Below are 57,671 nucleotides of genomic sequence, written 5' to 3' on the forward strand. Positions count from 1 at the left end.
CCCGCCGACAGATCGCCGGTGAGGCCACCGTCGAGCAGACCCGTCAGGTCCGCGCCGAGTACGCCGCCGGCGCCCAGCGCGCCCGCCAGCGCGCCGCCGAGGTCGGCGCCCACCTCGCCGCCGGCGCCCAGCGCCCCGGACAGCACGGTCGACAGCGAGGTGTCCAGCCCGGCACCCGCGTTGAGGAGTCCGTCGAGGGCGGCGCCTGCGGAGAGTCCGTCGAGTTCCAGGCCACCGTCGAGCGCGATGCCCAACGCCCCGCCGAGCGCTGCCCCGAGGTCGGCGGCGACGTCGCCACCCGCGGCCAGCGTCGACGACAAGGCGGCCCCGACGGCCCCTTCGAGGTCACCACCTGCGGAGATCACCGACTCCAGGCCTGCGCCGAGCGCGGCGTCGAGGGCAGCCGACAACCCGGCTTCGGCTCCGCCGCCGACACCGAGCGCGGCGGCGACGGCACCACCCATCACCGCACCGAGTCCGGCGCCGCCGGTCAACGCGATCCCGCCGACGGCCGCCGCGCTTGCCGACAGCACCGCGGTGACCGCGGTACCCAGTTCGGCGGCGACCGCGCCGCCGGCACCGAGTCCGGCGGCCAACCCACCGCTGAGGGTGGCGCCCAGCTCACCGGACAGTTCGCTGATGGCCTGCGCGTCGAGCAGTCCGCTCAGCGCGGCTTCCACACCACCGGCCGCGGCCAGGGTCCCGGCGAATGCGGCCGAGAGTTCGGAGGCCAGCGCGGCGTCGAGGCCCAACGCTCCGGACAACACCGCGGAGACTGCGCCACCGGCGCCGAGCCCCGCCGACAATGCGGTTGCCAGTTCGGCACCGAGTCCGGCGCCCGCGCCGATCCCGGCGCCCACCAGGCCGCCGAGGGTCGCGCCGAATGCGCCGGCGGCCGCACCGCCGAGTTCCAGACCGGCACTCAACGCCCCGGACAGTCCGCCACTCACGGCACCGGCCAGACCGCCGCCCGCTTCGAGCGCGGCATCCAGTGCGGTGGCGAACTGGCCGACGAGTGCGCCCTCGGCCCCCAGCGCTGCAGACAGCGCCGCCGCAGCCTGCCCGCCGATACCCGCCGCCGCCGACATCCCGCCGGCGAGCATGGTGTCCAGCGCCGCACCGATGGTGCCGCCGAACTGGGCGGCCACCGTACCGCCCGCCGCCAGCCCGGCCGACAGGGTGGCGCCCAGCATCACCGCGAGTTGTCCGGCGAGGTCGAGATCGCCGAACGCGATGCCGCCCAGATCCAGATCGCTCACCTGGAATCCGGACAGGTCGATCGCACCGAGCCCGATGCCACCGAGCGCCGAGCCGAAGTCGATGTCACCGACGGTGAAGGACCCGAGGTCGAAACCTCCCAACCCGAAACCGAGACCGCCGAGATCGACACCGCCCATCGAGCCGCCGCCGAGTCCGATGTCGCCGGTCCCGACACCGCCCAGGCCCACCCCGCCACCACCTGCAGCACCACCGCCGATGCCCACCCCTCCGAGGGCACCGCCGGCAGCTCCGCCACCGAATCCGGCCCCGCCGCCCAGCGCTGCGCCGGCGCCGGTGATCGCCCCGATCCCGGCACCCGCCGACACCAGACCGGCGTCGGCGATGAGCGGCGCGGCGGCCGAGATGTCGGCCGGAGTCACCCCGTGCAGGCCGGCCGCGTCGAGCGAGGCCTGCGGGTTGCGGCAGTACGCGGCAATCGATTCGTCGTCGCGCAGCAGGCCGAGAATGAAGTCGAGTACGGCGTTGGTGGCCATCAGGATCGTCCCCTCGTCGGACGAGACCAAGGTGATCTCGTGTCGTGAATCCGACGGTAGGGACACCGTCACCGGCGCCGCATCGGGGAAAATCCCGGGTTCTTCGGCGGGCCTCGGGGCACCCTCGGGGTTTTGTCCCCATTCTCTGCGGAGAGCTAACGAAAGGCCCTCTGAGCACGACACACTCAGCAAGCGCACCGTTGGAGACCAGGGCCATCACCGGCAACGGGTGATGTCGGAACTGTCGACTCCGATCCGGGTGCGAGGACAGGAGTGTGGGTGATGACCCTCGGAATCGGTGTCAAGATCGGCGCCGACACGTGCGTGGCGACGGTGGCGACCGACGCCGCGTGGGAAGCGACGATCACGCGTGAGACGACCGGACTCGTCGGCCGCGACGATTTCGTCGATCGGGTAGGTGACCCTGTCGCCCTCGTGGACGCCGACGGCGACCCGATCGCTGCCGCGGACCTGTTCGCCGACGCGGTGGCCGCGATGGTGCAGGCGGTGGCCGATGAGGTCGGCGACGTGTCGTCGGCGCGGCTGGCGATCGCCTACCCCGACAGCTGGAGCGACGATGCGCTCGACGCGGCGCGCCGCAGCGTCGACGACCGCCTGGGGCCGACCGGCGTGGAGGTGGGCTGGCAGTCCACCTCCGCCGCCGTGGTCGCCGCCGCCGAGCATGCACACGGCTCGTTCGCCGACGATTCGGTGGTGGTGTGCCACGATCTGGGCGCCTCGGCGGTGACGGTGTCGGTGGTGCGGGTCGGCGACGATCCCGAGGTGATCGGGCAGCCGCTGATGTCGTCGGCGGTCAGCGGTCGCGAGTTCGACCGGCTGCTGCTCGCCGAGGTGCTCGAGGTGACCGGCGCCGCGTCGGCGCTCGGCGCGGCGGCCACCACCATGGCCGATCCGACGGTGCTCGACGACCTGGAACGTTTGCGCGCGGACTGCCGCGCCGCGAAAGAGGCGCTGTCGGTGGACACCGACACCGTCGTCGACGTCGCGGTCGCCTCGGTGCACACCGAGGCCCGGCTGGTGCGTGAGGACGTCGAGAATCTGTTGCGCGCCCCGATCCTGGAATCGGCCGCGCTGATCCGTGAGGCACTCATCGCCGCCGACGTCGAGCCCACCCAGGTGAGCGCGATCGTCGCCACCGGCGGTGGTGCGGCGATCCCACTCGTGGCCGAACTGCTCTCGACCGCCGCGCGGACCTCCGTGGTGGTGGACCCAGACCCGATCACCGCCCCGGCAGCCGGGGCCATCCTGTTGGAATCCCGCGTGTCGGCGGAGTCCACCGCCGTCCTGCCGGTCGACGCCGCCGCGACCGCGGTGCAACCGGCCGAGCCGCCGGTGCGCGGCATCATCCCGGCGCCGGCACTGCCGGTCGGCGAACCCGAACCCCGGCTCAGTCGCCGTCGACGAGGCACGTTGGTGGCCGTCGGCACCGCGGTGCTGGCCGTCATCACCGCTACCGGGCTGTCGGTGGGTACCGGCCTCGTCGGGCATTCGGAACCGGCCACACCCGCGCCGGCCGGGGCCGCGGTCACCGAGGGACCATCGAGTCGGACATCACCGGCCGGCGGCACGACCGGGCTGCAGGCCGAACAACTCGAGAGTCGCAACGGTGCGTCGGGTGCCACCACGACGGCGCCGGGCACCACCGCGGCCGATCAGCCGGGCACGCCCACCGCGCCGGGCACTCAGGCGCCGGGCACGCAGGCCCCTCGAACCCAGGCTCCGGGCACTCAAGTGCCCGGTACCCAGGCCCCGGGCACTCAGACCCCTGGCACCCAGGCTCCGGGGACCGGTTCTCCGGGTAGTCAGAATCCCAGCCCCAACCCGCCCGCGCCGAGCCCGCCACCAGAGTTCCCGGCGGACTCGGGGACCGGCGGCGGTTCCGGCGGTGGCGGTAATGGCGGTGGCTCCGGCGGTGGCGGGTTGACCCAGCTGCCCGGCGAGATCGTCGGCGGCGCCGGCGACACCGTGTGCGGTGTCACCGACCTGCTGTGCCTCGGCCGGTAGCGCCGATGTCGGTGGAGACGGCAGATGCGGCACACCGGCGGTCGGCGACCGCGGCCCGCGATTGGATCGACGACGTCGTCGAACGGCTCGGTAGCGGTGCCGGAGACTGTGCGCTCATCGTCGGTCCGCCCGGCACCGGCCGATCAGGACTGCTGGCGACGGTCGAGCACCGCCTGCGGGACGCGGGCGCGCACGTCGTGGTGGGACCCGCTGGTGCGTCCCCGAACGCCGGCACACGCCCGGTGGTGATCGCCGACGACCTGCACGCCTGGCCGAGCGACGTGGTGGCAGACCTCGCCGCACGCCTCGAGCGCGGACAGATCGCTCTTGTCGGCGCCACCCAGAAACGTCGCCGCGGCCGAGAGCTCCCCGCCCTCATCGCACGGGCCCGACGCAGCGGGATGGAACTCGAACGACCCGCGATGTCCACCGGCGACGTGATCGACCGGGCCGTCGAACTCGGCGTGTCCCTCACCCCGACCGAGGCCTCCCACATCCGTCGACGGTGCTGCGGCGCGAGCGCCCTGATCGACGTCGCGCTCGAGGCCGTGCGTGGCGAGGACATCGAGGACCCCGATGCGCTCACCGAACTCGACCCGGTCGCCGTCGCGACCCGCATCGCCCGCGACTGGCATCACCAGCTGCTCGGTGACCTCGACGACGACGCGCTCGACGTGCTGGCGGTGGCCGCTGTGGGCGCCGCACTCGATCCACACTCGGTGTCGACGATCCTGGAGCTCGAACCGCGCGATGCCGGGGATGCCGTCGACCGTGCCCGCGGCACCGGCCTGCTGGGGGCCTGTGACCGGCCACTGCCCGAACTGATCGACACGCTGCGGGCCGTCGTCGGCGAGGTGCGTCTCGGTGTGCTGCGCCGACGGGTCGCGCAGACCGTCCTGGACACCGGCAACCTGACCGCCGACGATGCGGTCCGCGCCGTGGAGGCCGGCCTCACCGGCACGGTCATCGTCGACACTCTGCGTGCGGCCGCTGACGAGGCGCCACCCGAGCGTGCCGCGGCGCTGTTGGCGACCGCCGAACGGGGTGGGGGAGCGCCGACGATGCTGCGTCCGCATCGCGCGCGACTGATCCTCGACACCGGCGACGTGGTCGGGGCGGCCGCGTTGCTCGACGAGGTGCTGCAGTCCGGCTGCGAGCCGGGGTCGGAGGTTGCCGACACCGTCGCCGTGGCCGCCGAGGTCGCCACCGCGGCCGGGCGTCCGGGCCATGCCGCCGAGCTGTTCGGTTGGTTGGGTACCGAGCACCTCGGAGTGCATCGCGCCGCTGCGGTGACCGCGCTGCTCGGCGTCGGGGACCGGGGCGGGGCCGACACCGTGCGCGCCGCCGGCACCGGACCACCGTCGACGCTGCGGCATGCCGAGGACACCGTCATCGGCTATCTGCTCGACGCAGGCGACGGGGGCACTTCCTGCGACGCGGTGATCGCGGCCTGGTCGGCGGTCGGGGATGCCGAGTCGCTGCGGCCGTGCGTGTGGCCGGTGTTCGCGCTGGCCCTCTGCCGCGGCGAACTCGACGGTGCGCGAGCACTGGTCGAGGGTGTCGAGGCCGTGTCGCCCGGCGACCGCGACGTGCTGCGGTCATGGCTGTCGGTGCTGGCCGACGGCACCGATGGGTCGGCCGCGCACCTCGACGACCTGACACCGGCGACCCGGCTGCGGGCGGTCGTCGCGGGACTCGGCGCCGCGCGTCGGGCCGATGATCGCGATGCGCTCGCCTCGCGGTGGCAGCGGGTGGCGCCGTCGGTGTCGACGATGCAGGTGAGTCTGCACGACCTGATCGTCGTCGACGAATGCCGGCGCAGTGCCGCCCGCCTCGACGACGCCGACCGATTGCACCGCCAGTGTGCTGCGATCGACGATCTGCTGGGCGCGCTCGGCTCCGGCACGGCGTGGCATCGTGCCTGGCAGTGGAGCGAGACATCCATGCCCGGGGTGCCGGCCGCGGTGTCGGCGCCGGCCCACGTCGTCGACGGTCCGCTCACCGAGCGAGAAGCCGAAGTTGCGCGTGAGCTGCTGGCGGGATACACCTACCGGGAGATCGGTGAGCGTCTGTTCATCTCGGCGAAGACCGTCGAGCATCATGTCGCCAACATCCGGAGGCGGCTCGACGCAGGTTCCCGCTCGGAACTCCTGGCCGCAATTCGCGAGGTCGGCTACCGCTGAACTTACCCCCGGGTAAGATGGTCCGAACGCGTCGACGCGCGATCTGGGCTAGTGGTGAGGAGTGGTGATGGCCGGCGGTACCAAGCGGTTGCCCCGTGCGGTGCGGGAACAGCAGATGCTCGATGCCGCGGTCAAGGTGTTCTCCGAGAACGGCTACCGCGAGGCGTCGATGGATTCCATCGCCGCCGAGGCGGAGATCAGTAAGCCGATGCTGTACCTGTACTACGGATCCAAGGACGAGCTGTTCAGCGCCTGCATCGAACGCGAATCCACTCGCTTCATCGAGGCCATGAGCGTCGGCTTCGACCCGTCGCTGCGCCAGCGCGAACAGGCCTACACCGTCGTCAAGGAATTCCTGCGCTTCGTCGACGAGCACCGGCAGTCGTGGAAGGTGCTCTACCGCGTCGCCGTCGGCACTCAGACGTTCTCGCATTTTGTCGTCGACAGCCGCAAACGCGTCACCGAAATGGTCACCGAACTCATCCGCACCGGCACCACCGTCGAGGGTGCCCGCGACATCGACTTCGAACTCACCGCCGTCGCCCTGGTTGGTGCCGGTGAGGCTGTCGCCGACCGCATCACCGAAGGCGACGTGGACCTCGAGACCGCCACCGACCTACTCGTCGGCATCACCTGGCGCGGTCTGAAGGGGGTCGGCACCGCCGACGTCGGCGTCGACTAAGGCCGCACAGTTCCGCCCTCGGCGTACGCCGAGGTGAGACTTGGTGAGGTGTCTCGCTATGCGCCGCGGGTGGTCGCGGTCAGGTGCGGGGCACCCTTGCGGCGGTCGAGGACCGAGATGTCGAAGTTGCCATTTCCATCGATGCGCCGCGTGTACAGGTTCACCTTGGCGGGCAACAGGATCGGCTTGCCGAAGCGCACCGTGTAGGTGACGTCGTCGGGCAGCTGCGCCTCGACGTTGGCCACCGCGGCGGCGGCACTCCACATGCCATGCGCGATGGCCTTCGGAAAGCCGAACGCCTTCGCGGTCAGGTTGCCCATGTGGATGGGGTTGCGATCGCCTGAGGCCTCGGCGTACTGACGGATGCGCCCGAGGTCCACCGACAGGATCGAATCCGGCGGTGGAGGAGCGTACTGCTTGGGCTCCGGGCCGCGCGGCTCGTCGGACAGGCTGGTCCGCTGCTGCTTGAGAAACGTCGCGGTCTGGGTGGTGACCAGCTCGGCGCCCACCCGGATCTCCGAGATCATGTCGATCAACAGTCCCTTGCGGTGCTCGCGCAGGTTCTCCGCATGGGTGTCGATGGTCAGCGGTTCGTCGACACCGATCGGACGAGCCCGGTGGATCGAGTTCTCCAGATGCACCGAACCGACTGCGCCGAAAGGGAAGTCGCCGTCGGTCATCACCTTCATGGCAAGCGGGAACTGCAATACGAACGGGTAGGTGATCGGCAGTGTCGAACCGAATCGCTGGCCGGTGACCCGGGTGTAGGCGTGCAGCTGCTCCGGATTCACCCGTACGTTCTCCAACCGATAGTGGCGGTCGGGGATGACGGCGTCGGCCCGCACCTTGGCGGGCTTGCCGATGACCGGGAGCATCGCACCGACGGCTTTCGAGTAGACCTCGGCGGTGCCCGGCGCGCTGGACAGTGTGATCGTCTTGGCCATCAGGCCCCCAGGAATCCCTGGCCGCACACGCGGACCACGTTGCCGGTGATGGCGCTCGACGCCGGGTTGGCGAAGTACGCCACGGTTTCGGCGACGTCGACGGTCTGCCCACCCTGCTGGAGCGAGCTCATCAGGCGGCCGGCCTCGCGGGTCGCGACGGGAATCGCGGCGGTCATCTTGGTCTCGATGAAGCCCGGGGCGACCGCATTGATGGTGACGCCCTTCTCGGCGAGGATCGGCGCGTAGGTGTCGACCAGGCCGATCACGCCGGCCTTCGAGGCGCCGTAGTTGGTCTGGCCGCGGTTGCCGGCGATGCCGGCGATCGACGACACGTCGATCACGGCGCCGCCCTCCTTCAGGGCGCCCTTCTCGATCAGTCCGTTCACGAGCTGCTGCGGCGCGATGAGGTTGACCGCGATCACCGAGTCCCAGCGCGCGGCATCCATGTTGGCGAGCAGCTTGTCGCGGGTGATGCCGGCGTTGTTGACGATGATGTCGATACCGCCGTGACGTTCGAGCGCGTGCTCGGCGAGCTTCGCGCCGGCGTCGTCGGCGCTGACATCCAGCGGGAACGAGGTGCCCTTGACCTTGTTGGCGGTCTCGGCGAGCGCCTCACCGGCGGCCGGGATGTCGGCGCAGATGACGTGGGCGCCGTCCCGGGAGAGGACCTCGGCGATGGTGGCGCCGATGCCGCGGGCGGCGCCGGTCACCACGGCCACCTTGCCCTCGAGTGGACGATCCCAGTCTTTCGGTGCGGTCGCATCGGCGTCGCCGACCCTGATGACCTGTGCGTCGACGAACGCCGACTTCGCCGACAGCACGAACCGCACCGTCGACTCCAGGCCGGTGAGACCGGTCTTGGCGTCGGGGGAGACGTAGACGAGCTGGACCGTCGCGCCCTTCTGTAGCTCCTTACCGACCGAGCGTGTGAAGCCCTCGAGCGCGCGCTGGGCGACGTGCTCGTTGGGGTCGGACACGAGCTCCGGGGTGGTGCCCAGCACCAGCAGTCGCGCGCTGGGCGCCAGCGAACGCATCTGCGGTCCGAAGAACTCGAACAGCTGACGCAACTCCGACGGCGAGGTGATGCCGGTGGCGTCGAACACCAGCGCGCCGTACTTGTCGGCGCTGCGGCCGGACGTGGCGTTCTGGATGAGGGTGTAGTCGGGTGCCGACAACATCTCGCGCAGCGGCTCGACGAGCCGGCCCGATCCACCCAGCAGCACCGGGCCGGGCAGCGGCGGCTCCGATGGCTTGTAGCGGCGCAGCGTCGGCGGGACGGGCAGGCCGGCCTGCTTCGCGAGGAACGAGCCGGGTGCGGAATGGACGAAATTCGAGTACAGGCCAGTGGCTGCCACGGGAGATCTCCTCTGTGCTTCTACGGCAGATCGGGTTGGGTGAAGTCCGTGTGCGACGACGCTCACGCAAAGCGACGTTCGACAACTAACTTACTCATGAGTAAGAATACTGTACAGACATCGAACTACACCCCCTGGGAGATCGAAGTGGCTCAGACACCCAAGACCCGCACTCAGCGCCCGGTCGCGATCCTCGGCGGCAACCGGATTCCGTTCGCCCGCCAGGACAAAACCTACGCCGAGGTCAGCAATCAGGAGATGTTCACCGCAGCTCTCGATGGCCTGGTGAGCCGCTACAGCCTCCAGGGGGAGCGTCTCGGCATGGTCGCCGGCGGCGCCGTCCTCAAGCATTCACGTGATTTCAATCTCATGCGCGAATGCGTCCTCGGGTCGGCGCTGTCGCCCTACACGCCCGCCTTCGACATCCAGCAGGCCTGCGGCACCGGCCTGCAGGCCATCGTCGCGGTGGCCGACGGCATCGCGGCCGGCCGCTACGACGTCGCCGTGGGCGGCGGCGTGGACACCACCTCCGACGCGCCGATCGGTGTCTCGGAGTCGATGCGGCGGCAGATGCTCCAGGTCAACCGGTCACGCAGTACCAAAGATCAGCTGCTCAACGCGTTGAAGCTGCTGCCGAAACTGGGCATCGAGATCCCGCGCAACGGTGAACCGCGCACCGGCATGTCGATGGGGGAGCACGCCGCCATCACCGCCAAGGAGTTCGGCATCAAGCGTGCCGACCAGGACGCGCTCGCTGCGGCCAGCCACCAGAACATGGCGGCCGCCTACGATGCCGGCTTCTTCGACGACCTGATCACCCCGTTCCTGGGACTGACCCGCGACCAGAACCTGCGGGGCGATTCCACCGCGGAGAAGCTCGCCAAGCTCAAGCCGGTCTTTGGTGTCTCGTTGGGTGACGCGACGATGACCGCGGGCAACTCCACCCCGCTGACCGACGGTGCGTCGACGGTGCTGCTGGGCACCGACGAATGGGCCGAGGCCAAGGGGCTGCCGGTGCAGGCCTACCTCGTCGACAGCGAGACCGCGGCCGTCGACTACGTCAACGGCCCGGACGGTCTGCTGATGGCCCCCACCTACGCGGTGCCCCGGCTGCTCGAGCGCAACGGGCTGACCCTGCAGGATTTCGACTTCTACGAGATCCACGAGGCCTTCGCCAGCGTCGTGCTGGCCACCCTCGCGGCGTGGGAGTCCGAGGAGTACTGCAAGGAGCGTCTGGGCCTCGACAACGCGCTCGGAGCGATCGACCGCGCCAAGCTGAACGTGCACGGCTCCTCGCTGGCCGCCGGTCACCCGTTCGCCGCAACCGGAGGACGGATCATCGCGCAGGCGGCCAAGACGATCCGCGAGAACGGCGGTGGTCGCGCGCTCGTCTCGATCTGCGCGGCCGGCGGCCAGGGCGTCACGGCCATAGTCGAGGGCTGACCAGCGCAGATGTGACCGGATTGAGGCCTGCGCAACGATCCGGTCACACTCGCCGAAGAAAAGTTCTCGGAAAGCTGTAACGCCGCGCGAAGTAGCGTAGATATACGAGTAGCTCCGGCTGAGCTGCCAGACCCCCGACCCGGCAGCTCGGTCGGGGCGCCTACTTTGTGGGGCGCCCGACAGTCGAACACTCGACGCGGCGTATCCATCAACGTTTCCTTATGGTTGTCTCCGTGAACACACATCCGGCCGTGCTTGCGGTGGTGCGTGTCGCGGTCGGCATCGCCGCCACACTCGGCATCGTCCTCGCGACCGACCTCGTCCTCACCGATGACACCACCGCGCGCGGTGCCGTGGTCGCCGGCATTCCGGCGGGCAATCTCGCCGATGCGCAGGCCCAGGCAGTTGTCGACCGACTGTCCGAACGAGCGAATCACCGGGTGCGACTGCACACCGATTCCGGATCGGCCACCGTCGCGCCCGACGATCTCGGCCTCTACTTCGACGCCGCGGCCACCAAAGCCCGATTGATGGAGCAGCCCCGCAGTCCGCTGCCCAGGCTGATGGCGATTCTCGGGCGCACCCACACCGTGGAACCGGTCGTGACCATCGACCGCGCGGTCTTCGACGCCACGCTCGACGACCTGCGCCCCGAACTGGAGAAGGCCGCCGTCGAAGGCGGGGTGCACTACGAGGTGACCGACGACGTGCCCGCCCCGGTCGCAGACATGCCCGCCGCCGGCAAGCGCGTGGCCCGCGATGCGGCGGCGACGACGCTGGTCACCGAATGGCTTGACGACAAACCCATCGACCTGCCCACAGAGGACTTCGATCCGTCCGTGTCGGCCGAGGTGGTCCGTCAGACGGTCGCCGGTGCTGCCACCCGCGCGGTGGCTGCGCCGGTCACCCTCGATGGTGCCGACGACGTGTCAGTACGGGTCACGCCGGCCCAGCTCGGCTCGGTGCTGACATTCGTCGCGGACGGGCGTGGCGGACTGCAACCCGAGATCGACCCCAAACGCAGCGCCGAGATGTTGCGGCCCGAGCTCGCCGAGACCGAACGAAAAGCCGTGGACGCCACATTCTCACTGAGCAGCGGCAGTCCCACCGTGGTGCCGTCGCGCGACGGTTCGCGCGTCGACTGGGACAAGACCGTGGCCTCCACCGCGGCGACCGCGACCGGCGCAGACGCGTCAGACTCGCGGGTGGTCGAGGTCGCCTATGCACCGGTGAAGCCACAGTTGACCACCCGGCAGGCACGCGGACTCGGCGTGCGTGAAGTGGTCAGCGAGTTCACCACCTCGGGGTTCTCCAGCGCATCCGGCGAGAACATCCGCCTCGTCGCCGCCGAGGTCGACGGCGCACTGGTCATGCCCGGCGAGAAGTTCTCGCTGAACGGCTACACCGGGCCGCGCGGCACCGCGCAGGGCTATGTCACGTCGACGATCATCGACGACGGGCACGCCGACAAAGCGGTCGGCGGCGGCATCTCCCAGTTCGCGACCACGCTTTACAACGCAGCCTATTTCGCCGGTCTCGAGGATGTGGCACACACCGAGCACAGCTACTACATCTCCCGTTATCCCGAAGCTCGCGAGGCCACCGTTTTCGAAGGCGCCATCGACCTGGTGTTTCGCAACAACACCAAGCACGGCATCTACATCGAGACCGGTTGGTCACCGTCCGACGTCACGGTCCGAATGTGGAGCACCACCACCGTCGATGTCGAATCGATCACGGGCGAGCGGTACGCCTACACCGACCCGCCGTCGTTGAAGCTGCCCAAAGGCGACAACTGCATAGCCTCCACCGGCAGCCGCGGGTTCACCACGTCGAACACCCGCATCATCAGCGACGCCGCGTCCGGCGCCGAGATCAGTCGCAACACCCGCACGGTGAAATACGATCCGGCGCCGAACGTCGCCTGCGTTTGAGATAAACCCGCGCCCCCTCTGGTGTCCCGCGCCGGAAATTCGTTGATGATTTCGACGCCCAGGCGGCGCCTCGCTTCGTTGGCGTCGTCGGAGGTACATCCAGTACCTGCTTCCTCCGCCGCCTCGCGATGCATCCACCTGGACCGCCGAACTCATGAAACGAATTTCCGGCGCGGGACACTAGACCGAGCGATGTAACGCTCGATAGGCTCCGCAACGTGGATATCAATGGAGCAAGTGCAATCGTCACGGGCGGCGCGTCGGGTATCGGCGAGGCCGCGGTTCGCCAGTTGGCGGCCAAGGGAGCCAAGGTCGTCGTCGCCGACCTGCAGGCCGACAAGGGTGAGGCCCTCGCCAAGGAGGTCGGCGGTGCGTTCGTGCGCGTCGACGTGACCGACACCGCGCAGATCGAGGCGGCTGTGAACAAGGCCACCGAGCTCGGCCCGCTGCGTGCGCTGGTGAACTCGGCCGGTATCGGTTGGGCGCAGCGCACCATCGGCCGCGACGGCGAGTTCTCGTCGGCGCACGACCTGGATGCGTACAAGAAGGTCATCGCCATCAACCTGATCGGCACCTTCGACGCCTGCCGTCTGGCCGCCACCGCGATGAGCAAAAACGACCCGCTGGAGTCCGGCGAGCGCGGTGCCATCGTCAACATGGCGTCGGTCGCCGCGTTCGACGGTCAGATCGGTCAGGCGTCGTACTCGTCGTCCAAGGGTGGCGTGGTCGGCATGACCCTGCCGGTTGCGCGTGACCTCGCGGCCGTCGGTGTGCGCGTCAACACCATCGCGCCCGGCCTGATCGACACCCCGATCTACGGTGAGGGCGAAGCCGCCGAGGCCTTCAAGGCGAAGCTGGGCGAGTCCGTGCTGTTCCCGCACCGCCTGGGCAAGCCCGACGAACTCGCCTCGATGGTGATCGAGCTGGTCACCAACTCCTACATGAATGCCGAGGTGATCCGCGTCGACGGCGGCATCCGGATGCCTCCGAAGTAGGGCTGCGACACACACTCACGCGCACCCGTTCGGCCCGCGCGCACGTCGAGACGCGCGCGGTTGCCGGGCGGGTGCGCGCTGTTGTGAAGCCGCTGCTCGCTGCCATTTCAGTGGTAGCGTCATGGTATGAGAACGACCATCGATCGTGCCGGCCGGGTGGTGGTGCCCAAGGAACTGCGCGACCGGGTCGGTTTGATCCCTGGGGAGATCGAGATCACCGTTGCGGGTAGCGGGTTGGTCCTGGAACCGGTGGCCACCGATGAGCTCGTCGATGACGAAGGAATGCTGATGCTGCCGGAGGGCGGCGCGCACCTATCGGTCGACGACATTCGAGAACTGCGCCTTGGCGACCAACGCTGAGGTCCTCCTGCTGGACACGAGTGCCGCGATCGCGCTGGTGCGTCCGGAGCAGGGAGGGCACTCCGACGTCCGTGCGGAGGTGAAGGGAACAACGCTGGGTCTCAGCGGTCACGCGGCGTTCGAGATGTACTCGGTGCTCACCCGCCTGCCGGCGCCGCAGCGATTGACCGCACGCGCCGCTGCCCGGTTGATCACGACGAACTTCCCGCACCGGTGTCACCTGAGCCCGCATCACACGGCCGAACTCGTCGAGCGGTTCGCGGCGGTCGGTATCTCGGGTGGCGCGGTGTACGACGGACTCGTCGGAGCAGCAGCCGCACACGCGAACCTCACCCTGCTGAGCCTGGACCGTCGTGCCGAACCGATCTACCGCGCGCTGGGAGTCCGGCTGAAGCTGCTGTGAGAGGCCGCCTTTCAGATCATCCGCGCACCCGTCGCGTGACCGCGCACGTCGCGACATGCGCGTCAGCGTGATGGGTGCGCGTCGTCGAAGGGGCGGCCCGCCTCGGTCCCGGTCGCCGACTGGCGCGTCGGCCACCAACGCGCTGCGCTCGATCACCGACAATGCCGGCACCAGCATCGGGGCCATCACACACGACGCCAGCACCACCCCGATGGCGACGCCGGCACCCAACTCCGCGAGATTCTTCAACCCGGTCAGCGTGAGCGAGGCGAAGGTCAACGCGAGGATCACGCCGGCCGCCGCTGCGGTCTGGCCGTTCTTCGTGATCGCGAGTTGCGCTGCGTCGCGAGGTGTTTCACCACCCACGAAGGCTTCCCGAACGCGTTCGGCCATCAGGATGTTGTAGTCGGTGCCGATGGCCACCACGAACAGGTAGAGCACGATCGGTGTCGAGAAGTCGATGCCGACATAGTCGAGCAGATACTGGAACACGATCACCAGGGTGCCGAGGGTCGCGGCGAAGGTGACGAAGACGCTGACGATCAGATTCACCGGGGCGAGGACGGCCAGTAACAGCGCGCCCAAGATGATCCACACGATCACCACGGCGACCGGGAACACGTGGCGGGTGTCGGAATGCAACTGGGAACGTACGTCGGCCAGTGTGGCGGTTTGTCCGCCCACGGCGACCACTGCGCCGGGGACCGAGGAATGCGCGACCGGGCGTAGTGAATCGTCGATCGTGTCGAGGGCTTGGGTGGAGAACGGTGAGGTGTCCAGTACGACGTTGACGACCGCAGCCGTGCCGTCCTGGCTGACCCGTGGTGGCGTCACTGCGGCGACACCGGCCACGCCCTCCAGATTCGTTGTCAGTGCGGCCAATTCGTTCTGCGGGATGGGGCCGTTGGCCTTCACGTAGACCTGGGTGGGACTCAGGTCGCCCGGCGGCATCGACGCGGCGAGGGTGTCGAATGCTTGTTGTGACGGTGTGTCCGAGGGCATCTCGCCGAGAGTGTCGTAGGTCGCCTTGTAGCCCGAGCTGAACACCGCGAGCACGATGAGGGTGACCCCGATGGCCGCGGCCGTGATCACCGGGCGATACGCGACACTGCGCCCGAGGGCGGCGAAAGCTGATCGCTGCGGCTCGTGTCCCGGGCCGACCGGCCAGAACATGGCCTTCGAGAGGATCGAGATCACTGCCGGGATCAGAGTGAGGGCGGTGATCAGCATGATGGCGACCGCGATGATCAACCCCGGGGCCAAGGAGTTCAGCGAGCCGAGTCGCGCGAAGAACAGCGCGGCGAACGCGCCGATGACCGTCAGCGCCGAGGACGCGATCACGCGGCCGACGGCCCCCGTCGCGGCGCGAGGCCGTCGAGCCGATCGGCGCCGGCGCGCATCTGTTCGCGATACCGGAACAGCAGGAAGACGGTGTAGTCGGTGCCGACGCCGAAGAGCACCACCACCAGGATGGCGTCGAGAGTGGTGCTCACCTCGAAGTCGAAGATCTGGGTGGCCCACGCGGTTGCGCCGCGAACAGCGAGGAAGACGACGCCGATGACGAACACCGGCAGGACGGCGATCAGTGGGCTGCGGAACAGGATGCCCAGGGTGGCCAGGATGACGATGACGGTGGCGATCGAGATGATGCGTTCGGCGTCGTCGTAGGCGGTGTTGCTGTCCACCAGGATCGCCGCGTTGCCGGTGAGGCCGGAGGTGAGATCGGTGTTCTGCAACGCCGACGACGCTGCTTCGCGCACCGCCGGCACGGCGTCGTTCACCTGCGGCTCGCCCGGCTGTCCGGTGAACGCCACCTGAATGGCGACCACCTTGTCGTCGGGCGAGACCGATTGCGGCCCAGCCGATACGGCGCCGACTCCGGCGATGTTGTCGTTCTGCAGGGTGGTGGCCAGGCCCAACGCCGTCTGCTGATCGGTGGGCGTCAGCGCGCCGCCGTCGCGACGGGAGACCACGAGTGTCCCGGTGGCACCGGCGGTGGCCGGGAACTCGCTTTCGCCGATGTTCTGGGCGGTCACCGACTCGAAAGAAGACGGCAGGAAGTCCTGTTGGTTGCCGGTGGTGTGGTCGGACAAGTTGGGGGAGAACAGGATGATCGCCAGCGCAGCGACGATCCACACGCCGACCACCCGCCAGGGATGGCCGACGACCACACGGGCGAGCGCAGCGAACATCGCTGATCCTCTCGTGGCGGTGTGTTACGAAGCAGATTACTCCGACGACGGTGCCCGTACGCCGAAAACAGTTCGTCCCCCGGGGAAGTTACCCGGGGGACGAACTGTGTCAGGTGATCAGCGAGTGGTTCAGAAGACCGCCTCGTCGACCTCCATGATCTCGGCGTCGATGTTCTCGATGTTGACACGGGCGGTCGTCAGCTCGGGCAGCATGTTCTTCGCGAAGAAGCTCGCCACGGCGACCTTGCCCTCGTAGAACGGCTTGTCCTCGGCGGAGGCGCCGGAATCCAGTGCGGCCAGCGCGACCTCGGCTTGACGCAGCAGTAGCCAACCGATGAGCAGGTCGCCGACCGACAGCAGGAACCGCACCGAACCGAGACCGACCTTGTACAGCTCCTTCGGGTCCTCCTGTGCGTTCATGAGGTACCCGGTGAGGGTGGCGGTCATGGTCTGCACATCGTCCATCGCGGTCTTGAGCAGCGCGCGCTCGGACTTCAGCCGACCGTTGCCGCCCTCGGCGTCGAGGAACTTGGCGATCTCGCCGGCGACGTGGGAGAAGGCCTGGCCCTTGTCGCGGATGATCTTGCGGAAGAAGAAGTCCTGCGCCTGGATGGCCGTGGTGCCCTCGTAGAGCGAGTCGATCTTCGAGTCACGGATGTACTGCTCGATCGGGTAGTCCTGCAGGAAGCCGGAACCACCGAGGGTCTGCAGCGACTCGTGGCCGAGGATGCCGTAGGCGCGCTCGGAGCCGACGCCCTTGACGATCGGCAGCAGCAGGTCGTTGACCTTGTGGGCCAACTCGGGGCTCGCGCCGGAAACGATCTGTGCCGCAGCGGCATCCTGGTGCGACGCGGTGTAGAGGTATACCGCGCGCAGGCCCTCGGCGTATGCCTTCTGGGTCATCAGCGAACGACGCACGTCCGGGTGATGGGTGATGGTGACACGCGGGGCGGTCTTGTCGGTCATCTGGGTCAGATCCGCGCCCTGCACCCGCTCCTTGGCGTAATCGAGGGCGTTGAGGTAGCCGGTCGACAGTGTCGAGATGGCCTTGGTGCCCACCATCATTCGGGCGTGCTCGATGACGTCGAACATCTGCGCGATACCGTCGTGCACCTCGCCGACGAGCCAGCCGACGGCCGGGGTGCCATGCTGGCCGAAGCTCAGCTCACAGGTGGCCGAGGCCTTGATGCCCATCTTGTGCTCGACGTTCGTGACGAAGACGCCGTTGCGCTCACCGAGCTCACCGGTCTCGTGGTCGAAGTGGAACTTCGGCACGAAGAACAGCGACAGTCCCTTGGTGCCGGGCTTGGCGCCTTCGGGGCGGGCGAGAACCAGGTGGAAGATGTTCTCGGTCATGTCCTGGTCGGCGGAGGTGATGAAGCGCTTCACGCCGTCGATGTGCCAGGTGCCGTCTTCCTGCTTGACGGCCTTGGTGCGGGCGGCGCCCACGTCGGAACCGGCGTCGGGCTCGGTGAGCACCATGGTGGCGCCCCAGCCGCGCTCCGAGCAGATGGCGGCCCACTTCTTCTGCTCTTCGGTGCCGTTGTTGAAGAAGATGTTGGCGAAGCCCGAGCCGGCGGCGTACATGAAGACCGGCGGGTTGGCGCCCAGGATCATCTCGCCGATGGCCCAGTACAGCGAACGCGGTGCGGGCAGGCCGCCGAGTTCTTCCTCGATACCGATCTTGTCCCAGCCGCCCTCGATGAGTGCGTTGTAGGACTTGGTGAAGCTCTCGGGGATGGTGACGCTGTGGGTCTCCGGGTCGAACACCGGCGGGTTGCGGTCGGCGTCGGTGAACGATTCGGCGATCGGTCCCTCGGCCAGCGCCTTGACCTCACGGAGCATGTCCACGGCGGTCTCGTGATCGAGATCGCCGAAGTCGCCTTCTTCGAGCACCTTGTCGAGGTCGAACAACTCGAAGAGGTTGAAGTGCAGGTCGCGGATGTTGCTCTTGTAATGGCCCATGGAGGTTCCTTATCTGACTGGCGGTGTGGGCTACGCGTGTGGTGAAGCACGATCGGCAGAAGCTAAGTTACTCGCCGGTAACTACAGAATAGCGTCATCCGCGGCACGGAGCAATTGATCGGTCTGTGATCTGCGCTAACTCGAGCAAGCGTGCGCGTGTCCCGACGGTTCGTCCCCCGGGTATCGCTTCATCCCCCAGCGGCAACCGGGGGATGAAGCGATACCCGGGGGACGAGCCGGAACGGGTCGGTCAGAGGGCGTCGCGGAGGAGCGTCAGGTCGTCGGGGATGCCGTCGGCCGGGGTCTCGAGGATGACCGGGGCGTCGGCGGCGGCGGCGACCGCAACGAGGACGTCGGGATCGATGTGGCCGCCGGCGAGGTTGGCGTGGCGGTCGCGACCCGAGTCGAACTCGTCGCGGGAATTGTTGAGATGGACGAGGTCGATGCGCCCGGTGATCGCTTTCACGCGTTCGACCAGACCCACGAGGTCCTCGCCGCCCGCCCACGCGTGGCAGGTGTCGAGACAGAATCCGGCCTGCTCGAAATCGCCCACCGATTCCCATAGCCGGTCGATGGCCTCCAGGGTGCGGGCCATCGCGTGATCGCCGCCGGCGGTGTTCTCGATCAGGATCGGTACACCGAAGCCGCCCTTGTCGACCTGACGATCGAAGAGTTTGCGCCAGTTGGCGAATCCCTCCTTGGCGTCCTCGCCGTCACGCAGGTGTCCGCCATGCACGACGAGACCGAAGGCGCCGAGGTCGGCAGCGGCGGCGGCTTGCTGTTCGACCGCCTTGCGCGACGGCATCCGCAAGCGGTTGTTGAGGCTCGCGACGTTGATCTGATAGCTCGAATGCACCACCACGTCGATCGCGGAGTCGCGGATCGCCTCGGCGTCCGGGCGTGGTTGCGGTTTCTTCCAGCTCTGCGGGTCGGTCACGAACATCTGAAAGACGTCGATGCCCAGTTCGTCGGCGGTGGACAACGGGTCGGCGTCCTCACGCAGGTGTGCTCCGATGCGCATGGCTCAACGATAATGGTCGCCTCCGACGCCGCGGTTCGCGCGTCGGGTTCAGTCATCGAGACCGGGGACGGTCTCGATCGTGATGGGCACCCCGGTCGCTATCAGCAGGCGACACGGCGCCTCGGTGCCGTTGTAGAGGTTGAGCCACTCGTGGCCGCGGCTGCCCTCGGCGTAGACCGAGTCGAGCGCGCGGTTGAGTCGGGACTCGGCTTCCTTGGTGATGATGTAGCGCTGTTCGCCGTAGCGCAGGTAGCGGTCGGGCACGGCTCTCCTCTCCGTTGATGTGACGCCGATCACCAGCATATGGGTGAATCCGGGACTTGTCGGCACTCTGACGGCGGTTTACCGGCTCTCGAACGGAAGGTGATCACTAGGCTTACGGAAAGTAACGTGCAGGAGCCCTGTCGGGATCGGCTCGACGGGCGTGGGCGGGCAGGACCAACACGAGTGAGCATTGACGACGCGGTCGACGACGGTCCGGCCTCGGACGGGTCTGCCGCCACGTCGCGCACCCGCGGCGTCGAGCCGGTGATCGACGACGTCGCGGCGGCTGCGGCCGTCGACACCGGGCCTCAGCGACGACGTGACCTCACCATGGTGCGGCGCATCGCGATCGTCGCGTGGGTCGTGTTCATGATCTACGAGTTCGTAGCCTACGGACTCGCCTTCGACCGCACCCGCTTGATCATCCTGCTGTGTCTGGGCATGCTCGCGGCGTCGATCGGTCGTCGCAAGGCGATCAGCGTCATCATCGATTGGCTTCCCTTCGCGCTGATCCTGCTGCTCTACGACTGGACGCGCGACGTCGCGCGCATCGTCGACATGCCGACCCAGTGGCATCTGGCGGTCGACGTCGACCAGTGGATGTTCGGTGTCAACCCGACCGTGTGGCTGCAGAGCCACATCAAGGCCCCCGAGCCGCCGTGGTGGGAAGTCGTCACCAGCGTCATCTACATGTCGTATTTCATCGTCCCGTACGCCGCCGCCGCGGTGCTGTGGCTGCGGGACCGGTCCGCATGGCGCCGGTACGCCGCCTGTTTCGTCGCCACGACGTTCCTGGCCCTGGTCGGCTACACCCTCGTGCCGGCCGCACCGCCGTGGGCCGCGGCCCGATGCACCGCAGAACAGGTCGCAGACCACCCCCGCGAACCCACCTGCATGGCGTACGAGGGCGCGGTCGCCGACGGCGGCATCCTCGGCGAGGTCACCCCGTCCAACCCGGACGCGCAACCCTACGTCGAACGGATCTCGGCGCGCGGCTGGAATTTCCTCAACATCCACGCCGCCTCCACCCTCGTGGAGGTGGGGCAGGGCAAGGCCAACCTGGTTGCGGCGATCCCGTCGTTGCACGCTGGTCTCACGATGCTGCTCGCGCTGTTCATGTGGCCCCGGGTCAAGGCCCTGGGCAGAACGCTGTTCATGGGTTACGCGGTCGCGATGGCGTTCACCCTCGTCTACACCGCCGAGCACTACGTCTTCGACATCATCCTGGGCTGGGCGTTGGCGGGCTTCGTGATCCTGGTGGCGCAGGTCGTCGACCGGAGGTGGTTGATCCCGCGCAAGAAGCAACGTGAGCAGCAGGCCGGTGCCGAGTCCGCGGCGACCACCGAGGCGGCCGAGTCCGATTCACCGGTCTCTGGGTAGTCTCGGCTGCGTGTTGAGATCCCGCCTGCGTCGCCCGTCGTCGACGCAGCTGCGGGTGGGGCTACTGCTCGCGGTCGCGGCGTCGATCCTGCTGATGCATTCGGTGATCGCCGTGGGCACCGCCGCCGGCGGTCATCACCCGCCGTCGGCGTCACACGGTTCGACGACGATCGGCCCGGCGGCTCATCAACTCGATGAACCGACGATGGATGACGCCGGCGACTGCGACACCCACCAACATCCCTGCATGTTCCTGCGCAACGACGACCCGGTCGTCATCGCGATCGCGGTGTTGGTGCTGGCGTGGGGATTCCCGATCCCGCCGCTGCTGCGGTCGATTCATGCCCGCCTGGTCGGTCGCTCTGGTCGGCCGCCGCCGTGGGCCATGCCCACCCATCTCCGAATGCAGGTGATCCGCTGCTGATCGGCGTGCGCCGGACCGTATGTCCGGCCCGCCGACATCTCCGCCTGCGCTGACCGCAGCGCGGCCCCTTCACTCTGCAGAGGATCCCAAGACAATGAAACGACAGATTTTCGTGGGCGCGGCCGTGGCGGCCGTGGCCCTGCTGGGCGCGTGTTCGGACGTCGACGACGCCGCGCCACCGTCGTCGGTCACCGCCGTCACCACGACGACGATGCCGATGGAGCCGTCGGCCGAGTCGGCGACCGAGTCGTCGGACAGCCGGCACAACGACGCCGACGTCACCTTCAACCAGGAGATGATCCCGCATCACATGCAGGCGCTCATGATGGCCGATCTGGTGGCCGACCGGACCACCACACCTGCGGTGCGGGATCTGGCCGACCGCATCAGGGCCGCCCAGAAACCCGAGATCGACGAGATGACCGCGCGGCTGACTTCCTGGGGCGTCTCCGGCGAGATGGGCGGTCACAGTGGTGCTCACGGCGCGGGCGGCCACGACATGTCCGGCATGATGACGCCGCAACAGATGGCGGCGTTGTCACAGGCGGAGGGCACAGATTTCGACCGGATGTGGCTCGAAGGCATGATCGCGCATCACGAGGGCGCGATCGCGATGGCCGACACCGAACTCGCCGACGGCGTCAACGGTCCGTCGCGGGAGCTCGCCAAGCGCGTCAAGTCCGCCCAGCAGGCCGAGATCGACGAGATGAACTCGATCCTGCGACGGTGATGCGGTGACGGGTCGGTCCGGACGTGACGCATCGGAGTCCGGACCGACCCGCGGGGCGGGTCAGGGTTTCCGCAACGGGATGCGCATCAGATAGACCTGATACCCCGCGGAGATGGAGTAGGTGAAGTACAGGCTGCTGCCCGACGACCACGGGTGAATGTAGGGGGCGTAGCCCGAGTACGGGTCGTTGGCGGGGACCACGAGTTCGCCCGACGACCACGGTCCCTCGGGCCGGTCGGCGGTCCGCAGCACCACACCGGAATCCTTCTGGCCCAACGAGATGAACTTGCCGAGGTACTCATTCCACGCGACCGACAACTCGCCGGTCGGTGCCGCCATCACCGGGGTCGCCGAATCCGGGTTGTTGCGCACCCACCGGCCCCATGAGAAGTACTCGTACTTGCCGAGATGTTCGATGTCGGAGGCCTTCACACGGGCCAGGTACACCGCACCCCATCGGCCGTCGGGGGTGCCGTAGGTGTAGACCGTGTCACCGACCTTCAGGTACGCCGACATCTGGAATTTGTGGTTTCCGCCGCCGTTGGGGCGGAATGCGTTGACCGCGCGCCAACTCTGCCCGTTGTTCCCCGACACCACCAGGCCGGACCAGTTGGTGTACCAGATCCCCGGCGGTCCCCAGTGTTTGACCGACATGACGTTCATGTACTGCTTGCCGTTCGCGGCCACCCCGGCGGTCGGGATGATGGTGATCTCTTTGCGCAGGTCGGGTTTGAGTAGACGCTTGGCGTGACCGGGTGGTCCGGCGTGACCGGTGAAGGTCATTCCGTCGCCCAGATATCGGTCGGTGCTGCGCAGCAGGACATTGGAACGCCAGTACCACAACTCGCCGTACAGCAGCGACCACCCGTTGAATGTCTGGGTGTCGCCGAAGGCGGCCATGATCTCGCCGTGCCCGTTGTCCCACAGGACGCCCAGGTCGGTGCCGACGATGTTGAAACGCCCGAATGTGTCGTTGATTGAGCCGGGGCCGGTGAGCCGGGCGACGATCCGGCCGTTGGCCGCGGCGACATCGGTCGCCTCGGCCTGCGGAGTAGCCGCAAGGCCGGCGGTCAGTGTGGCGGCGAGTGCCGTGACCGTCAGGGCTGTGCGCCACCGTCCTGTGAGCCGCGTCATGGCGGTGACCTTATCAAGACCTGAGCGTCACCGGAGTGTGACATCGACCCCCGAACGAATGAAATTCACGCCTCGCTGTACCGCCCCCCGGTATCGACGGCGGTGAAGTCGATGGTGGCGGCCGAGTTGTTCACGCCGGTGACCATGCCGACGCCGAACTGGCCGTCGCTGTCGTAGAGATTCGTGGTGCTGGTGGAGATCCCGTCGACTTCCACATGGCTGGCCGCTTCGACCCCGATGCGCGGCCCGACCGGCAGACGCGAGAGCGCGACCGTCAGATCACAGTTGATGAATGCGATGCCATCGCTACCCCAATTGCAGACCAGGCTGGTCGATTCGCCGCTGATCACCGAGCGCTCGAACGATGACGGCCGCTCGCCGACCACAGTGGACACCGCGCGCGTCCACAGCCACGTGCGTTGGGCGTTCTGGTGGGCGCCCATGTCCTGGCTCCACTCGATCGTGCCGTCGGCGGTGGCGGTGCCGAACCAGGGCAGCGGATCGTCGGAATCGGTCTCGGGCGGCCGGAACTCGATCATCTCCGGCGACCGCTCCCAGCGCTCCCCGGGCGGATTGGCGGCCTCCTTGACGAACACGGTGGTGCTGCGGGCAACCGTGACCTCGGTGTCGTCGACGAACTGCACGACGTCGACCTCGGCCACCTTGATCCGGCCCCCGTTGCGTAGCAAGCGGCCACGGGTCGCGGTGGGGACGTCGCGGGCGGCCTTGAACAGATCGATGGTGAAGCGTGCCGGTCGAAAGCCCGGCACCGAGTGGTCACGTTCGGCCGCCCGGGCAGCCAACGCACACACCGCGGGACCGTTCAGAGTGCCCGGAGCCCACAGGCTCGCGGCATACCGGGTCGGCAGGAAAAGACTCTGTCCAGTGGAATCGGTGCCGCCGGAATCGACGGAGAAGAATGCGATCGACGACACGAAGTTTCCCTTCTGTTCGACCCAAGAATGTGGTGTCGAACCATTCGGCGCGTACTAACCTGCGTCCATGACAATTGCAGATTACGCACGGCAGATCCCCAACGAACTCGTGGCCGCGGTGCGCACCACGATGATTGCGACCTCGGTGGTCGGCATCGTCCTGGGGATCATTGCGCTCGTCTGGCCGAAGGCGACCCTGCTCATCATCGGTGTGCTCTTCGGGATCTCGCTGATCATGGCCGGACTGTTCCGGCTTTACGAGGCCTTCGCCTCGACGTTGCTGTCCGGCGGTTGGCGCTTTGCCCTGGGTCTCATCGGTGCACTGATCCTGGCCGCCGGCGTCATCGCCGTGTTCAATCCCGAGGAATCGCTGGTCTTCCTCGCGATCTTCATCGGTATCGGCTGGATCTTCCAGGGAATCGCCGACCTCGCCCGCGCGTCCGCCGGGTCCCAGCACGTGCCGCGGTGGGTGCTGATCCTGTCCGGTGTCGTCTCGATCATCGCCGGCATCGTCATGATGCTGATCCCCGGCCTCGCCCTGGCCACCTTCCTGATCATCGCGGCGATCATGCTCATCGTGATCAGCGTCGTGACGCTGCTGACCCTGCCGAAGAAGATCGAGGAGCCGCTGGTCTGAGTCGCGGGCTGCCGAGCTTCTGAGAATCAGGCCAACTCGAGGCCGTCGATCGTGACCGCGGCGCGGGCGGCCTCGACGTCGGCGGGAAGTCGCTCGATCAACTGGGTCATCGCGGCCTCGACATCCGGGCCGTGTGCCAGCCGAACCGGATCGACGTGGGGTCCGGTGGCATCGAGGATCGACGCCGCCGGATCGACGCCGGTTCGGTGGGCGACCGCCGCCGCCAGCAGGCGCCGTGCCTGCGCTGGGTGACTGTCCCACAAAGCGTCCGCAGTTGTCAGATACAGCTGCACGGCCGGCGGATAGTCGTGCAGATGCACGAGCGCCCATGCCCAGTGCTTGGCGACATCCACCGTGTCCGACTGTCCACGACCGTGGGTGCGGACATACTTGCCATGGAGTTCGCGGCACAGCGGGGTGGAATCGGCCCACAACTGCAACTCCGACATGCACCGCACACAGTCGTGCAGGTTGGACAGGTACATCACCGAGTACGGTCCCTCGCGTCGCGACCGGATCTCTCGCAGCACGGAGAACTCGGCGAGCGCGTGCGAGTACTCGCCGGCCGAAAGATATGCCTCGGCCTCGTCTTGCATTTCCGCGAGCATGTGTCGATTGTTCCGCACTCGGCGGGCTTGCGGGCGGAATTCATCCGGACACGCGACATGCAGACGCGAAACGACCCGGCCACCTGGTGTGAGGTGACCGGGTCGTTGCGTCGAGCGAAGCCGCTCAGTACTGCTGATTCGGCGGATATGGCGGCGGGGCCATCGGGGCCGCCGACGCCAACGGTGCGACCTGGCCGCCGGTGAAGAACCGGTAGGCGTAGGTCGTGGCGATCATGGTGACCGGCAGGGTCACCAGCAGGCCCACCAGGCACAGCAGCGCACCGACGATGTTGAGGCCGATGACGGCCAACGCCAGCAGGAACAGGGTGCCCGCGTTCTTGCTGATCACCGAGAAGCTGGCCTTGATGCCCTCGATGGGGTCCATGTCGCGGTCCACTACGAAGGTGAGTGACCAGTAGGCGAGGAACGCGAAGACGATGCCCGGGATGATGAGCAGGATCAGGCCGATGAAGGTGCCCAGTCCCACCAGGAACGCGGTGATGATGACCGCGGCGAAGTTGACGTTGAAGAAGCGGCCGATATCGGGCTTGCTACCCGACGTCTCGTCGAGCGCGCCACGCGCATAGGCGCCCTGGAAGATGTAGCCGATGATCGTGGCGATGATGCCGAAGATGGCGCTGATCCAGAAGATCCGGCCGTAGTCGGACGAGATGTTGCCCAGCCACTGGATGACACCGGACACGACGAGCGAAATCAGGATCACCACGATCCACGACAACGCGTTCTCCTTGTAGCGGTTCCAGCCGTAGCTGAAGGCCTCGCCGATGGAGAACTGCTCGGCCGTCGGAGCGCCGTACGCGCCACCGCCGTAGGCGCCCGGTGCGCCGTAATCGCCCGGCGGCGGCGGGTATCCGCCGGGACCGCCGGCGGGTTGGCCGTAGCCACCGGCCGGGGGCGGCGGGTAGCCGGGCTGCGCACCGTAGCCGGGTTGCTGGGCGCCGTACCCGGGGGGCGGCCCCTGCGGCGGAGGCCCCTGCGGGGGCGGGCCTGATGGCGGCGGACCCGGTGGCGGCGGGTAGGCACCACCGGGCGGCGGGCCCGAGGGTGGCGGGTAAGAACCGGGCGGTGGGTAGCCGGACGGCGGCGGGGGTGTGGAGCCCGGCGGCGGATACGACGGCGGCGGTGTGCCGCCGGTGCCCGGCTCCGGGGTACGACCGGACTCGGCGCCTGCACCCGGGTCGGGGTCGGAAGAACCGGGATTCTGTGGATCTGACGGTGTGGTCATGGCAGGGAGGATACGGAACACCGGCGCCGGTCAACAGTGTTTGGCACTCCACGTCGTGTCTCGGCGTCAGGATTTCAGGTGCCCGGCGTCCTCGATGGGCGTGCACGACCGCTACACCTGGATTCGGCGCCGGTGGGCTGGCATCGTGGAACCCGTGAGTGACATCGGCAGCACCCCGGAAGGTTCCGACGGCGAGTACAGCCTCGACGACGACGATCAACTGCAACCCGAGGACACGCTGGTCGACCGTGGTGTCGACGATGTCCTCGACGAGGGATATTCGCCGCCCGACCATCAGCCGAGCGGCGCGCGTCACGGGCTCACCGAGCAGGAGCAGCGCGACGGGGAGACCCTGGACGAACGGCTCGCCGAGGAAGAAGCCGACATCGGGGCGACCGATCCGCTCGACGACATCGAAGCCGAAGAGAACGTCGAGAAGCGCTGGCGGTCGCACGAATCCGATCGTTCGGATGACTTCGAAGGCGACGAACAAGCCGGGGACGGGCGGTCGGGACGGTTGGTGGCTCCGGACGAGGGGTCGGGCGTCGACCGCGAGAAGGATGCGGTGGCCGGCGACGTCGGCATCGACGGCGCCGGAGCATCTGCCGAAGAGGCGGCAATGCACTACATCGCCGCCGACGAGGTGGAGTGGTCCGACGAGTCCGACTCCACTGCCGGTGGATCCGGTCGATCGGACAGCTGATCGTCGGCGTCAGCTCGCGCCGTGACCGAGGTCGGCGAGCGAGCTGACGATGGTTGCGCGGGCGACGGTTTGCTCGATGCCGAGCCCCGAAAGTATGGCCGCCATCTCCGGATCGGTGAACAGGCCCAACAGGATGTGTTCGGTGCCCACGAAATCGTGGCCCAGATCGACCGCCGACGCCAGTGTCGCCTGCAGCACTGAACGGGACCGCTCGTCGTAGGGCACAACAGTTTTCTCGCCCTCGGAGGGCTGCATCGCAGTCGACGCCGGGCCGTTGGCAGTGCACGCGGCGGCAAGAGATGCCGCCGGCACACCGTGGGCGCGCAAGGTCAAATCGGCGATGGATTCCGGAGCCACGGCCAATGCCCGCGCCAGGTGCTCGGGCGTGACCGCGGTGCTGTGATCGGCGACTGCCACATTGTGTGCCTCGGCGATCACATCGCGTGCTCGCGGAGTGAAACGCGCGAACGGATTCGCCTCATCGGCCAACGGTGTCGGCGCGGCGTCGGCGGGAGTGCGCGTCACGAACCGTTTCTGGGCCGCTTGTTTGCTGACCCCCATGGCCGCACCGATGTCGGCCCACGAGGCCCCGGTGCGCCTGGCCTGGTCGACGAAGTGGCCGATCAGGTGGTCGGCCACTTCGCCGATGTGTTCGGCGGTGATCATGGCGCCGGTCAGCTGGTCCAGGGGATCATCGTGCGCGGCACGGACACCGGCGATCAGATCATCGAGGCGGACATCGTGGACCTGGGTGCGCTCGGGCATGCGTCAACACTAGGTTGACAAGCGAGAATGCGTCAACCCTTGGTTGACGCAGTTGGTTGCCGGCGGAACTTGTCGGTGGCGTGTGATGCGATGACACCGAACCCGTCCGTCGAACGTCTGAGGCCACCGGCATCGCTGAGTGTCGTCGCTCGAGTGCGTTGACTCGAGCGTCGTTGACAGCGGTGGGGAGGCTGGTAACGATGGATGCCAGGGTTGCCCGTCCGCCCCCGGCCTTGCCGCCGGGTCCACCACAACGGGAGGTACCGGTGAGCATCACCAATCGCCCTGTGTCGATCGAGACCGAGTCGACCCAGTCCGGCAACGTCGAGTCCATGTCCGCCCAGGCCCGCAGATTCCTCGAGGTGCGGTCGTTGACCGACGCTCTGAGCGCGGACCTCTCCGCCGAGGATCAGACGCCGCAATCGATGACCGACGCCAGCCCGGCGAAATGGCATCGGGCGCATGTGACCTGGTTCTTCGAAGAGTTCATCCTCCGAAACGTCGAGTCGTATCACGTTTACGACGACTCATTCCGCTACCTGTTCAACAGCTATTACGAGGCGGTCGGCGACCGGCACCCACGCCCCGAACGCGGGTTGGTCACCCGACCGGGTGTCGCCGACGTCGGGCTCTACCGCGAGTACGTCGACCGCGCGATGGTTGATGCGCTGGAACGCGGGGTACTCGACGACGATGCGTTGGCCTTGCTCGAGCTGGGATGCAATCACGAGCAGCAACATCAGGAACTGCTCTTGATGGACATCAAGCACCTGTTCTCCACACATGCCTTCGATCCGGTCTACGTGGATCGCGACATCGACGAGCCCGGTGAACCCGGTCCGCTCACCTGGCGCTCGGTGGCCGGCGGTGTCACCGAAGTGGGAGCAACGCCGGGATCTGCCGGCTTCAGCTACGACAACGAGGGTCCCCGACATCGGGTCTTCCTGGAGGACTTCGAGATCGCCGAGCGGGCGGTGACCAACGCCGAATGGTTGGCGTTCATGGCCGACGACGGCTATCGGCGCCCCGAACTCTGGTTGTCCGACGGCTGGGCGCACATCACGCAAACCGGTTGGCAGGCACCGGAATACTGGCGCCTGGTGGATGGGGAGTGGACCACCTTCACTCTATCTGGCCGACGTCAGCTGGTCGCCGACGAACCGGTGGTGCACGTGTCGTTCTACGAGGCCGACGCATTTGCCCGGTGGGCCGGCGCGCGGCTACCCACCGAGTTCGAATGGGAGGCAGCCGCCGAGACCGGCGACAGCGCACGTGGACAGCTACTCGACGTGGGACGTTGCCATCCCGGGAGAGCCGGCGCCACCATGATCGGCGACGTGTGGGAGTGGACGGCCAGCGCCTATCTGCCCTACCCGGGATTCGTGCCCGCCAACGGCGCGGTCGGCGAGTACAACGGGAAGTTCATGTGCGACCAGCATGTACTGCGCGGTGCGAGCGCGGTGACCCCACCCGGGCACGAGCGCATCACCTACCGTAACTTCTTTCCGGCCTCGGCGCGGTGGGCCTTCTCCGGTCTGCGACTGGCCCGATGACCGCCGACGCCGGTCGTCAACTCGCCGACGACGCCGCCGACGGATTGTGGTCCGATCCGCCGACCCTGCCCACCAAGTGGCTCTACGACGAGCGGGGCAGCCTGCTCTTCGACGAAATCACCCGGTTGCCGGAGTATTACCCGACGCGTCGGGAGACGTCGATCCTGTACGCACGTGCCACCGAGATCGCTGCGCTGACCGATGCGGCGACCATGGTGGAATTCGGGTCGGGCACCTCCACCAAGACACGCTTGCTGTTGGCGGCGTTCGCCGACCGGGCCGAGGCCACGGGGCGTCGATTCACCTATGTGCCGCTCGATGTCAGCACCGAGATCCTGGAATCCTCGGCCGCCGAACTCGCCCGCGACTACCCGGATATCGACATCGAACCGGCGGTCGCTGATTTCACCGCGCCCGACCTCGCCTTGCCGGCCTCGGACGGTCCGCGGATTGCGGTGTTCCTCGGGGGCACCATCGGCAACTTCGACGACGCGATGCGCGCCACCTTCCTGGGCCGCCTGGCCAAGGCGCTCGATCCGGGAGACTACTTCCTGCTGGGCGCCGACCTCATCAAGGACACTGGCCGACTTGTGGCGGCCTACAACGACAAAGCCGGTGTGACGGCCGATTTCAATCGGAACATGATCGAGGTGCTCCGCCGCGGGCTCGACGCCGACGGACTCTACGTCGACGACTTCGACCACATTGCCCGGTGGAACCCGGTGCAGCACCGCATCGAGATGTGGCTGCGTGCCCGCCGCGATGTCGACGTGCGGTTCCGCGGCCTGGACCGGAATTGGCAGCTCGAGCGCGGTGCCGAGGTCCTCACCGAAATCAGCACCAAGTTCGATCGCTCGACACTCGCCGACGAACTGGCTCAGGCCGGGGTCGTGGTGGAGCGGCAGTGGACCGACGATCACGACGACTTCCTAGTGACGCTCAGTCGGCGCTGAGCAGGTCGCGGACCTGCGGGATTACTTGGGTGCCGTACAGTTCGACGCTGCGCATCAGATGCTCGTGAGGCAGTGTGCCGTGTGAGTACTTGAGGTCGAAGCGGTTGAGCCCCAGTGTCTTCGCGGTTGCCGCGATCTTGCGGGCCACGGTGTCGGGAGAGCCCACATGGAGCGCGCCGGCCGGGCCCGCGGCGCGCTCGAACTCGATCCGGGTGGGTGGCGGCCAGCCTCGTTCGCGGCCGATCCGGGTCATGTAGGTCCGGTAATGCGGCCAGAGCTGTTCGCGTGCCAGCTCGTCGGTGTCGGCGATGTGGCCGGGGGAGTGGACTCCCACCGGCAGATCGGTGGGCTGCTCGAGTTCACCGAGCGCACGGCGGTACAGATCGGTGTAGGGCGTGAACCGGGCGGGATCGCCCCCGATGATCGCCAGCATCAGCGGCAGACCGTGCGTCGCGGCGCGGATCACCGACTCCGGACTCCCGCCGACCGCGATCCAGGTTGGCAGCGGCGCCGACGACAACCCCGGGTACACCGACTGTCCGGTCAGCGGAGTGCGGGTCGCACCCGACCAGGTCACCGGTTCGCCCGTCCGCAGCTGGGCGAACAGCGACAGTTTGTCGGTGAACAACTCCTCATAATCGGCGAGGTCGTAGCCGAACAGGGGAAACGACTCGGTGAACGATCCGCGCCCGAGAATCACTTCGGCGCGGCCATCCGACAACGCGTCCACGGTGGCGAAACGCTCGAATACCCGGATCGGGTCGTCGGAACTGAGTACGGTCACCGCCGAGCCCAACCGCATCCGGTGGGTCGCAACGGCGATGGCACCGAGGACCACTTCGGGTGCCGAGACGGCGTAGTCGTCGCGGTGGTGTTCCCCGACTCCGAAGAAGTCGACACCCACCTCGTCGGCGAGGACTGCTTGTGCCACGACGTCACGGATGGTCTGTGCCGCAGACACCGCATTCCCGTCGTCGTCAACCGTCACGTCGCCGAAAGTATCGAGGCCGAGTTCCATGGGAGCACCCTAGCTTTGCCGGTCAATGCGCACTGCGTGAGCGCAGCTGTGAGAAGCTATGGAACGCAGCGTCGGACACCCCGACGTCACCTACCGGCTAAGGAGTATGCCCGATGTGGGACTCGTTCTGGGACTTCATCTGGTACACGATCGTCATTTTCGCGTTCGTGGCCTATCTGATCGTCCTCTGGCACATCATCATCGACCTCTTCCGTGACAAGTCCTCCGGCTGGATCAAGGCCGTGTGGATCATCTTCCTGATCCTGCTGCCGTACATCACCGCAATCGTCTACCTGCTGGTCAAGGGCCGCGGTATGGCAGAGCGTCAGAATGAGGCGGTCAAGGAGGCCAAGCAGGCCACCGACAGCTACATCCAGTCGGTCGCCACGGCCAAGAGCCCGGCCGAGCAGATCGCCGACGCCAAGCAGTTGCTGGACTCCGGCACCATCACCCAGCAGGAGTTCGATTCGCTGAAGGCGAAGGCGCTCAGCTAGCTTTCGCGCCGACGGAACCCTGTTTTTCGCCGACAGCACCCTGTTTCGCGCCGACAGAACCCTGTTTCGCGCCGACGGCATCTGGTTCTGTCGGCTGCCGTGCTGGGCGCGTGTGAGGGTGAGGTTGCGGGGCGCGGGGCGCGGGGCGCGGGGCGCCTGTCAGGTCCCGAATGGGTTCGCGGTGTGGCCGACGAGATCGGCAACCGAATCGATCACCCGGGTGGCCCGATAGGGGAACAGTTCCACCGACGTGGGAGTCGATATGCCGGACAGGACCAGGATGGTCTCCAGCCCGGCCTCCATGCCGGAGATGACGTCGGTGTCCATCCGATCGCCGATCATCAGGGTGTGCTCGGAATGCACACCGATCTGCCGCAGCGCTGAGCGCATCATCAGCGGATTCGGCTTGCCCACGTAATACGGTTCGCGGCCGGTGGCCCGGGTGATCAGGGCGGCCACGGCGCCTGTCGCAGGGAGCGAGCCGGCCGCCGACGGCCCGGTGGCGTCGGGGTTGGTCGCGATGAACCGGGCCCCGCGTTCCACCAGGCGGATGGCCGTGGTGATCGCCTCGAACGAGTACGTCCGAGTCTCCCCGAGTACGACGTAGTCGGGGTCCGAATCGGTGATCACGTAGCCGATCTCGTGTAGCGCCGTGGTGAGACCCGACTCGCCGACGACGTACGCCGATCCGCCCGGGCGCTGGGACTCCAGGAACCGGGCAGTGGCCAGTGCCGACGTCCAGATCGACTCCTCGGGAATGTCCAAGCCGGTGCGCAGCAGGCGTGCCCGCAGGTCGCGCGGGGTACGGATCGAGTTGTTGGTCAACACGATGAACGGGACATCGTTGGCGCGCAGCTCGGCCAGGAACTCGTCGGCGCCGGGGATCAAGTGTTCTTCGCGGACGAGAACACCGTCCATGTCCATCAGATAGTTCCAGCTCATGTACCGCATTATGGCCGGGCTCGGCAATGGCCGCGTCGAACCCTCGAAATGCGCCCCCTGGGCTGTTTCGCTGGGGTGCATTTCGGTCGTGGGTGCCGCGTTCGCCGCGGCGGTCAGTCGGGACGCTCTGACACCCGCCACAGCGGGTTGACCGGACCGTGCCCGGCCCCAAGCGGGTAGGCGGCCTCGAGTCCCCGGGTCACCCACCGCTTGGCGAAGTCGATCGCGTCGGGCACGGGATAACCGTGCGCGAGCGCACCGGCGGTGGCCGCCGCGAGGGTGTCCCCGGCGCCATGATCGTGCCCGGTCTCGATGCGTGGATGGGCGAACTCGTGAAAGTGCTCGCCGTCGAACAGCAGGTCGGGGCTCTGGGCCGACGTGCGCAGGTGTCCGCCCTTGACCAGCGCCCATTGTGCCCCCAGCGCGTGCAAGGCGCGGGCCGCGTCCTGTTGCGACGCGGCGTCGACGACGTCGATGCCGGTGATCAGCCGCACCTCGTCGAGGTTCGGCGTCACCACGGTGGCGATGGGGAACAAGGTGGAGCGCAACGTCTCCAGGGCTTCGGCAGCCAACAAGGGGTCACCGTGCATCGACGCACACACCGGGTCGACGACCAGCGGGACGGGCCGATCGCGACCGATGCCGAGCTCGCCGCATGCCGCGGCGACGGCCTCGATGATCGGTGCCGAGGCCAGCATCCCGGTCTTGGCCGCCCCGACGCCGATGTCGGTGACCACGCTGTGCATCTGCGCGGCCACCGTCGCCGGCGCGATCTCCGCAAAATCCTGCACGCCCACCGTGTTCTGCACCGTCACCGCTGTCACGGCGACGCAGGCATGCAGTCCGAGAAGCGCGAAGGTGCGCATGTCGGCCTGGATGCCGGCGCCGCCGCCCGAATCCGAACCGGCGATGGTGAGAACCCGTCGCGGCGTCACACCGGGTGGCGCCGTGGGTAATCGGAGGTCATCGGTCATCAGGTGGGGGAGCCTCCGGCCGCGGCCTCCAACGGTAGATAGACCCGGTTGCCGTGCTCGGCGAACTCCGCCGACTTGGCGGCCATCTCCTCGGCGATCTTGCGGTCGATGTCCTCGGCGGTCACCAGGCCGTTCTGCTCGGCGTAGTCGCGCACATCCTGCGAGATGCGCATCGAGCAGAACTTCGGCCCGCACATCGAGCAGAAGTGCGCGGTCTTGGCCGGTTCGGCGGGCATCGTCTCGTCGTGATATTCGCGTGCGGTATCCGGATCGAGGGCCAAGTTGAACTGGTCGGTCCAGCGGAACTCGAAGCGCGCCTTGGACAGTGCGTCGTCACGCGCCTGCGCGCCCGGATGCCCCTTGGCGAGGTCGGCGCTGTGAGCGGCGATCTTGTAGGTGATCACACCGACCTTGACGTCATCGCGATTGGGTAGTCCCAGATGCTCTTTGGGCGTCACGTAGCACAGCATCGCGGTGCCGGCCTGCGCGATCATCGCGGCGCCGATGGCCGAGGTGATGTGGTCATAGGCAGGTGCGATGTCGGTGGCCAACGGTCCGAGCGTGTAGAACGGCGCCTCTTCGCACAACTCTTCTTCGAGTCGCACGTTCTCGGCGATCTTGTGCATCGGTACGTGGCCCGGTCCTTCGATCATCACCTGCACACCATGCGATTTGGCGATCGTGGTGAGTTCGCCAAGGGTGCGGAGCTCGGCGAACTGCGCCTCGTCGTTGGCGTCGGCGATCGAGCCGGGCCGCAGACCGTCACCCAGCGAGAAGGTGATGTCGTAGCGGGCGAAGATCTCGCAAAGCTCCTCGTAGTGGGTGTAGAGGAACGACTCCTGGTGATGCGCCAGACACCAGGCGGCCATGATGGATCCGCCGCGCGAGACGATGCCGGTGACCCGCCGGGCCGCGAGCGGCACATACCGCAGCAACACCCCGGCGTGCACGGTCATGTAGTCCACGCCCTGCTCGGCCTGCTCGATCACGGTGTCGCGGTAGATCTCCCACGTCAGCTTGGTGGGATCACCGTTGACCTTCTCCAGCGCCTGATAGATCGGCACCGTGCCAACCGGGACCGGGGAGTTGCGCATGATCCATTCGCGGGTCATGTGGATGTCGCGACCTGTGGACAGGTCCATGATGGTGTCGGCGCCCCATCGGGTGGCCCACACCATCTTCTCCACCTCCTCGGCGATCGAACTGGTGACTGCCGAATTTCCGATGTTGGCGTTGACCTTCACCGCGAACCGCTTGCCGATGATCATCGGTTCGGATTCGGGATGACGGTGATTGGCGGGGATCACCGCACGTCCTGCGGCGACCTCGGCACGCACGAGTTCCACCTCGACACCCTCACGTGCGGCGATGAAGCGCATCTCGTCGGTGACGATGCCGGCGCGTGCCCACGCCAGCTGCGTCGACGCCCCGTTCACTGGTTCGGGTCGGTGCCACGCATCGCGAGTCGGCGGCAATCCGTGCTCCACGTCGATGGTCGCGGTCACGTCGGTGTATGGACCGGACGTGTCGTAGACGTCGAGGTGCTCGCCGTTGGTCAGCTGGATGCGTCGCGCCGGAACCCGGAGATGATCGATCTCGCGGTAGTGCTTGCTGCTTCCCTCGATCGGCCCCTGGGTGACAGTCGAGACGGCAGTTTCGGATACACGTGTTCCCATGATGCGACTTCCTACGCCGGCATTACCCGGACAGGTTCAGGCGGTCGGCGACCGTCCCGTCGCCATCTCAGCCCCCGGTGATCGTGGGAGCCCCCGCGTGTTCAATTTGTCGATCGCGGCGTCCGCCGGGATCAGCACCACCCTACGACGTCGCGGTGCTCGGTGCGGGCCGGGGGCCGCGACCGACAACCTACGCCATCGTAGGGTAGCCTGTGACAGGGATCACATAGGGTCCTACGTCGGTGTCGGGAGGGGAGCCCCGCCGCCGGCGATCCGCCGCGTTCAGGAGGGATTGTGCAGAGGAAGCATCAGCATCGACCACCACAGTCTGCGCAGGCGATTCTGCAGCAGATCGCCCAGGTGGTCCACAATCCCGACCGCGACAGGTTCGAGCTGTGGGTGGCCGGCGACCTCGTCGGCGTGCTCGGGTACAGCACCGAGGTCAGCGAGGGAAAACCGACAATCACGATCCTGCACACCGTGCTCTACGACGAATACACCGGCCACGGTCTCGGCACCCGCCTGATGGTCGGGGCCATCGCGTATGTGCGTGACCAAGGAGCTCGGCTGAGGCCGGTCTGCTCGTTCACCAAGTCGTACCTCGATTCCCATCCGGGGATCGTGCCGCTGGCGCCGGCGTGAGCGCAGCCTAAGTTAGGCTACCCTGACGGAAGTTGCTGTCGAGGGAAGGCCGTGTCACATGGCGGAACAGACCAAGTCCAAGTCGCGCGGGTGGCAGGGCGCCGTCCTCAAGCTCATGGGTGCCGACGACTACGAGCTCACCGTGACCAGCAATGAACCGGTCACCGACGACTACATCCGGCTTGGCTTCACCGGTGGCGGCCTGCTCGCCGACCGCCCGGTCCACCCGACGATGTGGCTGCGCATCTGGTTCGAGAACAAGCACGGCAAGCTCCATCAGCGCGCCTACACCCTTGTCGATCCGGACCCGGCGACCGACTCGTTCTCCCTCGAGTTCGCCATCCACGACGGCGCAGCCACCCGGTGGGCGCAGTCGGCCCGGCCCGGCGACACCATCTCGTCGACCTTCATGGGGTCGAAGTTCGCCATCGGCGACCCGGCCCCCAAGGGCTGGCTGATCGCGGGCGACACCGCGGCGCTGCCGGCAATCAACTCGCTGCTCGACGCGATCTCCGCGTCGTCGAACCCGTCGGCGCCGGCGACGATCTGGTTCGAGTACGTGCACGAATCCGACACGTCGCTTCCGCTGCGACTGCGCGACCAGGACACCATCAACTGGATCAAGCGTGACGGCACGGCGCTGACCGATGCGGTCCGCGATGCCGCGTTCGACGCCACCGATCATCACGGGTTCGTCGCCCTGGACATGAAGTCCACACGCGCGGTGTCCGGGTTGTTCAAGAACGACTACAAGCTTGGCAAGGCCAACGTGAAGGCCCAGGCCTACTGGCGGGAGAACGGTCCGGCTTCCTGACGACGCCGAGGCGTGAGCCCGGTCACGGCTCCTGCAGCGACCGGACCAGCACCGCCTTGTCGATCTTCCCGACCGCGGTGACCGGCAGGGTGGGCACCACCACCAGGCGGTCGGGCAGTTTGAACGACGCGAGTCCACGTTCGGCGAGGAACGTGCGGACCTCAGGGAGCGTCAGTTCGCGTCCCCGCGGATGATCGTGCGACAGCACCACGGCGGCGCAGATCTTTTCACCCAACGACTCGTCGGCTAGGCCGACGACTGCGGCTGCACGGATCGACTCGTGGGCGAGCAGATTCTCCTCGACGTCATCGGCAGCGACGTTCTCACCGGCCCGCACGATGGTGTCCTTGATCCGGCCGGTCACCGCCAGATGGCCCGACGGCAGTCGGCGTACCCGGTCGCCGGACCGGTAGAAGCCCTCCGGGGTGAACGAGCGTGCATTGTGCTCGTCGGCGCGGTAGTAGCCGCGGATCGTGTACGGACCGCGTACCAGCAGTTCGCCGTCGGTGCCGTCGGGCACGTCGTCACCGTTCTCATCGACCACCCGCACCTCGTCGAACTCCGACATCGGTGCACCCTGCACCGCGTGCACCAACTCGCGGGGGTCGTCGAGGCGGGTGTAGCAGATGAGTCCCTCGGCCATCCCGAACACCTGCTGGACCACGTCGCCCAGTGCGGCATCGAGTGCGACGGCGTCGGGTTCGGCCAGCTTGGCGCCACCCACCTGCAGCAGTCGGAGACTGCTGATGTCGGCGGGTTCCCACTCGGTGGCCGCGCACCACACCTGGGCCAGCGCCGGGACGAGTGCGGTCACGGTGACCCGGTAGCGCTCGATCAGGTCGAAGGTGTTGTCCGGGCTGGGGTTGTCGGTGACGACGGTGTGCCCCCCAACCGTCATCACCCCGAGCATCCCGGGACAACACAGCGGGAAATTGTGGGCACCGGGCAGCGCCACCAAATACGTGTCGGCCGCAGTGAGTTCGGCCACCTCGGCGGAGCGGCGCGCGTTGTAGGCGTAGTCATTGTGGGTCCGCGCGATGAGTTTCGGCAGCCCGGTGGTGCCGCCGGAGATGAGGAACAGTGCCGGCGCGTCCGGGTCGGTGTCCTCGGCCGACGGCAATCTGGTGGTCTCCGGGTCGGCATCGGGCAGTGCGGCATACACGCCGGGGTCGCCGTCGACGAACACAGTCGCCACCGTGCCGACGCGTCGCTGCAGATCCGCGGCCAATTCGCGGTAGTCGTATCCGCGACGGTCGTCCTCGGTGATGTAGGCGACGGCAGCGGAACCGGCGGCGAGGTGTGCGATCTCGCTGACCCGATGCGCGGGCAGCGTCATCACCGGCGCCACACCGGCGCGCAGCAGCCCGAACAGCGTGATGACGAACGCCGCCGAGTTGTGTTGCTGCAGGATCACCCGCTGACCCGGCCGCAGGCCGGCCTGCACGAAGCCTGCCGCCCGGCGCAACACGGCGGCATACAGCTCGGCATAGCTGAGGGTGAGGTGGTCGGTGGTCGCGGTATCGGTGACGGCGGGCGCATCCGGGTGCCGGGCCGCGGCGCGTTCGAGTGGGTGCCACAACGGCTGGTCGGGAAAGATGCTTGCGTCGCGATAGCGCGCGGCGATTGCATCGGGGTGGGGGCGGAAGCCGAGCTGCAGATCGGCGACCGAGGTCGTGTCAGATGTGCCGACGTCAGACATGGGCTGCCGCCGTCGTGTGGAAGCCCAAGAGGGCCGAGGTTCCGGCGCCGATGTCGATCACGCTGGGCTGCGGTTGCGGTGCGGGGCTCCGATCGTCGGCGATGACCAGTCCGATCAGGACGAGGGCCACCGCGAACGCCGAGATCACCGCGGCGACGCCGGCGGCGGCGATCACGACCGGGATGTTCACACGCCGCCGCCACGACGATTTCCGGGCACTCATGGGGGTATTCAAACACACCGATAAGGCCAGGCTTACCGATGTGAGCTTCGGTTGTCCGCCTCCATCGTTTAGCCTTACCTAACGGGGGTTGTACGAATCACGAGCTTGTGCGAGGAGGACTCGGTCATGTCGCTGACCGTTGAAGCGGCCGCCGGGGGTGTGGCCGACGACCTGCGTCCGCCGCTCTCCGCGGCCCGGATCTGCGCCGCGTGGGCCGCATCGGGGGAGTTCGACGAGTACCTGGTGTACGAGCGTGAAGGTCGCTGGGTGTTCGCGGCCGGTGTGCGTGCACGGCTGATCCTCACCCGCAGCACGGTCGACGTCGTCGACGGGCACTCACGAACGACGACCGAGTGGTCGGGAGACCCGGCCCGTGTCATCGCCGATGCGCTGGCCGGCCTCAAGTCGTCGACGTGGCGTGTCTACGGGTGGGTGGGATTCGATTTCTGTGCGCCCCGTCATGGTCTGCTCGAGCGGGTTCCCGAAGACGCGGAGCTGGCGCATCTGATCGTGCCCGAGGTGGAGCTGGTCATCGAACCCGACACCGTCGATCCCGCCCACATCGACACCGGTGACACCGACCCGGATCGCGCAGCACGACTGCTGGCGGTCGCTGCGCGAGCAACGGCGCCGCCCGAGTCTGCGGCGGTCGATGTGATGCCCGTCGATGTGTCCGATGACCGGGACGACTACCGCGGCCGGGTCGCCCGCGCGGTCGACGAGATCGCCCGAGGCGACTACCAGAAGGTCATCCTGTCGCGGCGTGTCGACATCCCGTTCGACATCGACATCTCGGCCACCTTCGTCCGGGGGCGCGAGGCCAACGATCCGGCCCGGTCCTATCTGTTCCGACTCGGCGCGATGTCGGGCGCCGGGTTCAGCCCCGAGTTGGTGGTTGCCGTCGATGCCGACCGACGGGTGGTTACCGAACCGCTGGCCGGCACGAGAGCATTCGGACGCGGTGACGCCGACGACGCGGCTGCCCGCGCCGATCTGCTGTCCGATCCGAAAGAGGTTGTGGAACACTCAATGTCGGTACGCGCATGTATCGAGGAGATCGCCTCGATCGCCACCCCGGGTAGCACTGCGGTCAGCGAGTACATGGTGGTGCGCGAGCGCGGCAGCGTGCAACATCTCGCCTCGACGGTGGCCGGGCAGTTGGCCCCGAATGCCGATCCCTGGCAGGCGCTGTCGGTGTTGTTCCCATCCATCACCGCTTCCGGAATCCCGAAAGCACCTGCGTTGGAGGCGATCTATCGACTGGAGCCGGAGTCTCGCGGCTTGTACTCCGGTGCGGTGATCACCGCGTCGTCGGCCGGTGAACTCGAAGCCACCCTGGCGTTGCGCACGGTGTTCGCCACCGACGAAGCCGCGTGGCTGCAGGCGGGTGCGGGGATCGTCGGGCAGTCCACTCCGGCACGCGAATTCGAAGAGACCTGCGAGAAGCTCGGCAGCGTCGCGCCGTATGTGGTGCGACGCGGGGAAGGTGGCCGATGAGCGGATTCATGCGAGCACGCGACGAGGTCAAGGACGCCATCGCCGACGCGCTGGGCATTCCGCGTGACGAGATCGCCGACGACGCCGACCTCATCTCGCTCGGGTTGGACTCGATTCGGATGATGAAGATCGCCGGAGGCTGGCGTAAACGCGGACACCGTCTGAACTTCGCCCAACTCGCCGCCGATCCGAGTGTGGACGCCTGGGCCCGGATGCTCGACGCCACCGCGGCTCCCGCCGACAGCGCCACCACCGCCGACGCAACCCCGAATCCCGCCGAGAGCACCCCGAACCCCGGCGACGGAACCCCGGATCGCGTCGAGGGTATCGCGGATTCGGACGATGCCGCGTTTCCCCTCGCCCCCATGCAGCATGCGTACTGGATCGGCCGCACCGATGCAGCCGACCTCGGCGGGGTGGCCGCCCACCTCTACGTCGAATTCGACGGCGCCGGAATCGATGTCGAGCGCCTGCGGGCCGCCGCCGACCGTCTCGTTCAACGTCACCCGATGCTGCGTGCCCGCTTCCGGCCCGACGGCACCCAACAGGTACTCGACCACGTCGGCCGAGATTCGTTGGTAACTAACGATCTCCGCGCGGAAACTCCAGCGGCGATCGAACGCGAACTGGCTGTCCTGCGCGACACCAAGAGCCACCAGATGCTCGACGTCGCCGCAGGTCAGGTGTACGACCTGACCCTGACCCGGTTGCCGGACGCGCGTCATCGCCTGCACTTCGACATCGACATGCTCGCCGCGGATGCGATGAGCTACCGGATGCTGCTCGCCGATCTCGTCGCACTCTACGACGGCCAGGCGCAGCCTGCGGCCGAGGTCACCTATCGCGACTACCTCACCTATCGCGCCGAGCATCCCGACCCGAACCGCGACCGGGATCGCCGCTGGTGGGCGGAACGCCTCGACGAACTGCCGTCCGGACCGGCCTTGCCCGCCTGGAGCGAGTCTGCCGGCACCACCGACAGCCACCCCGAACGACCCAACCGTGTGGTGCGCCATCACCATTGGATCGATGCCGCGACCAAGGAGACCTTGCTCGGTTCCGCGCATCAGCGCGGCGTGACGCCCGCGATCGCGCTGGCCGCGGTGTTCGCCGCCACCATCGGGGCATGGTCCAGCGATGATCGTTTCCTGCTCAACGTCCCGCTCTTCCACCGCGAGCCGTTGCATCCCGAGATCGAGAGGGTGTCCGGGGATTTCAGCTCCTCGGTACTCGTCGATGTCGACGTGAGGCACACCCGGTCGGTGCTCGATCTCGCCCGGTCGATGCAGAAAACAATGCACGCCAACGGGTCACACGCCAGCTACGGAGCGTTGGAGGTCCTGCGCGACCTGGGGCGTGCCCGCGGCGAACAGGTGTTGGCGCCGGTGGTCTACACCAGTGCGCTGGGCCTCGGTGAGCTGTTCTCCGAGGATGTGCTGGCGCGCCTGGGCGACCCCTCCTGGATCGTGTCGCAGGGCCCGCAGGTGACGTTGGATGCACAGGTGACCGAGGTGCGCGGCGGCCTGCTGCTCAACTGGGATGTGCGCGCTGCGGCGTTTCCGCCGGGCGTGGTGGAAGCGATGTTCGCGCACTATATCTCGGCCATCGAACGGCTGACCGACGGGGACTCCGGCTGGCTGGGTACAGCTGTCCCCGCGCTGCCCGCCCCGCAGCGGGAGGTGCGACGACGGGTCAACGACACCGCCGCACCGAGCAGTGGGCGAGTGCTGCACCAGGAATTCTTCACCCGCGCCGTCGCCGAACCCGACCGCGCCGCCCTGTTCTGGCGTGGCGGCACGCTGAGCTACGGCGAACTGGCGGGTCAGGCACTCGCGGTGGCCGGCGCCCTGCGCGATGCAGGGGTGCTTCCCGGCGACGCGGTCGGCGTGCAGATCCCGAAGGGGCCTGACCAGGTGGTGGCCACACTCGGGGTGTTCGCGACCGGGGCCACCTGGGTACCGATCGGTCACGACCAGCCGGTCACGCGCCGCGCGACGATCCTGTCCACCGGCGACATCCGGGTGGTCCTCGGCGCCGACGGCGCGCTCGACGACATGCTCGACGGGGTCGTCGGCATCGACCTCGCCCACGCCAGGACTCATCGCGCGCCGTTCACGCAAGCCGTGCTGCCCGACCCGGAATCGATCGCCTACATCCTGTTCACCTCCGGCTCCACCGGCACGCCCAAGGGTGTCGAGGTGCCGCACCGGGCCGCGATGAACACCATCGACGACATCAACGACCGCTTCGCGGTGGGCCCCGAGGATCGCTCGCTGACCGTGGCGGCACTCGAGTTCGACATCTCCGTTTACGACATCTTCGGCCTCTACAGCGCCGGCGGTGCCGTCATCGCGGTGGACGCCGACGATGCCCGCGACCCGGCCGGCTGGCTCGATCTGCTGCGCACCCATCGCGCATCGATCCTCACCTGCGTCCCCAGTGCGCTGGACATGCTGCTGACCGTCGCCGAGGAAGGATCTGCCGGGCTCGGAGATTCGCTGCGCGCGGTGTTGCTCGGTGGGGACTGGGTGGGCGTCGACCTACCGCGCCGCCTGCATGCGTTGGCACCCGGCGCCCGCTTCGCCGGCTTGGGCGGTGCCACCGAGATCGCCATTCACGGGACCGTCTGCGAGGTCGTCGATCCGCCGGCGCAGTGGACGTCGGTGCCGTTCGGAACCCCGCTGCGCAACGTGATGTGTCGCATCGTCGATTCGGCCGACCGCGACTGCCCGGACTGGGTCACCGGTGAACTCTGGGTCGGCGGTGCCGGTGTGGCGCACGGATACCGCAACGATCCCGAGCGCACCGCGCAACGGTTCATCGAACGTGACGGCCACCGGTGGTATCGCACCGGCGATCTGGCGCGGTATTGGCCGGACGGCACTATCGAATTCCTGGGTCGGGCAGACCATCAGGTCAAGATCCGTGGATTCCGGGTCGAACTCGGTGAGGTCGAGGGTGCATTGCGATCGGTCGACGGTGTTCGTCACGCGGTCGCGACCGTGCACACCGCGCCCGGCGGTGCCCGCAGTCTGGCCGCCGCGGTCACCACCGACGACACCGCCGCCACGAGGCCGTCCGCCGAAACGATCGCCGCTGCGCTGCGGGAGTTGTTGCCTGCCTACATGATCCCGGCCACCATTGAGATCCTCGACGAGCTCCCGCTGACCGGGAACGGCAAGCTCGACCGCGCCGCGATCGCCGCGGTGTTCGACGACACCGGCGCCGGCAACCATCAAAGGGTGGAACCGGCGGACGACCTCGAGCGGGCGCTGTTGATGATCGTCGTCGAGGTGCTCGGCGCCGACCCCGCCCGGATCGGGGTGACCGACGACTTCTTCGCCGTCGGCGGCGATTCGGTCCTCGCGACCGCCGTGGTGGCGCGCGCCCGGGAGTGGCTCGACGCCCCGCAGATCGGTGTGGTCGACATCTTCACCGCCCGTACGGTGCGTGAACTCGCGCAGCGCGTGGATGCGGCCGACGAACAGCCCGGCCGGCTCTACCAGGTGGCGGCGATCTACCTCGAGGTGGCGGCCATGGACGAGGCCGAACTCACCGATGCCGAACTGGCTGGGGGATCGCGCTGATGAGCACTCGACCTCCGCAGACCCTGCTGGTGATCGGGGCCGGCCCGAAGGCGATCGCCGTGGCCGCCAAAGCCTCCGTGATGCGTGGACTCGGGCTGCCGGCACCTCATGTTCGTGTGGTGGAATCGCATGCGGTGGGCGCGAACTGGCAGTCCATCGGCGGTTGGACCGACGGTCGTCACCGGCTCGGCACGGGACCCGAGAAGGACATCGGTTTCCCGTACCGGTCGACGGTCACCGGCCGCACTGCACACAGCGACCTCAACGCCGAGATCAGCCGCCGCATGCAGGCCTATAGTTGGATGTCGTTCCTGGTGGAACACCAGACCTACGCCGAGTGGATCGACCGAGGTCGCCCCAACCCGCATCACCATGTGTGGGCGCGCTACCTGCAGTGGGTGGCCACCCGCATCGACCTCGACATCACCATCGGCACCGTGCGTTCAGTCTCCGCCGACGACGACCAGTGGAGCCTGCAGATCGCCATGCCCGACGGCGGCAGCAGTGAGGTGGTGGGCGATGCGCTCATGATCACCGGACCCGGATCGAGCGACACCGCGATCCTCGACGACGAGCACGTGCTGTCGGTTGCCGCGTTCTGGGACCGCGTCTCGCGCCGCGACCTGCCCGTGGCCTCCCGCGCCGCGGTCATCGGTGGCGGCGAGACCGCAGGTTCTGCCCTCGACGAATTGGCCCGCCACGAGGTCATGTCGGTCTCGGTGATCTCGCCGGGCGCCACCATCTACACACGTGGCGAGAGTTACTTCGAGAACGCCATGTTCAGCGATCCGACCGGATGGTCGGCCATCTCGCCGGCCGAACGGCGCGACGTGATCCGGCGCACCGACCGCGGTGTCTTCTCGGTCAGCGTGCAGGAAAACCTGCTCGGCGACAGTCGTATCCAGCATCTGCAGGGTCGCGTGGTGGCGGCCCGCCGGGCCGGTGAGCTGATCGCGGTGACACTGCACAACGAAGGGCGCGCCCCGCAGACCCTCACCTTCGACCTCGTCGTCGACGCGACCGGCGGGCAACCACTATGGTTCCTGGACCTGTTCACCGACGACGCCGCGGATCTGTTGGAACTGACACTGGGCTGGCCGCCCACGCTCGAACGCATCGAGTCGGCCATCGGTCACGACCTCGCCGTCACTGGCCTGACGCCGAAGTTGTTCCTACCCAACCTCGCCGGGTTTGCACAAGGTCCGGGCTTCCCTAACCTGAGTTCGCTCGGCGAACTGTCCAACCGGGTGCTACGGATCACCGAGCGTCAGGGCCGCGGTGCACGCGCGGCCGTCCTGAGTGAGGAACGCTGACATGCTCGGATCACAGCTGCGGCACGTCGGCCGGGGTGCGGCCCAGGATGTGCAGGGCGATCCGCCGATCCGGCCGCACATCGAACTCACCCGCATCGGTCCACCCGTGACGGGTCAGTGCGCGGCGAATTCGCGAGTTGCGCGCATCGGGCTCCAGAACCACACGCCGACAACGAGAATCGGCATCGAAGAGAGCCTGCGCCAACTCGGCGAGCCACCCCGACATCACGCCGCGGCCGGTGAGTGCCGGGTCAGCGGTCGCGATGTGGATGCCCATGTCGTACGGGTCCACCGGGTACAGCCGCGCGATCTCGTCACGAGCGGGCCGGTACAGTTCGACGTAACCGATCTCGGTTCCGTCGAGCGAGACGATCAGCGGACGCGAATAGTCGCCGGCGAGGCGGTGCGTCGAGTCGGCCCGCCACTTCGCCTCCGACCACTCCTGCTCCCAGGTTTCCACCAGATGCGGCCGAGCGAACCAGGACACCAGCATCGCCGGGTCGTCGCCGGTCGGGTCCACCGCCCGCAACCGGAAACGGCCGGTCAGCGCCGGTACCACCGGGCCGCCGGCGGCGACCACATCCGCTCCGACATCGGTGATCTCGCGGCCGATGGTGTACCCATCGGGCGTCCCGGCAGCGGCGGATTCCATGAGGGTCGGCTCCGTTCGGTCTCGAGTGGACATGCTGGCCAGGCTAACCCACACAGGAAGTTGACATGACGCAGAACCAGACCGGCACCGCCCGCCCCGCCCTCGGTGCGCTGCGGCAGTTCCATCAGCCGCTGCGACCCGACCTCCCTCCGCTGCTGGTGTTTCCGCATGCCGGCGCCGGGGCATCGGCCTATCGCGCGCTGTCGGAACTGTTCAGTCGCGAGTTCACCGTGCTGATCATGCAATACCCCGGGCGCCAGGACCGGATGCGTGAACCGGCAGCCACCGCTCTCACCGATCTGGCCGCCGAAGCGCACACGGCCTATCTCGCCCGACCGGACGCATCCGAACGCCCGCTGACCGTCTTCGGCCACAGCCTCGGCGCCATCGTCGCGTTCGAATTCGTTCGCCGCGCGGAGGGTTCGGCGGTACCGATCGCGGGACTGGTGGTTTCGGCGGCGACCGCGCCCAGCAAGGTCGCCGACCTCCCGCCGCATCCGACCGACGACGACGGGTTGATGGCGCATCTGTCGGCGCTCGACGGCACCGGGGGAGCGGTGATGGGCAGCGACGCCGTCATGCGGATGGCGCTGCCGGTGCTACGCGCCGACTACCAGGCGTTCGACGCGTACAGCGCGACAACCGATGCGCGCATCGCCGCGCCGATCACGGTGCTCGGTGGCGCAGACGACCCGGTGATCCGGCCGCACGACCTGCACACCTGGGCCCAGCACGCCGACGACGTCACGGTCAGCGTCCTCGACGGGGGACATTTTTACCTCGACGCCAACGACACGGAGATCCTCGAGGTGCTCGTCGAGACGCGCGATGCGGCCACCCACCGGGTGGGCGACTGATGAGCGTCGAACCCGTCGTCATCGCCGGCATGGCGGTGGAGGCGCCCGGTGGGATCGAGACACCCGAGGACTTCTTCGCCGCACTGGCCGACGGTGTGGAACTCATCGAACCGTTTCCGCGGGACCGCGACTGGCCGGTCGATCAGGTGCTGGCGCTCGGCGCACTCGAGGGCTGGGGTGAGGTCCCCGATGCCGGCGGATTTCTGCGCGGCGCGGCCGATTTCGACCCGCTGTTCTTCGGGGTGAGTCCCCGTGAGGCGGTCGCCATGGACCCACAGCAGCGTGTCGCGATGCGAGTGGCGTGGCGGGCGCTGGAGAACACTGGAATCAATCCCGCGGCGCTGCGCGACCATGAGGTCGGCGTCTACATGGGTGCCTCGATCGCCGAGTACGGGCCGCGCGCTGCCGCGGTCAACGACTACTCCGGTCATCGCATCGCCGGTACCGCGCTGGGTGCGGTGGCCGGCCGGATCTCGCACGTCCTGGGTACGGTCGGCCCGTCGATGACCGTCGACACCGCGTGCGCGTCGTCGTTGACCGCGCTGCATCTGGCCGCCAACGCCGTGCGGTCGGGGGAATGCGAGTGGGCGCTCGCCGGCGGTGTGTGCGTGATGGGCTCTCCCGGCGCCTTCTTCGAGTTCGCCAAGAACAACGGACTGGCCGACGACGGACACTGCCGTTCCTACAGTGCCGGCGCCACCGGCACCCTGTGGGGCGAGGGTGCCGGCGTGGTAGTGGTGGAACCGGAGGGCCGCGCACGGCGGCTCGGCCATCGCATCTACGGCACCGTGCTCGGCACGCGGGTCAACCACAACGGTGGCGGCGGCCCGATCGTCGTGCCCAGTGCACGCGCCCAGCAGCAGCTGGTCGATCGCACCATCGCTGCCGCCGGGGTGTGCCCGGCCGACGTCGACGTGATCGAAGGACACGGCACCGGTACGCCGCTGGGCGATCCGATGGAACTCGAGGCATTGCAGAACACCTACGGTGCCGCCCGGCCAGCCGACCGCCCGGTCCTGCTCGGGTCGGTGAAATCCAACGCGGGACACGCACAGGCGGCCGCGGGCATCCTCGGACTCATCAAGGTGCTGCAGTGTGGCCGACACGGGATGACCGTGCCGAGCTTGTACGCCGACGACCCCACCGCCGCCATCGACTGGGATCGCGGCGGGTTGCGCTTGTCGACGACGACACAGCCGTGGCAGGCGCGCGGAGACCGCCGCTACGCCGCGGTGTCGAGTTTCGGGGTGTCGGGAACCAACGCCCACGCCATCATCTCGATGCCGGTCGCGGAGAGCGAGGCAGCCCATGTCTGAGACGACCACACGCGCAATGTCGGGTGCCGCACCCCCGTTCGCGGGACCGCGGATGCCCGACGGGCGGGTGCCGGTGCTGGTGAGTTCCGATGCCGCAGAGCTCATCGCAGCCGAGGCCGCAGCCCTGCACGACTACGTCCGAACACATCCGGGTGTGCCGGTGGCCGCCGTCGCCGATCAGCTGCTGCGCACCCGGCCGGCCCGCCGGCATCGCGCACTTATCCTCGCCACCGAGCCTCATCAGCTCGCCGGCGCGCTCGACGCACTCGCCGAGGGACGGCCGCATCCCGACGTCATCGTCGGTGCCGGCGCCGCCACATCCCGGCAGATCGCCTACACCTTCCCCGGCCAGGGCAGCCAGCGACCCGGCATGGGACGGGGGTATCACGCACTCTCCGAACCGTATCGGCGCGCGGTGGAGGAATGTCACACACAGTCGATGCGACTGTTCGGCACGTCGCCGCGCGACTACGTGCTCGGCGAGCTCGCCGAGGACGACCCGGCGGCATCCGATGTCCGGGTGATCCAGCCGGCCCTGTTCATGCAGATGGTGGGGCTCACCGCGATGTGGGACGCCGCCGGAGTGGCGCCCGCGGTCACCGTCGGGCACTCGCAGGGTGAGATTGCCGCCGCCTACCGCAGCGGTGCGATGACGTTGCCGGATGCGTTGACGATCGTGACTATCCGCGCCCGGCTGGTCCACGAGCTGTCGCCGCGCGGGCACACGATGGCCGTCGTCGGCATCGACGTCGACGAATGCGAGGACATGCTGGCTCGCCACTCTGGGTGGGCGCAGCTGTCGGTGGTCAACTCCGCCCACATCCTGTGCATCTCCGGCCAACGGGACACAGTGCTCGAGATGGTGGAATCGCTCACCGCCCAAGGCAAATTCGCCAAGGAGATTCGCGTCGAGTATCCGGCGCACACCAGCATCGTCAGCGAGTATCAACCCGCCTTCCTCGACGCGCTGGGCACGTACCTGGAGAACGAGTCGATGCTGGCCGGCGGTGTGCCGTGCGTCGGCGCGACACTTGGCGGTGCCCTCGACGAGTCGATGTCGCTGGGCGACTACTGGTTCTGGAACCTGCGCAACAGGGTGCGCTTCGACAAGGCGATCAGCGATGCCGCGCGGACCCATGGCGCCGACCTGTTCGTCGAGATGTCCGAACACCCCACTCTGTTGCTCGCGATCGGCGAGACGCTGGCCGGGGTCGACGATGCCGGATCGAGTCGACAGATCCTCGGTACGTCGCGGCGTGATGCCGATGGCCTGGCCGAATTCACGCGCAACGTCGCCGCGGTGGCCGTCGCCGACACCGGATTCCGGTGGGACGCGCTGGGGGACGCCGACGCGCAGGCGACTCCGCGGCCACCGCTGGAAGGGTTCCCGAACACCGTGATGCGCCGGGTCCATCTGTGGGCCGACCGCGAATCCGGGCTCGGCGACGACGTCAATTCGCCGGACTGGGCCGCCCGGCAGGTCGGCCGGGCCGCGCATCGTCTGCAGGCCGGTTGGCTTCCGTTGAAGCGCCGCAAGACCCAGGCGCCGAGAAAGATCGCGGTGCTCGATCCCACCGGTCAATGCGCGGACCTGGCCGCGCAGATCTGTGCGGCGGCTCCGGATCACGGCGCAGTCGCCGACGTGGTCGACCCGACGACGACCGACGGTCAAGGGCAGCAACCGGAGTCGGAGTTCGACACCGTGCTGCTGTTGACCGGCCTGCCGGGCACCAAACCCGACACGGCCGGCGATCACCTCGCAGCTGTTCTCGCCGACGGACGCTGGCGGCCCGGCCCGGGGCCGCTCGTCGAACAGTTCTGGTGGCTGACGATCGATGGTGAATCGGTGGACAGCGACGCGGCCGGAGACGGAACGGCACCGGATCTGGTCCAGGCCTCGGTGAGCTCCGCGCTGCGGTGCGCGGCCGCCGAACACCCGGGTACCCGGTTCCGACACCTCGACCTCGGCGCCGCCGAAGACACTGCGTCCGCCGGCGAGCGGGCATCCGCTGTGCTGTCCGCGCTGCACATCGCCGACGAACCGGAGATCGCGCTGCGCGGGGGCTCGCCATTCGTGAAACGACTGATCCCCGCCGCACCCGATGCGACGACCGCCGCGCCGCTGCGGGCAGACACGCCACACGTCCTCATCACCGGCGGCACCGGCAAGCTCGGACTGGAATTCTGTGCGCACTTCGCGTCGGGGGGCGCCGGCCGCATCACGCTGGTCAGCCGCTCGGGCGGCACGGCGGAGGCACTCGGCCGTATCGACGCCATCCGCCGTCGATACCAGACGGTCATCGACGTGGTCGCCTGCGACATCGGCGACGAGGCCGCGATCGACCACCTCGCGGCCCGCCTGCCCGAACCCGTCAGCGTGGTCCTGCACGCGGCCCTGAACTATGTGGCGGGGCCGATGGAAACCATCTCCACCACGGACATCGCGACCGCCACCCGCGCCAAGGTCGTCGGCATCGGCAACGTCATCCGCGCCGTCCCACAGGTCGACGATGTGCGCGTGGTGCTGTGTTCGTCGCTGGCCGCGACGCTGGGCGGCCGTGACCAGGCCCTGTACGCGATGGCAAACCGGATGCTCGACGTCACGGCCGCCGAGCTGCGCGCCGACGGGATCAACGCGGTGTCGGTGCAGTGGGGCCTGTGGCAGGCTCAAGGGCCGCTCGACGCCGACGGTGTGGCCCGGGTGGCGGGCGCCGGGGTGATCCCGATGGCTCCCGCTGCGGCCATCGCGGCGGGATTCGCGGATCTGTCCGGTGACAGCGTCGTCCTCGCCGCCGACTTCGGCGAGTTGCGTGCATTGCTGAGTGTGCTGGGAGCCGCGCAGATCCTGACCGAGGTCGGTGACAGCCCCACGCCGTCTGTCGGCGATCCGGCACCCGCGGCACCGCCCCCGGTCACTCCGATGGAGACAGTCGACACTCCTGCACCTGGCGCCGACAGTGTCGAAGCGGGTCCTGGGACGACCAAATCTGGCCAGGCCGAACTGCTCCGCGCCGAACTCGCCGGCGCGATGGGCTTGCCGGCGGGCGGAATGGATCTCGACCCCGATCTGCCGCTGGTAGCACTCGGTCTGGATTCACTGCAGGCCCTCGACCTACGCAAGCGAGTGCAGGCCACGCTCGGCCAGGACCTCCCGATCGAGGCGATACTCGGTGGTGCGACGTTGCGGGAGGTCATCGCCCTGATGGCTCCTGACATCCCTGCAGGTCGATGAAGTAAGGTCAGGCTAATGAAACAGCACGGGCCCAGTGAGGGGAGCGAGCCCATGTCGAGCGATTACGACGACACCGCCACCGGACCGATCGGTGCCCAGGCCTACTCGGCAACGCCAGAGCAGTCCGCGGCCGACAGCGCCGTGGACACCCCGACCGACGAGCCGGCAGATGACTCGGGCGACGCCCCGAATGGCCCGGCCGGGGGCGTCAGCTGGCCGACCGTGCTCGTGGCCGGCGGCGTCTCGGCGATCATCTCCGCGCTGATCGTGACGATCGGTGTGGTCGGTCTGTTGCTGTCCGACATCGGGCAGGGCACGTCGGCATCATCCGCGCAGCCCACGGTGGTCAACCTGGGTTCCGCACAGGGACAGCTGCCGCAGCAGGCGCCCACCGCCGGTGCGCCGGCGTCTGCCGCACCGCCGGCCGGTGCCGCGAACCCGTCGATCGCGGCCGGGCCCAAGGGGGAGGTGCTCGGCCCGCCCGGCGAGGGCAGCAGCGCCGACCTGCCCGCCGGTGGCGGCGCCTCCGGTGGGGGACTGGCACCGGGCGCGGTGCCTGAGGCAGCCCCGCAGCAGCCGACCCAGCAGACTCAGCAGACCACCCAGACGACCACCGCATCGCGGGCGACGCCGACGGTCGGTCAGCTTCAGAACGACCTCGACGTCCTCGTCGGTGGCGGATCGAATGCCCAGAAGGCGCAGCGACTGGAGGGTGGTCAGCGCGCAGTGAACCAGGCGCAGCCCATCGTGCTGCTGCTCCAGCGGTTCAAGCCGCTCGGTTTCACCTACAACGTGACCGGGCCGGTCACCGTGAACGGCAACACCGCCAAGGCGACGCTGGAACTGAAGTCGCCGGGCTACCAGCCGGCCCGCATGCCGGTGTACTGGGTGTGGCAGGGCGGCCAGTGGAAGTTGTCGAACCGGTCGATCTGTGACATCGGTTCCTACGCGCAGATCCCCTGCAGCCTCTGACCGCGATGGCAGACGATCTCACCCAGCGCAGGAAAGAACTTCTCCGTCAGCGGCTGGCGGCCGGCGGGCTGGCCGGTTCCGGTACGGACACACTGATCGCGGCCCGCCCGGACGGTGCGACGAGTCCGTTGGCGGCGGCCCAACGCCGACTCTGGTTCGTGTCGCACCGCGACAGCGCGGACACCAGCCTCAACGTCGGGGTCGCCTATCGGCTCGCCGGTCCGCTCGACGAGGAGCGGCTGCGTGCCGCGTTCACCGCGGTGGTGGCCCGCCACGAGATCCTGCGCACCACCTACGAATCGGACGATGACGGCGAGCCACGTGCGCGTCATCACGCCGCCGCCACCCTGGCCTGGCGCACCGACGACATCGGCGATCTGACCGGCACTCGTCGCGACCGGCGGCTGACGGTGCTCGCGCGCCGGGAGTTCGGGACGCCGTTCGATCTCACGACGCAGCCGCCGATCCGGCTGCTACTGATCGCCTCCGGCACCGACGAACACATCCTGCTGCTCACCGTGCACCACATCTGCTGGGACGACGAGTCGTGGCCGATTCTGTTCGACGAGGTCAACCGCGCATACAACGCCGAGGACGGTGTGGCCGACGCCGGCGGGTCGACGCCGTTGCCGCGGCAGTATGTCGACCTGCCCGACACCGACGCCGCGACAGTGGCCGCAGACCTCGACCATTGGCGAACCCAACTCACCCCGCTTCCGGAACCGGTCGGCCTACCGGCCCGGCGCGCCGACGCCTCCGGGCGGCGCCAGAGTGCGCTGCTCACCCGTCCGCTGCCCGACACCATGCGTGACCGAGTCGACGAGCTGGCCCGCACGGGCGCGGTCAGTCCGTTCACCGTCTACGCCGCCGCCCTCGACGCGCTGATCCATCGGCTCACCGGGGCCACCGACTTCACGATCGCGGTTCCGGTCACCCAGCGGCCTGCCCAGGCAGCCCCGCTCATCGGCTACTTCGGCAACACCCTGCTGATGCGAACCCGGCTGGCCGGCCACGACAACTTCGACCGGCTCATCTCGCTGGCGGGACAGCGCCTGACCGACGGACTGGCCCACCAGAGTGCGCCGATCGACGCGGTTGTCGGAGCGCTCAACCCGCAGCGCGCGCCCGGAGCCGACGGACTCGAACAACTCGTCGAGATCAGCCTCAGCGCCCGCGGCGACGCACAGGGCTTCGCCTTGCGCGGAGTCGCCGCTGAACCTCTCGTCGAGCTGAGCACGCCGAATGGTCAGCTGCCGTTGGAGTTCAGCATCGTGACCGGTGAGCAGGCGTCGCTGGAGATCGAATACGACACCGAACGCTTCGGCGACGTCCTGGCATCCGACATCGCCGACGGCTACCTCAACCTGCTCGAGCACATGCTGGGCAATCCGCTCGCGCCGATCCGGGACCACGAACTTCTCGCCCCCGCCGCACGCGAGCGCGTGCTGGCGGCCTCCACCGGGCACCGCGCGCCGGTCGCGTCGAGTACCGTCGTCGATCTGTTCGCCGCCGCGGTCGCCGCGCGCCCCGAGCATGATGCGGTCGTCTCCGATGATGTCACCCTGAGCTACCGGGCCCTCGACGAGCGATCGAACCGGCTGGCGCACTGGCTGATCCGATCGGGTGCGGGCCCCGACGACGTGATCGGACTCCGCCTCGGCGCATCGGTCGGATTCGTGGTCGCCGCGCTGGCTGTGATCAAGTCGGGTGCCGCATATCTGCCGATCGACCCCGACTATCCGGCCGACCGAACCGAGTTCCTCATCTCCGACGCCGCGCCTCGCTTGGTACTCGACGCAGCCGCGTTGGCGGCCGCCGAGGAGGAGGTGTCGTCGAACACGGAATACGCCTCGGCGGCAAGCGCTCCCACCGACGCCGAACGTCGATCGCCGCTGCATCCATCGAATCTCGCCTACGTGATCTACACCTCCGGTTCCACCGGGGCGCCGAAAGGTGTTGCGGTGTCGCACGATGCCATCGCCGACCATCTGATCGGATTCGGTGCCGGCGAGGTGATCGGTGCCGAGGATCGGCTCGTGCAGACGTCGTCGGTGAGCTTCGACGCATCGATGTTCGAGATCTTCTGCACCTTGGCCGTGGGCGCGACCCTGGTGGTGCCCAAGCCCGGTGCGGTGCACGACATCGCCTATATGGCAGAGCTTCTCGTACGTCGTCGCGTGACCGTGATGCACATGGTGCCGACCTTGCTGTCGACGCTGCTGATGGTGCCGGAGGTCAAACAGTGGACGATGCTGCGCACCGTCCCGGTCGGCGGCGAGGCCTTCTCCGGCGAGGTGGCCGACGCCTTCACCACCAACTTCGATGCAGCGTTGTCGAACAACTACGGACCCACCGAGGCCGTCGTCGCAGCCACACATCACCCGATCACCACACCCCAGGGCAACACCGTGGTGCCGATCGGCACACCCAACACCAATGTGGCCGCTTACCTGCTCGACCCGGGACTGCGGTTGGTCCCTGACGGTGTGGTCGGGGAGATCTATCTCGGCGGTACGCAACTGGCGCGGGGATATCTCGGTCGCCCGATGCTCACCGCGACGCGGTTCGTCGCCGATCCGTTCACGCCGGGAGCTCGTCTCTATCGCACCGGAGACCTCGCGCGCCGAAATCCCGACGGCGACCTGGAATTCGTGGGCCGCGCCGACGAGCAGGTCAAGGTGCGCGGATTCCGCATCGAACTCGGTGAGGTGGAAGCCGGTCTGACCCACCATCCCGACGTCGCCCATGCGCTCGTCCTGGTGGACTCCGACGATTCCGGTGCGCGTCTGATCGCCTACGTCATCCCGGCGGCACACGCAGGGTCGGCGATCGACCTCGACGCGGTGTTGGCCGACGCCCGCACCCGCCTTCCGGACTACATGGTGCCGTCCGCGGTCGCCGTCATCGACGAGGTGCCGCTGACGACGCACGGCAAGCTCGATCGGGATGCGCTGCCGATCATCACGGTGCGTCCCCGCGATGACCGGGAACCGCAGACGCCGACCGAGAAGCGGATCGCGGCGGTTTATGCCGAACTGTTCGGCCGCGACGACATTTCGGCCGGAGCATCGTTCTTCGACCTGGGTGGCCATTCGTTACTCGCTGCTCGGCTCGTGACCACGTTGACCACCGAGTTCGGTATCGATGTGGATGTACGTCTGCCGCTCGACAATCCGACCGTCGCCGGGCTGGCGGCTGCGGTGAATGCCGCGGTGCGCGAAGAGTTCGGTATCGACCTCGACGACCTGGGCGATATCGACGACCTGGGTGAACTCGACGCCCTGGATGACGGTGCTGTCGGTCTCGACGACAGCACCGGCGTCGACACCAGCGTCCCGGCCGCACCATCGGTGAGCATGCCGGCACCCCCGAACGCCACGGCATCCACCCGCCCACCGTTGCGCCACGTCGATGTGCCCGACCCGGTTCCGCTGTCCTTTTCGCAGCTCGCGATGTGGTTCCAGCACCGTTTCGAAGGGCCGGGCGCGGCGGGGAACATCCCGCTGGCGTTGCGACTCGACGGTCCGATCGACGTGGCTGCGCTGCGTGCCGCGCTCGACGATGTGGTCGCCTGCCACTCCGCGCTGCGCACCACGTTCGTGGAGCGCGACGGCCTGCCGACCGCACGCGTCGCCGACAGTGTGAGTCTGGACGTGCCGGTTGTCGACGTCGACGGCCCGGACACGCTCACCGCACAGTTGGCTCAGACCCGCGAGCACCTCTTCGACCTCGCCGAGGGGCCGCTGCTGAACGTGAGTCTGCTGCGCGAGAACGACACCCGGCACACCCTGTCGTTGGTGGTACATCACATGGTGATCGACCACTGGTCCACCGATGTGCTGATCGACGATTTGATCGCGGCCTATCGGGCCCGCGTAGCGGGGATGGCGCCCGCACTGCCCACACCGGAACTGACCTACACCGACTACGCACTCTGGCAGCATCGGGTGTTCCCGGTGGGGGTGGACCGAGCCGACGTGCACGCCACGGATGCGTCCGGTGCCGCGAAGTCCGACAGCGCCGCAGATCCGGACAGCGCAGCAGAATTCGGCCGTCGGCAGATCGAGCACTGGCGTGCCGTGCTCGACGGGCAACCAGATGAGATCACGGTTGCCGCCGATCGGCCACGCCCGCCCGCGCTCGGGAAGGGCGGCGTGCTCGCCGACCTGACGGTGTCCCCGGAAACGCATCGACGGTTACGGCGCACGGCCGATGATTGCGGCGCCACCGAGTTCATGATGATCACCGCTGCGTTGACGGCACTCTGGAGCAGGCTCGGTGGTGGGGACGACATCACCATCGGCACCCCAGTGGCCGGACGCGTCGACGTCGGTACCGAACGCCTCGTCGGTCTGTTCGCCAACATGGTGGCACTGCGTTCGCGTACTGACGGCGCGCCGACCGTGCGGCAACTCATCCGGCGTTGCCGCGACACGGTCCTCGACGCCTTCGCTCACCAGGATGTGCCCATCGAGCGGCTCGTCGAGGCGCTCAATCCGCGGCGAACCAGATCCCGGAACCCGCTGTTCCAGAGCATGATCCACTTCCGTGATCGGGACCAGAACATCACCGGCCGGCCGCTCGACGACGCCGATGCCACCATTGCGCTGCTGCCCGTGGAGCAGGACACCTCGTTCCTGGATCTCAACGTGATCCTCACCGTGAGCGCCGACGGCGGTCTCGACGGTCGCATCGTCGGCAGTGCAGATCTCTACGACCAGAGCACCATCGACGGGATCGCGGCCGCGCTCGGCGCCATGCTGACCGCCTTCGCCGCGGACGCCGACACCCCGGTCGAGGCGATCGTGCTGCCGCCGCTGCCCGGAGTGATCACCCCGGACATGCACGCGGAGGACCCGGCCGAACTCGCCGCCATCATCACCCGCGACCGGCCGCACCGCGTGCACGCGACACCGCGGACGCTGGCGGCGCTACAGCACACCGGGTCGACCGACCTGGGGTCGGTGCGCGAGTGGGTGGCCACCGAGTCGGGGGCGGGAGCCGCACTCGGGGAGACGCTGTCCGCGTTGGCACCCGGATCGCGATTCACCGATCCGTTCGATTCGACTCCGGCGCCGATGGTGATGGCGATGACCGCGACTGCCGGGGGAGGGGCGCAGACCCCGACCGAGGAACGGCTGATCGTCATCCTGTCCGATCTGCTCGGTGTGGACG

45 protein-coding genes, 1 pseudogene and 1 riboswitch (2 of these 47 running past the window's edge) are annotated in these 57,671 nt (G+C 68.1%); of the genes and pseudogenes, 26 read left to right on the forward strand and 20 right to left on the reverse strand.

All coding sequences use genetic code 11. The features are described from left to right. On the reverse strand, nucleotides 1-1,826 hold the 5' portion of the coding sequence (locus VX037_RS14550; protein WP_328714742.1) for an IniB N-terminal domain-containing protein. The gene continues 1,435 nt to the left of window position 1, outside the view; the window shows 1,826 of its 3,261 coding nt (coding positions 1-1,826); its start codon is at nucleotides 1,824-1,826; its stop codon lies beyond the left edge, outside the window. Between the two features lie 210 nt (nucleotides 1,827-2,036). On the opposite strand from VX037_RS14550, the gene VX037_RS14555 reads away from it, so the two are divergent. The 3 genes from VX037_RS14555 to VX037_RS14565 all read left to right on the forward strand — a co-directional run bounded on the left by VX037_RS14555 (nucleotide 2,037) and on the right by VX037_RS14565 (nucleotide 6,644). Next, entirely contained in the window at nucleotides 2,037-3,779 is a 1,743-nt protein-coding gene (locus VX037_RS14555; protein WP_287014621.1) for an Hsp70 family protein, read from the forward strand. After that, complete coding sequence (locus VX037_RS14560) at nucleotides 3,764-5,962, forward strand: helix-turn-helix transcriptional regulator (protein WP_328714743.1); 2,199 nt, start codon at nucleotides 3,764-3,766, stop codon at nucleotides 5,960-5,962. Before VX037_RS14555 ends, VX037_RS14560 begins: the two co-directional genes overlap by 16 nt. 67 nt (nucleotides 5,963-6,029) lie before the next feature. Further along, complete coding sequence (locus VX037_RS14565) at nucleotides 6,030-6,644, forward strand: TetR/AcrR family transcriptional regulator (protein ID WP_235722798.1); 615 nt, start codon at nucleotides 6,030-6,032, stop codon at nucleotides 6,642-6,644. A 56-nt stretch (nucleotides 6,645-6,700) separates the two neighbouring features. Here the strand turns inward: VX037_RS14565 and VX037_RS14570 are convergent, their stop codons facing one another. Next, on the reverse strand, nucleotides 6,701-7,588 hold the full coding sequence (locus tag VX037_RS14570) for a MaoC/PaaZ C-terminal domain-containing protein (RefSeq protein ID WP_287014619.1): 888 nt from the start codon (nucleotides 7,586-7,588) through the stop codon (nucleotides 6,701-6,703). Further along, nucleotides 7,588-8,943 (reverse strand): 3-oxoacyl-ACP reductase, encoded by a 1,356-nt coding sequence (locus VX037_RS14575; protein WP_287014618.1) that lies wholly within the window; start codon nucleotides 8,941-8,943, stop codon nucleotides 7,588-7,590. Before VX037_RS14575 ends, VX037_RS14570 begins: the two co-directional genes overlap by 1 nt. Before the next feature lie 147 nt (nucleotides 8,944-9,090). Here VX037_RS14575 and VX037_RS14580 point away from each other — a divergent pair, with 147 nt between their 5' ends. The 5 genes from VX037_RS14580 (at nucleotide 9,091) to VX037_RS14600 (ending at nucleotide 14,078) form a co-directional block, all read left to right on the forward strand. Continuing rightward, on the forward strand, nucleotides 9,091-10,386 hold the full coding sequence (locus VX037_RS14580) for an acetyl-CoA C-acetyltransferase (protein WP_235725850.1): 1,296 nt from the start codon (nucleotides 9,091-9,093) through the stop codon (nucleotides 10,384-10,386). A 221-nt stretch (nucleotides 10,387-10,607) separates the two neighbouring features. Then, complete coding sequence (locus VX037_RS14585) at nucleotides 10,608-12,320, forward strand: VanW family protein (RefSeq protein ID WP_287014617.1); 1,713 nt, start codon at nucleotides 10,608-10,610, stop codon at nucleotides 12,318-12,320. Nucleotides 12,321-12,538: 218 nt separating this feature from the next. Beyond that, nucleotides 12,539-13,315, forward strand: coding sequence for an SDR family NAD(P)-dependent oxidoreductase (locus VX037_RS14590; RefSeq protein WP_235725841.1), 777 nt, complete (start codon nucleotides 12,539-12,541; stop codon nucleotides 13,313-13,315). A gap of 126 nt (nucleotides 13,316-13,441) precedes the next feature. Continuing rightward, nucleotides 13,442-13,675 carry an AbrB/MazE/SpoVT family DNA-binding domain-containing protein gene (locus VX037_RS14595; protein ID WP_235725840.1) on the forward strand — a complete coding sequence of 78 codons (234 nt, stop codon included), beginning with the start codon at nucleotides 13,442-13,444 and terminating at the stop codon, nucleotides 13,673-13,675. Between the two features lie 37 nt (nucleotides 13,676-13,712). Continuing rightward, nucleotides 13,713-14,078: a PIN domain-containing protein gene (locus VX037_RS14600; protein ID WP_287014626.1), complete on the forward strand. Its 366-nt coding sequence runs from the start codon at nucleotides 13,713-13,715 to the stop codon at nucleotides 14,076-14,078. Between the two features lie 210 nt (nucleotides 14,079-14,288). Here the strand turns inward: VX037_RS14600 and VX037_RS14605 are convergent. The 5 genes and pseudogenes from VX037_RS14605 to VX037_RS14625 all read right to left on the reverse strand — a co-directional run. Beyond that, nucleotides 14,289-15,419 (reverse strand): annotated as a pseudogene (locus VX037_RS14605) (MMPL family transporter); the annotation flags it as partial. After that, entirely contained in the window at nucleotides 15,416-16,270 is an 855-nt protein-coding gene (locus VX037_RS14610) for an MMPL family transporter (RefSeq protein WP_235725837.1), read from the reverse strand. The gene VX037_RS14610 and the pseudogene VX037_RS14605, both read right to left, overlap by 4 nt. A 129-nt stretch (nucleotides 16,271-16,399) precedes the next feature. Continuing rightward, on the reverse strand, nucleotides 16,400-18,235 hold the full coding sequence (locus tag VX037_RS14615) for an acyl-CoA dehydrogenase (protein ID WP_235725836.1): 1,836 nt from the start codon (nucleotides 18,233-18,235) through the stop codon (nucleotides 16,400-16,402). A gap of 250 nt (nucleotides 18,236-18,485) precedes the next feature. Then, nucleotides 18,486-19,256, reverse strand: coding sequence for a deoxyribonuclease IV (locus tag VX037_RS14620; RefSeq protein WP_235725835.1), 771 nt, complete (start codon nucleotides 19,254-19,256; stop codon nucleotides 18,486-18,488). A gap of 48 nt (nucleotides 19,257-19,304) precedes the next feature. Continuing rightward, the gene (locus tag VX037_RS14625; RefSeq protein WP_235725834.1) at nucleotides 19,305-19,520 is read right to left on the reverse strand and encodes a hypothetical protein; all 216 of its coding nucleotides are present in this window, start codon (nucleotides 19,518-19,520) and stop codon (nucleotides 19,305-19,307) included. A gap of 183 nt (nucleotides 19,521-19,703) precedes the next feature. On the opposite strand from VX037_RS14625, the gene VX037_RS14630 reads away from it, so the two are divergent. From VX037_RS14630 to VX037_RS14640, 3 genes are all read left to right on the forward strand, one after another. Then, entirely contained in the window at nucleotides 19,704-20,900 is a 1,197-nt protein-coding gene (locus VX037_RS14630; RefSeq protein ID WP_235725833.1) for a phosphatase PAP2 family protein, read from the forward strand. 10 nt (nucleotides 20,901-20,910) lie between these two features. After that, nucleotides 20,911-21,324, forward strand: a complete 414-nt coding sequence (locus VX037_RS14635) for a hypothetical protein (RefSeq protein ID WP_235725832.1) — start codon at nucleotides 20,911-20,913, stop codon at nucleotides 21,322-21,324. 94 nt (nucleotides 21,325-21,418) lie between these two features. Then, nucleotides 21,419-22,054, forward strand: a complete 636-nt coding sequence (locus VX037_RS14640) for a DUF305 domain-containing protein (RefSeq protein WP_235725831.1) — start codon at nucleotides 21,419-21,421, stop codon at nucleotides 22,052-22,054. Between the two features lie 60 nt (nucleotides 22,055-22,114). On the opposite strand, the gene VX037_RS14645 is transcribed toward VX037_RS14640, so the two are convergent. Beyond that, a complete protein-coding gene (locus VX037_RS14645) occupies nucleotides 22,115-23,188 on the reverse strand; it encodes a DUF4185 domain-containing protein (protein WP_235725830.1) in 1,074 nt (357 codons plus the stop codon). Between the two features lie 65 nt (nucleotides 23,189-23,253). Next, nucleotides 23,254-24,123 (reverse strand): acyl-CoA thioesterase domain-containing protein, encoded by an 870-nt coding sequence (locus VX037_RS14650; protein ID WP_396572717.1) that lies wholly within the window; start codon nucleotides 24,121-24,123, stop codon nucleotides 23,254-23,256. Nucleotides 24,124-24,190: 67 nt separating this feature from the next. Between VX037_RS14650 and VX037_RS14655 the strand changes: the two genes are divergently transcribed. Continuing rightward, the gene (locus VX037_RS14655; protein WP_266060828.1) at nucleotides 24,191-24,760 is read left to right on the forward strand and encodes an HdeD family acid-resistance protein; all 570 of its coding nucleotides are present in this window, start codon (nucleotides 24,191-24,193) and stop codon (nucleotides 24,758-24,760) included. A gap of 26 nt (nucleotides 24,761-24,786) precedes the next feature. On the opposite strand, the gene VX037_RS14660 is transcribed toward VX037_RS14655, so the two are convergent. Next, nucleotides 24,787-25,368 carry a hypothetical protein gene (locus VX037_RS14660; protein ID WP_266060830.1) on the reverse strand — a complete coding sequence of 194 codons (582 nt, stop codon included), beginning with the start codon at nucleotides 25,366-25,368 and terminating at the stop codon, nucleotides 24,787-24,789. A 124-nt stretch (nucleotides 25,369-25,492) separates the two neighbouring features. Further along, nucleotides 25,493-26,614 carry a hypothetical protein gene (locus VX037_RS14665; protein WP_328714744.1) on the reverse strand — a complete coding sequence of 374 codons (1,122 nt, stop codon included), beginning with the start codon at nucleotides 26,612-26,614 and terminating at the stop codon, nucleotides 25,493-25,495. A gap of 154 nt (nucleotides 26,615-26,768) precedes the next feature. On the opposite strand from VX037_RS14665, the gene VX037_RS14670 reads away from it, so the two are divergent. Beyond that, nucleotides 26,769-27,317, forward strand: a complete 549-nt coding sequence (locus tag VX037_RS14670) for a DUF5709 domain-containing protein (protein ID WP_442903679.1) — start codon at nucleotides 26,769-26,771, stop codon at nucleotides 27,315-27,317. A 9-nt stretch (nucleotides 27,318-27,326) separates the two neighbouring features. On the opposite strand, the gene VX037_RS14675 is transcribed toward VX037_RS14670, so the two are convergent. Next, a complete protein-coding gene (locus tag VX037_RS14675; protein ID WP_328714749.1) occupies nucleotides 27,327-28,082 on the reverse strand; it encodes a Clp protease N-terminal domain-containing protein in 756 nt (251 codons plus the stop codon). Between the two features lie 266 nt (nucleotides 28,083-28,348). Here VX037_RS14675 and egtB point away from each other — a divergent pair, with 266 nt between their 5' ends. Continuing rightward, nucleotides 28,349-29,635, forward strand: coding sequence for an ergothioneine biosynthesis protein EgtB (egtB, locus tag VX037_RS14680; protein WP_442903680.1), 1,287 nt, complete (start codon nucleotides 28,349-28,351; stop codon nucleotides 29,633-29,635). After that, complete coding sequence (egtD, locus tag VX037_RS14685) at nucleotides 29,632-30,588, forward strand: L-histidine N(alpha)-methyltransferase (protein ID WP_328714751.1); 957 nt, start codon at nucleotides 29,632-29,634, stop codon at nucleotides 30,586-30,588. Before egtB ends, egtD begins: the two co-directional genes overlap by 4 nt. Here the strand turns inward: egtD and VX037_RS14690 are convergent. Continuing rightward, on the reverse strand, nucleotides 30,575-31,606 hold the full coding sequence (locus tag VX037_RS14690) for an LLM class flavin-dependent oxidoreductase (protein ID WP_235725823.1): 1,032 nt from the start codon (nucleotides 31,604-31,606) through the stop codon (nucleotides 30,575-30,577). The genes egtD and VX037_RS14690 overlap by 14 nt on opposite strands. Before the next feature lie 113 nt (nucleotides 31,607-31,719). Between VX037_RS14690 and VX037_RS14695 the strand changes: the two genes are divergently transcribed. Beyond that, nucleotides 31,720-32,100, forward strand: coding sequence for an SHOCT domain-containing protein (locus VX037_RS14695; protein WP_235725822.1), 381 nt, complete (start codon nucleotides 31,720-31,722; stop codon nucleotides 32,098-32,100). 159 nt (nucleotides 32,101-32,259) lie between these two features. Here VX037_RS14695 and VX037_RS14700 read toward each other — a convergent pair whose 3' ends face one another. From VX037_RS14700 to thiC, 3 genes are all read right to left on the reverse strand, one after another. Further along, nucleotides 32,260-33,042, reverse strand: a complete 783-nt coding sequence (locus VX037_RS14700) for an HAD-IIA family hydrolase (protein ID WP_235725821.1) — start codon at nucleotides 33,040-33,042, stop codon at nucleotides 32,260-32,262. 113 nt (nucleotides 33,043-33,155) lie between these two features. Continuing rightward, on the reverse strand, nucleotides 33,156-34,016 hold the full coding sequence (thiD, locus tag VX037_RS14705; RefSeq protein WP_328714753.1) for a bifunctional hydroxymethylpyrimidine kinase/phosphomethylpyrimidine kinase: 861 nt from the start codon (nucleotides 34,014-34,016) through the stop codon (nucleotides 33,156-33,158). Beyond that, complete coding sequence (gene thiC, locus VX037_RS14710; RefSeq protein ID WP_328714755.1) at nucleotides 34,016-35,692, reverse strand: phosphomethylpyrimidine synthase ThiC; 1,677 nt, start codon at nucleotides 35,690-35,692, stop codon at nucleotides 34,016-34,018. Before thiC ends, thiD begins: the two co-directional genes overlap by 1 nt. Further along, a riboswitch (TPP riboswitch) is annotated at nucleotides 35,684-35,799 on the reverse strand. It overlaps the preceding gene by 9 nt. 187 nt (nucleotides 35,800-35,986) lie before the next feature. Here thiC and VX037_RS14715 point away from each other — a divergent pair. Together VX037_RS14715 and VX037_RS14720 are read left to right on the forward strand one after the other, a co-directional pair. Further along, nucleotides 35,987-36,334 (forward strand): GNAT family N-acetyltransferase, encoded by a 348-nt coding sequence (locus VX037_RS14715; RefSeq protein ID WP_235725818.1) that lies wholly within the window; start codon nucleotides 35,987-35,989, stop codon nucleotides 36,332-36,334. Nucleotides 36,335-36,392: 58 nt separating this feature from the next. Then, nucleotides 36,393-37,148 (forward strand): siderophore-interacting protein, encoded by a 756-nt coding sequence (locus VX037_RS14720; protein ID WP_235725817.1) that lies wholly within the window; start codon nucleotides 36,393-36,395, stop codon nucleotides 37,146-37,148. Between the two features lie 22 nt (nucleotides 37,149-37,170). Here VX037_RS14720 and VX037_RS14725 read toward each other — a convergent pair whose 3' ends face one another. After that, nucleotides 37,171-38,847, reverse strand: coding sequence for a (2,3-dihydroxybenzoyl)adenylate synthase (locus tag VX037_RS14725; RefSeq protein WP_328714757.1), 1,677 nt, complete (start codon nucleotides 38,845-38,847; stop codon nucleotides 37,171-37,173). Further along, the gene (locus VX037_RS14730) at nucleotides 38,840-39,070 is read right to left on the reverse strand and encodes a hypothetical protein (protein WP_328714759.1); all 231 of its coding nucleotides are present in this window, start codon (nucleotides 39,068-39,070) and stop codon (nucleotides 38,840-38,842) included. The genes VX037_RS14725 and VX037_RS14730 overlap by 8 nt, the downstream gene beginning before the upstream one ends. A 126-nt stretch (nucleotides 39,071-39,196) precedes the next feature. Here VX037_RS14730 and VX037_RS14735 point away from each other — a divergent pair, with 126 nt between their 5' ends. Genes VX037_RS14735 through VX037_RS14745 form a run of 3 tightly spaced genes read left to right on the forward strand, consistent with a single transcriptional unit; the run spans nucleotide 39,197 to nucleotide 45,467 of the window. After that, nucleotides 39,197-40,567 (forward strand): salicylate synthase, encoded by a 1,371-nt coding sequence (locus VX037_RS14735; protein WP_328714761.1) that lies wholly within the window; start codon nucleotides 39,197-39,199, stop codon nucleotides 40,565-40,567. Then, complete coding sequence (locus tag VX037_RS14740; RefSeq protein ID WP_442903681.1) at nucleotides 40,564-44,154, forward strand: non-ribosomal peptide synthetase; 3,591 nt, start codon at nucleotides 40,564-40,566, stop codon at nucleotides 44,152-44,154. Before VX037_RS14735 ends, VX037_RS14740 begins: the two co-directional genes overlap by 4 nt. Further along, a complete protein-coding gene (locus VX037_RS14745) occupies nucleotides 44,154-45,467 on the forward strand; it encodes a SidA/IucD/PvdA family monooxygenase (RefSeq protein ID WP_235725813.1) in 1,314 nt (437 codons plus the stop codon). Before VX037_RS14740 ends, VX037_RS14745 begins: the two co-directional genes overlap by 1 nt. 10 nt (nucleotides 45,468-45,477) lie before the next feature. Here the strand turns inward: VX037_RS14745 and VX037_RS14750 are convergent, their stop codons facing one another. After that, nucleotides 45,478-46,119 (reverse strand): GNAT family N-acetyltransferase, encoded by a 642-nt coding sequence (locus VX037_RS14750; protein ID WP_287014624.1) that lies wholly within the window; start codon nucleotides 46,117-46,119, stop codon nucleotides 45,478-45,480. A 65-nt stretch (nucleotides 46,120-46,184) separates the two neighbouring features. Here VX037_RS14750 and VX037_RS14755 point away from each other — a divergent pair, with 65 nt between their 5' ends. The 5 genes in view from VX037_RS14755 to VX037_RS14775 are tightly spaced (at most 51 nt apart) and all read left to right on the forward strand, a layout consistent with a single transcriptional unit that may run on beyond the window. Continuing rightward, complete coding sequence (locus VX037_RS14755; RefSeq protein WP_235725812.1) at nucleotides 46,185-46,976, forward strand: thioesterase II family protein; 792 nt, start codon at nucleotides 46,185-46,187, stop codon at nucleotides 46,974-46,976. Continuing rightward, nucleotides 46,976-48,292: a beta-ketoacyl [acyl carrier protein] synthase domain-containing protein gene (locus tag VX037_RS14760; protein ID WP_272492747.1), complete on the forward strand. Its 1,317-nt coding sequence runs from the start codon at nucleotides 46,976-46,978 to the stop codon at nucleotides 48,290-48,292. Before VX037_RS14755 ends, VX037_RS14760 begins: the two co-directional genes overlap by 1 nt. Beyond that, the gene (nbtC, locus tag VX037_RS14765; RefSeq protein WP_328714762.1) at nucleotides 48,285-51,524 is read left to right on the forward strand and encodes a nocobactin polyketide synthase NbtC; all 3,240 of its coding nucleotides are present in this window, start codon (nucleotides 48,285-48,287) and stop codon (nucleotides 51,522-51,524) included. Before VX037_RS14760 ends, nbtC begins: the two co-directional genes overlap by 8 nt. A 51-nt stretch (nucleotides 51,525-51,575) precedes the next feature. Further along, the gene (locus VX037_RS14770) at nucleotides 51,576-52,496 is read left to right on the forward strand and encodes a hypothetical protein (RefSeq protein ID WP_328714763.1); all 921 of its coding nucleotides are present in this window, start codon (nucleotides 51,576-51,578) and stop codon (nucleotides 52,494-52,496) included. Nucleotides 52,497-52,501: 5 nt separating this feature from the next. Further along, nucleotides 52,502-57,671 carry the 5' portion of a non-ribosomal peptide synthetase gene (locus tag VX037_RS14775; protein WP_328714764.1) on the forward strand. It continues 320 nt past the right edge of the window, so only the first 5,170 of its 5,490 coding nucleotides appear in the window; it begins with the start codon at nucleotides 52,502-52,504; the stop codon falls past the right edge of the window.

This window comes from Gordonia sp. Z-3, assembly GCF_036233855.1.
Classification (GTDB): Bacteria; Actinomycetota; Actinomycetes; order Mycobacteriales; family Mycobacteriaceae; genus Gordonia; species Gordonia tangerina.

Bases quoted from the DNA above. Each gene is read 5' to 3' on its own strand.
- VX037_RS14555 (WP_287014621.1), top strand. From the start codon at position 2,037: ATGACCCTCGGAATCGGTGTCAAGATCGGCGCCGACACGTGCGTGGCG.
- VX037_RS14565 (WP_235722798.1), top strand. From the start codon at position 6,030: ATGGCCGGCGGTACCAAGCGGTTGCCCCGTGCGGTGCGGGAACAGCAG.
- VX037_RS14570 (WP_287014619.1), bottom strand. From the start codon at position 7,588: ATGGCCAAGACGATCACACTGTCCAGCGCGCCGGGCACCGCCGAGGTC.
- VX037_RS14585 (WP_287014617.1), top strand. From the start codon at position 10,608: ATGGTTGTCTCCGTGAACACACATCCGGCCGTGCTTGCGGTGGTGCGT.
- VX037_RS14595 (WP_235725840.1), top strand. From the start codon at position 13,442: ATGAGAACGACCATCGATCGTGCCGGCCGGGTGGTGGTGCCCAAGGAA.
- VX037_RS14610 (WP_235725837.1), bottom strand. From the start codon at position 16,270: ATGTTCGCTGCGCTCGCCCGTGTGGTCGTCGGCCATCCCTGGCGGGTG.
- VX037_RS14615 (WP_235725836.1), bottom strand. From the start codon at position 18,235: ATGGGCCATTACAAGAGCAACATCCGCGACCTGCACTTCAACCTCTTC.
- VX037_RS14620 (WP_235725835.1), bottom strand. From the start codon at position 19,256: ATGCGCATCGGAGCACACCTGCGTGAGGACGCCGACCCGTTGTCCACC.
- VX037_RS14640 (WP_235725831.1), top strand. From the start codon at position 21,419: ATGAAACGACAGATTTTCGTGGGCGCGGCCGTGGCGGCCGTGGCCCTG.
- VX037_RS14645 (WP_235725830.1), bottom strand. From the start codon at position 23,188: ATGACGCGGCTCACAGGACGGTGGCGCACAGCCCTGACGGTCACGGCA.
- VX037_RS14655 (WP_266060828.1), top strand. From the start codon at position 24,191: ATGACAATTGCAGATTACGCACGGCAGATCCCCAACGAACTCGTGGCC.
- VX037_RS14660 (WP_266060830.1), bottom strand. From the start codon at position 25,368: ATGCTCGCGGAAATGCAAGACGAGGCCGAGGCATATCTTTCGGCCGGC.
- VX037_RS14665 (WP_328714744.1), bottom strand. From the start codon at position 26,614: ATGACCACACCGTCAGATCCACAGAATCCCGGTTCTTCCGACCCCGAC.
- VX037_RS14675 (WP_328714749.1), bottom strand. From the start codon at position 28,082: ATGCCCGAGCGCACCCAGGTCCACGATGTCCGCCTCGATGATCTGATC.
- egtD (WP_328714751.1), top strand. From the start codon at position 29,632: ATGACCGCCGACGCCGGTCGTCAACTCGCCGACGACGCCGCCGACGGA.
- VX037_RS14690 (WP_235725823.1), bottom strand. From the start codon at position 31,606: ATGGAACTCGGCCTCGATACTTTCGGCGACGTGACGGTTGACGACGAC.
- VX037_RS14695 (WP_235725822.1), top strand. From the start codon at position 31,720: ATGTGGGACTCGTTCTGGGACTTCATCTGGTACACGATCGTCATTTTC.
- VX037_RS14700 (WP_235725821.1), bottom strand. From the start codon at position 33,042: ATGAGCTGGAACTATCTGATGGACATGGACGGTGTTCTCGTCCGCGAA.
- thiD (WP_328714753.1), bottom strand. From the start codon at position 34,016: ATGACCGATGACCTCCGATTACCCACGGCGCCACCCGGTGTGACGCCG.
- thiC (WP_328714755.1), bottom strand. From the start codon at position 35,692: ATGGGAACACGTGTATCCGAAACTGCCGTCTCGACTGTCACCCAGGGG.
- VX037_RS14720 (WP_235725817.1), top strand. From the start codon at position 36,393: ATGGCGGAACAGACCAAGTCCAAGTCGCGCGGGTGGCAGGGCGCCGTC.
- VX037_RS14725 (WP_328714757.1), bottom strand. From the start codon at position 38,847: ATGTCTGACGTCGGCACATCTGACACGACCTCGGTCGCCGATCTGCAG.
- VX037_RS14730 (WP_328714759.1), bottom strand. From the start codon at position 39,070: ATGAGTGCCCGGAAATCGTCGTGGCGGCGGCGTGTGAACATCCCGGTC.
- VX037_RS14735 (WP_328714761.1), top strand. From the start codon at position 39,197: ATGTCGCTGACCGTTGAAGCGGCCGCCGGGGGTGTGGCCGACGACCTG.
- VX037_RS14740 (WP_442903681.1), top strand. From the start codon at position 40,564: ATGAGCGGATTCATGCGAGCACGCGACGAGGTCAAGGACGCCATCGCC.
- VX037_RS14745 (WP_235725813.1), top strand. From the start codon at position 44,154: ATGAGCACTCGACCTCCGCAGACCCTGCTGGTGATCGGGGCCGGCCCG.
- VX037_RS14750 (WP_287014624.1), bottom strand. From the start codon at position 46,119: ATGGAATCCGCCGCTGCCGGGACGCCCGATGGGTACACCATCGGCCGC.
- VX037_RS14755 (WP_235725812.1), top strand. From the start codon at position 46,185: ATGACGCAGAACCAGACCGGCACCGCCCGCCCCGCCCTCGGTGCGCTG.
- VX037_RS14760 (WP_272492747.1), top strand. From the start codon at position 46,976: ATGAGCGTCGAACCCGTCGTCATCGCCGGCATGGCGGTGGAGGCGCCC.
- nbtC (WP_328714762.1), top strand. From the start codon at position 48,285: ATGTCTGAGACGACCACACGCGCAATGTCGGGTGCCGCACCCCCGTTC.
- VX037_RS14770 (WP_328714763.1), top strand. From the start codon at position 51,576: ATGTCGAGCGATTACGACGACACCGCCACCGGACCGATCGGTGCCCAG.